This window comes from Chroococcidiopsis sp. (assembly GCF_051657925.1).
Taxonomy (GTDB): Bacteria; Cyanobacteriota; Cyanobacteriia; order Cyanobacteriales; family Chroococcidiopsidaceae; genus Chroococcidiopsis.
The window spans coordinates 1-46,420 of sequence record NZ_JBOFLP010000050.1 but is presented as its reverse complement, the minus strand read 5'-3'; the positions used below and the strand labels follow the sequence as shown (position 1 = coordinate 46,420).

Sequence of the window (46,420 nt, the reverse complement as noted above, 5' to 3'; positions counted from 1 at the left end):
ACCGAGAATAATTCCTAGTACTTTTTTCACAAATTCCTCCCGACTGCCTTTCGTTCCCAAAATTAGTGTAGAGGACTAGGTGTAAAAGTTGTTAAGAATCTAGAGGCAGAAATTTGTCAGCACTACAAATGAAGAATTCCTGGGAGTCTGGGGCGATCGCGGTTAGCTCGGCTTTGGCAGGCATAGAGCAGTTGAGCAGCAGCGATCGCACTTCCCAAACCCCAAAATCATCGTAAAATTTGGTGTGGTGCTACCGCTAGTCGTAGTTTTCCCCATCTTTAGGGAGCAGGGAGCAGGGAGCAGTGACCAGTGACTCCTGACCAGTGACCAGTTATCAGTGAAGACAGTAGTTATGACTAACCACTCACTACACCCCACACCTCCCACACCCCACACCCCGTTCTTCGCTGATAACTGTCAAAAAGCGATCGCGACATTCACCCCCTGGTTAGAGCCACAGAATAGAGAGTATTTGTACCTTGTCAATGAAGGGCTAGAAAGTGACTATGGAGATTATCACCCCAGACTGGGTAAAACACGCTGTTTTCTATCAAATTTTTCCCGATCGCTTTGCTAAGAGTCAACAACCCCGCAAGCGGCTGTTAAAGAACGCTACTTGGGAAGAATGGGAAGAAATGCCCACTCTCCAAGGCTATAAGGGTGGCGATCTCTGGGGTGTGATGGAGCAATTAGATTATTTGCAAACGTTAGGCATTAACGCCATCTACTTCACCCCGATCTTTCAATCTGCTAGCAATCACCGCTATCATACCCACGACTACTATCAAGTCGATCCGATGTTAGGCGGAAATGAAGCTTTTCAAGAATTGCTAGAAGCTTGTCACAGCCGCGATATTAAGGTTGTTTTGGATGGAGTATTCAATCATGCCAGTCGGGGCTTTTTCTTTTTTCACGATATTCTCGAAAATGGTTCCTACTCTCCTTGGGTAGATTGGTTCAAGATTGAAAAATGGCCCTTGTGTCCCTATGATGGCGATCGCCCCGCTAATTATGAAGGTTGGGCAGGAAATCGCGCTTTACCCGTGTTCAATCACGATAATCCAGAAGTGCGAGAATACATTATGGAGATTGCCGAATATTGGCTGAAAGTCGGCATCGACGGCTGGCGGTTAGATGTGCCATTTGAAATTAGAACTCCTGGTTTTTGGCAAGAGTTTCGCGATCGCGTCAAAGCCATCAACCCCGATGCTTATATTGTCGGCGAAGTGTGGGAAGATTCGCGAGAATGGCTGGACGGCACGCAATTTGACGGCGTGATGAATTACTTGTTTGCCGCACCGACAATCGCTTTTACGGCTGGCGATCGCGTGGATATAACACAAGTCCAAGACCGTTCCTACTCTCCCTATCCGCCTCTGTTTGCGGCTGAATATGCGGCAAAAATGCAAGACTTGTTGCAATTCTATCCATGGGAAATTCAGCTAACGCAGTTGAATTTACTTGCCAGCCACGACACGGCGAGACTAATTTCTATTGCTGGAAGCGATCGCTCTAGTGTTGAACTTGCTACCCTATTGCTACTAACATTTCCTGGCGCTCCTAGCATCTACTATGGTGACGAAGTTGGTTTACCAGGCAAAATCGATCCAGACTCTCGGCGCGGTTTCCCCCTCGAAGCCACTTGGGATCGGGAAATTCTCGAATACCACCGTCAGTTGATTGCCTTACGCCATGCTTACCCTGCCTTGCGTACGGGAGATTATCAAGTGTTACACGCACAGGGCTTAGTCTATGTTTTTGCGAGAACTTCAGGCTCAGAAGAAATTGTCGTAGCTGTCAATGCTGGTACTGACTCGGCACAAGTTAGTTTAGACATAAATAAGTTGCGATCGCACCTCAGCAAGTTGTTATTTGGTAGTGCAGAAATCGAGGCTGTTGCTGATGGATCGCAAATGAATTTGAATCTACCCCCAAGGGCAGGTTGTATTTTGAAATAAAAACTTCGACCTAAAAATGTAGAGACGTTACATATACTGTCTCTACATTTTTCTATTGAAATAAACTTGGCAATAGACTAGAACCGCGCCAAACAGCGTAAATCAGAAAGGCAAATATCAACGTAATGAAAACAGTATATATATAGCTAACACACATCAGTAATCCATCATCTTCTAGTGTTGCTACTGCCAATACTAAAATGCCAATAGTCGGAAAAGAGTTTGTCAGGGGAATTGGTAACATTAATAAAATCGCCAACCAAGCAATACAAAGCCCGTTAAATTGCCAAATATAAGGATTTCCCGCGATTTTCAACATGCGAGGACGAACGATTCGTTCTAGCAATCTGGTACATCTTTTCAAATTTTGTAACAATTGCTGGGCAAACCAGCGCGGAAATTTGAATTGAGCGACTTTTTTCGGCAGCCAAGGCGATCGCCTACCTAATGCCATTTGTAGCGATAAAATTAAGCAGGCTGTTCCAGGTATGCCGGTGAAACCAGGTGGATGAGGAAACAAAAACGGTAGTACAAGTAAGGCAATAACCAGGCTAAAACCTCGTTCTGAAGTTCCTACCAAAATATCGCTTAAAGTTAAAGGCTGTTGAGATAGTTTTTCTAGTAAAGATTTAATATCTTGCGAAAATTTTAAATGCATATAGTCAGTTATCAGTTATCAGCGATCGGTGACCAGTGAAGAAAGGGTGTAGGGTGTAGGGCAATTTTGAATGCGTGAATGCGTGAATGCGTGAATTGCTCCCTCAACTCTCTTCTGGTACTAAAACTGCTACGGCTTGGGGAATGACGCGAAATTCGGCAGGGGTGTAAGCGGTGATTTCTCCATCGGTATTAATGGGGCGGGGTTTTCTAGTCGAAATGCGGATTTTTTGACCGTGTAAGGTACGAACTCCAGATAAAGCTGTATGCCTACCTTGACGCATTGCGGGTAATAAAGGAATCATCTGCCACCAGTGACGCAATTCCAGACTGTATAAGTCTAGCCTGCGATCGTCGATCGCCGCATCGTGAGTGACTGCCATGCCACCACCGTAATAGCGTCCGTTACCAACGGCAATTTGTACGGTTTTGACTCGAATCGCATCTTGATTATTTATCCGAATTTCGGCTCTGAAGGGACGCGATTGCCAGAGAGCTTGAATTGCTACCATTGCATAGGCTAAAACTCCCCAACGACGTTTAGACTCTTTCGTCAGTTTTTTAGCGATTTGGACGCTCAAACCGAGGCTAGCAACGTTAAAAAAATGCTTGCCATTTACCCAACCTAAGTCAATCCAACGGATTTTTTGACTCGCAATAATCTCGCACGCTTCAGGGAGAGAATTGGGAATTTCCAAAGTTCGAGCTAGATCGTTAGCAGTCCCTAGAGGTAATATTCCTAAAGGCAATCTAGTCTCAACCAACGCATCTACTGCTGCGTTGAGCGTACCATCTCCACCACCAATAATTACTAAGTCTACTTGATGGCGATGGTAGCGGATCAGTTCGGGTAATTGCCGAGGATGTTCTATCGGCTTTTCTAATAACTCTAAATCTAACTGCTGTAACTGTTCTATGGCAGCGGCGATCCGCTGCTGTCCGTGGCGGGCATGACGATTGACTAGCAGTAAAGCTCGCTGTTTCACGATCGATTGCCGGTGAGGGTTGCTGCCATGCCTTTGAACGCGCATTGGGAGGCGATCGCGGGTAAGGCTTAATACTAATTTTATCTAAATTAAATCTTTTGATAAATTTATTTTGCTCTGTGACAAGTTAAAAGCAATTTAATTCACAATATCTGACATAAATAAATAGTAAGGTGGGCATTGCCCACCCTACAATACTTCTGACTTCTTATAGATATATAAACCCTTGAAAGATTTAGATGAAACCGCGTTCATCCAATTTTCGAGAGACATGCCGTTGTCTGCTTTAGATAAATTGGCGAAGTCTGTTGACTAACAAGATAAATCGATAGATTTAAGTTTGCAAAGGAATAGATATGAGCGTAGCTATTGGTATAGCCATAGATAAGGCACTAAATGGTACAGATAAAAATGATGTCATATTCCGTACAGTAGGGTGCGTTATTAATGCACCCTACACAACTGGTCACAACAACCCGCGATAACGAATAAAAACTAAAATAACTGCCCAAGAACCCAATGCAACCTTTACTGCTACTAAGAAGTTGAGTATGGGGAGAACTCCGCCACTGACAAGTGCGCCCATTTCTCCGTGCGGTAGTTCAAATCCAGACAGAGTTATCGCCGCTAAAACAACGAAAATCAGCACCGAAACTTTCTCCCATGTAGCAGCGTGCCAGCGCTTGTAGATACTTTGCATCCGCTCTGGTGACGAAGTAATTGCCACCAGACCGATCGCCGTTCCGCCTGCTACCCCTGCCGCAAAACCACCACCTGGGCTGAGATGACCCCGAATTGCCAGTTCAATTCCTACCAAAGCTGCAATTGTCGCTCCTAATCGTGCCAGCACAATTGATGGCCGATCTGTGAAACGATAGACTTTGGTGGATGGCTTTTCATTCGCTAGTAGATAATGAGCGCCCATAATGGCGATCGTAAATACCACCACCTCAAAAATGGTGTCGTACAGCCGATTTCTAAAAATAATCCCTGAAACCGCGTTGGGTACTCCACTATCTTGAACGACCGATTCGACAATTGAACGTGACAAATCCGGTGCGGGATTGGACATGATGAGGATTTTGACAAACAAGGCTATTCCTGCGGCAATGTAGACCCATTTCATGAATGCTTCTCCTCTGGCGCGCTGACATAGGTAAGGCTTGTTACAGGTGATGAAAGTTCGGCTTGCATGATGTCATAGATCCGCTGCACTCTGGTGACGGTATGGTAGGGTTGTTTTTCCCCATCAGGCGTTGTGCAATCTACGTCTTCGGGTCGCGTACAAGTTGCGTGTACTTCTTTCTCCATCAGCGCTTGGTGCAAATCCTGTTGGTCTTTGTAGGTCACTAACTCAAGTCGCATGTGACGTTTGCCCAAAATTGCCCGTAAATCATCTAGCAGTTGCCCAAAATGCCGATCGCCTTCGCTGTCTATCGCGATCGCTCTTTCTGTCAGTACGCCCAGACGCATCACCATTGACGATCGCACCGCCACTGCATAAAGAGTAATCGCTAGCATCGTACCTACTAATGCTTCGGTCAAAGACACATCTGCTGCCCCCAACACCGCATAGACCATTGCTGCCACGGCTCCCAAAATGCCACGAATCACCAGGGCATGATATGGATTGACCTGAAAGACGACCATCGACGCGGACAGCGGTAGCAGAGCAACTAAAACATAGATATAGCTATCCATCATTGCTACTCCCGCTACTGGAACAGTACGCCAACACGTACCCCAGCACTGTATTCCAAATTGCCAAGCAGATAATGGCAAGGATAAGTAACGGCGATTCGCGGGGTCGTTTCAGCAGTAATCCGATGATGATACTCATCGATCCGAGCGTATCTGCAACTGAAAGACCATGTAGCTTAAATAATAGCGATCGCTTGCCTAACAGGGGGAAGGTACCCCAAAACCAGAAAAAGATTCCTATGCCTATGCAGGTATAACTAATTATGTCGATTATGTCGATCGCCATATTATCCATTTGATACATCGCTCATTCGTTTGATGACTTGTGCCAGTAGCATGAGTGAAGCATTCCCTACACTCAGAATAATCACTCCTACCACACCAATCCACCAATCGTCACGCAAGACGGATACAACCAAGATCGTGACTGATGCTTTAGTTGCTGTACTAGCAAAAGCCAACATTGTCTGCCAGATATCGTCATCCTTACACGCTACGTAGATGGGTACGAGCAGAGCTAGAATCATTGCAATTAGTACTAGGTTCATGTCTTCCTCCGTCGAACATGATGAACTTCGTACCAGCCATCTTCGCGGTATTTCAAAACAATCGTCTTTGGCGTAAAGGTGATCAGGAAAATATCTAGAAATATCAAACCTGGTGTCCGTCGCGGTGGGACTCGTTCCAAGGTGACTTCTTCTTCGTTATGCGGGCGGAGAATAATTTCAAATGCCTCAATGTACGCCTGCGGAATTGCTACGATAATCTTCCCCAGCGCCCGCAACCAATCCTTTAATGCTGCTCGCGATTTGGGGCTTCCTGGTAACAGGAAAGCAACGGCAACGCCGATGATGATATTTGCCACGCTCAAATTAGCAGTGAGCAAAAACCAGATAGCCAGTCGTAATATTAGATTTAGATAACCGATCGTGTCCATACCATCCAGAAAAGCAGGATTAACATCAAACTCATCACACCGATGAGATGCTCGAATTGTTCGAGCATCCGCGGTAGCTTGAGGACTGAGCGTCGAAAGACCGTAAAATATGCCAACCAGCCAACGCCAACGATCGCTAGTGCTTTGGCAATATTCTCAACGGTGTAAGCTTTGTAATACACGACGTTTGCCACAATCAGCGCACCGAGTAACAATACTATTGCTGTCCAAAAACCAGGTCTTGCCTCTTGCCCCTCTTGTCGCTGGTGGGGTAGAAATATAAATCTGGCATATGCTATTGCCGTTCCTACAGCCGCAACGTTCATCGCGATCGCCTGCCAGGGCAGCAAATTCTTCGTCGTCAATACCTTTGCCCCAAAGCCGGACAGCATGGGAAAGCCTGAAATTGAAAAGCTAGCCAAAACCAGAGCAATCCAAATTGTAGTGTCGATCGGCTGATGTTGCAGTTCTTTAAAGCTGCGGCTTGGCAGATTACCCGCTATGAGAAAAAGTGCCGATTTGACTAGCCCGTGTGTCAACGCATAAAAGCCACCCACTTCAGGCGCAGCCAGGATAAAGCCTAACTGCGAAACTGTACTCAATGCCAGCATTCTCTTGGTGTCTTTTTCAAACACCGCATAGAACACTCCTAGCAGCGCCGTCCCAACTCCGAATATCCTGACGATCGGATCGATCTCTTCCAAGGTTAGCGCGCAACGCACTAGCGGATAGACACCAGCTTTGACCACAATTCCTGATAGCATTGCCGACACTGGCGTTTCCGATTCGGAGTGAGTTAACGGCAACCACAATCCAGATACAAAAACTCCCCCTTTTACCAAGAGTCCTAAAAAGATCAGGGCAAGTGCTTCTGGAGGTGCGCCGCGCAATCCTGCAAAAGCGAACGAATGATGTGCTTTATAGACCAGCACCGCGCCAACTAGATAAAACAGCATTGACACGTTGCTGACAAACAAATAGCGCAAGCCAACCCAAATCGAGCGATCGCTTCGAGGATAGGCAATTAAGAGAAATGCGGCAATCCCGCTGACTTCTAACGCTACATATAAACTAATAAAATCCGTACAGACAAACGCAGCATTGACGCTGCCATGCAGAATGATAGTTTGGGCGTAAAAAAAAGCCGTTTTCCCACTGCGCCAACAGTAGAGAATGACCGCCGCCGTTACCAGCGCATTTGTCAAAATAAAGTAGCCGCTCAATTGGTCGATCGCTAACGTCACGCCGAAGTTATCGAGTAAATTCAGCGTCAGCGGTGACTGTAGGTTAAATAACAGCGATGCATATGCGGCAGAAGCTATAGCCATGCCCAATGCAAGATAGCGATCGAGTTTGGGGATGAGAGAAGCGACGAACCCCACAAAAAACGGTAGGGCGATCCAGGCGATCGAAATGGTACTCATGGCGTATTACTCTTCTCGATCTCGTTGCTTTCTAATGTCGGATTATCGCGCGACAACTTCATGACACCGACTAGCATCACAGCCTGAATCGAAAAGCCGATGACGATCGCCGTCAAGATCACCGCTTGAGGAACCGGATCGGAGTAAGCGACATTTTTGACATCTGAAATAATCGGTGCGAACAAGCCATCTCGCGATGCAATCAGTATGTAGTAGGCAATAACCCCCGTACTCATGACATCCATCGAAACGATCTTCATCACAAGATTTTTTTTGAAGATAATGCCGAAAAATCCGCACAATATTGTTGCTAATACGCACGCTTCTAACACGAAAATTGCCTGTTGAGTAAGGGTTAGTCGTAAGTTTTATTGCAATACAGACTTGAGCAAAAACCGCTTGTTAAGATTTTTGACTTCTGACTTTTGACTTCCGCTTTGTGCATTAGTCCGTCATCCCACATCTGCTGGCTAACTGCTGTTTTTACTACAGCGAATTAGCCATCTCTCCAACACACTTCATGTTCCAAGAATTTAAGAGAGATGTCAATCGCTTACCGATTTTTCCATACCACTGCTTGACTAGCACTTCAAAACGTCGAGCCTAATTTTTTAAATCTGACGGTAAGCGATTTCAAAATTGCACGTTGACTTGGTGGAGGCGCACAGATATGCGCCTCCATTGACTACCTGGGAGGATCGAAACGATTAGCCGCAGCAGCAACCGCTATCATAGGTACGGCAGCAAAAAAGCAGATTATCCATTGATCTAAAGTCATGGGTGCGGTGGAGAAGAGATTGTTGACAAATGCAGAGTTACTGAAGATAATTTGCAAAACGATCGCCCCAATCACTCCCGCTGCGATCGCGGGCGCACCACTGACTTTTTCTTTAGAGCCACCCAGCTTTGCTTGCAGCGAAGGTAAGAGTTGACTCACACTTAATAAATAAAAGATTCTACCTAAAACTAAAGCTTGAATCGCCATCGTCCTTGCTAATGGCAAGCTACCCCAAGGGGCTTGACGTACCCATTCAAACATCCCAAAAATTAAAGTCCAATTATATAAAGAAACAGCTAAAATTCGCTTAATGCGATTTACTGTTAGCAAGCGTTCGTTAACCGGACGGGGAGGCTTTTTCATCACGTCGCTGGACTTTGGCTCAAATGCCAGAGGTACAGTCATGGTGATGGAGTTGAGCATATTCAACCAGAGAATTTGCAACGACAAAATGGGTAGTTCTCTTGCTAGCAGCGTACTAATTAAAATTGTCATCGATTCGCCACCATTCACTGGCAAAATGAAGCGCATAGCGTTGAGTAGGTTTTTATAAACCGTGCGCCCTTCTTCCACCGCCGCCTCAATAGAAGCAAAGTTGTCATCCGTCAGCACCATATCGGCTGCTTCTTTCGATACCTCAGTACCGGAACCCATTGCAATCCCAATATCTGCTTGTTTGAGGGCGGGGGCATCATTTACGCCATCTCCCGTCATTGCCACAATTTCACCACGCGACTGTAAAGCTTCAACTAAACGTAGCTTTTGTTCGGGTGCGACACGGGCAAAAACAACCCCATCTTGTACGGCATTGGCAAGTTCGGAGTTGTTCATCTGGGCAAGTTCAGCCCCAGTGAAGGCAAGAATTTGCTTGTTTTTACGCAAACCCATGCGACGAGCGATCGCAGAAGCTGTGGTGACATGATCGCCCGTAATCATCTTCACCTGAATTCCCGCTTGCTGACAAGCATAGACAGCGGCGATCGCTTCTTGGCGAGGCGGATCGATCATTCCTTGTAATCCCAAGAAAATTAAACCTGCTTCTAGATCGGAGTGTTCGACCGATTTCTGTGCTTCTGTTACGGGTTTCATTGCAAACGCCAGCACGCGCAAACCCTGCTTTGCCATGCTATCTACTTGCTGGGCAATAACTTCAGCCTCGACAGAAGTTAAATTTCCCTCTGCATCTAACGCCGCACGACAGCGTTGAACGATCGCTTCCACCGAACCCTTAACATAAATGATTTTAGCCTTATTCCCTCGCTCCTCGCTCCTCACTCCTCGCCCCTGTTCGTGCAAAGTCGCCATATATTGAAACTGAGACTCAAAAGGGATCGAGTCGATTCTGGGGGTAGCTCTTTCTAAATCTGACTGCGACAATCCCGCTTTCGCACCAACAGCAATCAAAGCCCCCTCTGTCGGATCGCCTAGCACCGTCCATCTACCATTTTTCTGTTCTATGTGAGAGTCGTTGCATAACAGCCCAGCTATCAAGCATTCTTGCAAAGCTGCGGTTAGTCTTGTCTCCTGTTCCCCCTGCCCTAAAATCTCTCCCGTAGGGTTGTAGCCTTCACCACTTACGGTATAGTGCCGTTCGGCTGTATAGATTGCTTGTACCGTCATCTGATTTTCCGTCAGAGTACCAGTCTTGTCGGAACAGACAACTGTTGCACCGCCAAGGGTTTCTACAGCTGGCAACTTACGAACGATCGCGTGACGACGCGCCATTCGTGAAACGCCCACGGCGAGGGTGATGGTAATGACTGCGGGTAAGCCTTCGGGAATTGCGCCCACAATTAAAGCAACGGCTGCTTCTACAGCATCGCTAAAGTTGCGCTGTCCTAGTCCTACAGCAAATGTGAGAGTTGCCATCCCCAGCACGAAGAATAGCCAGTTGTGGCTGAATTGGTTAAACTTGCGGGTTAACGGTGTAGTTAAATCTACCCGTTGTTCGATGAGCTGGGAGATTTTACCTGTCTCTGTCTCAACGCCTGTAGCAACTACAACGCCGCTACCTTGTCCGAAGGTGACAAAGCCGCCAGCATATGCCATATTGTGGCGTTCTGCCAGAGGAGTTTCTGGTGGTAAAGCTGTTTCCTCAACATCTTTTTCAACTGCTACTGATTCCCCAGTTAAACCTGATTCGTCTATTTGCAAGTCACGGACTTCAATCAAACGCAAATCGGCGGGTACTTTGTCTCCAGAAGTTAGCAACACTAAATCCCCAGGAACGAGTTCTTGGGAGGGAAGCTTGAGTTTTTTGCCATCGCGGATAATAGTGGCTTCGGTTTGGACGGCGGAAGCTAAAGCTGCGATCGCTCCTTCTGCTTGCGATTCTTGCAAGAAACTGATAATAGCATTGGTAGTGGTTACGCCCCAAATCACTCCAGCATTAATCCACTCACCCAAAATTGCTTTAATTGCTCCTGCACAGACCAAAATAATTAGCAGGGGTTGGTTGTATTGCAGCAGAAACTTTAACCAAGCGGGTTTTCCTTTCTTACCCGTCAGTTGATTTGCGCCAAACTGATTCAGTCTTTCCAGGGCTTCTGCTGCCTGCAAACCCTTTTCTGGATGAGTTGCTAAACTCTTTGTTACTTGTTCCAGTTCCAGAGCGTGCCAGGATTGCGCGAGATTAATGTTCATTTTTGTTGTCATGCAGATTTGATTGGGACTAGTCCGTCGCACCACATTTGACGGCTAATTGCTGCTCCTCATCTCAATAGTGGCGAATTGCGTTAAGCGAAGCTATCCCGCAGGGAATCGCCCTTTGACACTTCACACTTCAAGTTTACAAAGCAAGAATTTTCAGTAATGCAAACCGTCTGTTTCTACAATTAATTGGCACAAAATCATGAGTAGATCGTAATTTGTCCTATCTAAGCGAATGAAATTCGCTTAGATAGGACAAGTTTTTATTCCTGCTATAATTAAATATTAATATTTATTTGCCGTTTTTGTCTATTGTTAAAATCTCTGAAATCGCGTTCAAATTTAGTCACCAATAAGCTTACTAAAACTTATACTTTTTTCTATACATTACCTGCGATCTACTCTATGGTTGCGATTCATTCGGTGAATTAACCAGTAGCTAATAGACAAAGCAAAGCTAGCAGTTGCCAAACCAATTAAATCTATACCTGATGCTTTACTAAAATCAAAAATAATTAGTTTTCGGGCGACGGCAATCAAAGCAGTCACAATAACTAATTCAACCTGAACGACGTGTTTTTTTAAATATGCTGTGATATTTTCTAATAATTCTAGAGCAATTAAAATATTTAGAAACATTCCAAATAGCTCGATTAGTGTCTTATTAAAAAAGCCAGTTGGTTCGCTAAATATATCCCGTGACAAAAAGATAATTAGATCTACTAAAGACACTAAAATAACACAGACTAAAGCCAGAGATAAAACTTTTGAAACTAAATTTTCAATTGCATGAATGCCTTTGAGAAAACTTTCATCTGTAAATAAATATTTAGCTGAAATTGCTAGTTTTTTCCATCCTCTAATCATGCTTGGTACTACTGAAATTGACAGAAATCGTTAAATAATCTAATAGGGCGGACATTTGCCCACCCTACACAATTGGCACAGTACTGGTCACTGGTCACTGGTCACTGGTCACTGTCTCCTCTAGCCTACATCGTCGTGAGCGAAACGGTTGTAGAGGAAGTCTAAAGCGTAGTTGCGGAGTTGATAGTATTGCGGATCTTCCATGATGCGAGCGCGATCGCGGGGACGGGTGAAAGGAATATCCAACACCTCGCCAATTTTAGCGTGAGGACCGTTGGTCATCATCACCAGGCGATCGGCTAAGAATAGCGCCTCGTCAATATCGTGGGTGATCATTAACACGGTGCATTTATGGTCGTTCCAGATTTTCAGTAACTCTTCCTGCAACTCCTCTTTAGTAATTGCATCCAACGCCCCGAAAGGTTCGTCTAAAATCATCACCTTGGGACGAATTGCCAAAGCACGGGCGATCGAAACCCGCTGTTTCATTCCCCCAGATAGTTGCGGTGGCTTCTTATCTGCGGCTTCCGCTAGTCCAACCATTGCCAAATGTTCCCGCACGATCGCCCGCTTTTCTGCTTCTGGCTTGTTGGGATGTACGGCGTTCACCGCCAAATAGACATTTTCAAATGCGGTCCGCCAAGGTAGCAAGGCATAGTTTTGAAACACCACCATCCGGTCTGGACCTGGCTTAGTCACGGGGCTACCATCAACTAAGACATCTCCTGAAGTGGGATGAGCAAAACCCGAAACCATATTCAACAGCGTACTTTTACCGCAACCGGAGTGACCGATCACGCAAATAAACTCCCCTTCATAGACACTGAGATTCACTCCATCAAGGACGGTGAAAGGACCGTTTTTGGTGGGATAGACTTTACAAACGTCCTTAATCTGTACAAAAGCCTGACGATTAGACTGTGCTGTAGAGAGTGGCTTGCCTAAGCGATTTCTGGCAACGTCTGTATAAGCAAAAGCGTTGTTCATTACGATATTTGGTAGTTGGTAGTTGGTAGTTGGTAGTTGGTAATTGGTAGTTGGTAGTTGGTAGTTGGTAGTTGCAAAGAGGCAAGTTCTTCTCTACTTACGACTTACGACTTACCCATTACCAATTCAGTTAGGCTGCTCTGCGGATTGGTGCGTCGAGAATGACTTCGGCTACGGAGAAGTCACGTTTGATCGCTAGACTGTTGAGATAGCCGAGTGGGTCGTCGGCATTAAATACAGTCCCGTCAAAGAGTTTGAGCGGCTGGCGGGTGTAGCTGACATCTAAGCCGAGTTCTCTGGCAGCTGTGCTGAAGACTCCGACACGACAGATCCGTTCGATAATTTCCACCCAATTTCTGGGGAAGGGAGTGTGACCCCAACGTGCTAGTTGAGTCACGATCCAAGTTTGCTCCGTGCGGCTGGGACGATTGATTGCAGCTTCAGAAAAGAATTGGTGGTGAGCATACTCCCGCATTGGACTACTCAGATCGCAACTGCTGCTATCGGGGTCTAGCAACTGAATATAATCGACGCTGGTGCTGACATATTCCCGCCGTGCCAAAATTTGACGAATTTCTTCGGCATTTTCTGGCAACGAGCAATAGTAGCAAGCTTCTAAAAGTGCTTTGACTAGAGCGATATGAGTATTTGGATACGCTGCTGCCCATTCTTCCCGCACGCCGAGAACTTTTCCTGGGTGTCCCAGCCAAATTTCTAAATCGGTAGCAGCGGTAAAGCCAATCCCTTCTTCAGCAGCGCGGTAGTTCCAAGGTTCGCCAACGCAGAATCCATCGATACTACCCGCTTTGAGGTCGGCAACCATTTGGGCTGGGGGAATGGTGTGAACGTCAACATCTAAATCGGGGTCGATACCACCTGCGGCTAGCCAGTAGCGTAAGAGGACGCTGTGCATTGAGGAAGGATGTACGACCCCCATCGTATGCCGCTGGTCGCGGGTACGCAGCAAGTGCTGTTTGAAGTCGGTGAGGTTGTAAACTCCTTGGTCGTAAAAGCGTTTTGATAAGGTGATGGCGTTGCCATTACGAGTCATGGTTAAAGAAGTAACCGTGGGTATCGGTTTATTCTCATGACCACCCAAAGTCAACCACATTGGCATCCCTGAAGGCATTTGGGCAGCATCGAGATAGCCAGCGGCAATTCCATCGACAATCCCGCGCCAGCTAGTTTCCCGTACTAGGGTAACTTCATCTAAGCCATGCTTGGCAAAGAAACCTTTTTCTTGAGCGATCGCCAGTGGTGCGCAAGCGGTTAAGGGAACGAAGCCGATTTCCAAATTGACTTTTTCCAACCCGTGACGGGCAACAGCTGTTTTTTTCCGCGCCCGAATTTGCTTAACTCGTTTTTGCTGGTTTAAAAAGTAGATCATTTCGCTCCGCAGACTGTAATAGCTGGGATGTTCTACAACCTGCATCCGCTTACGGGGTCTGGGGATATCTACTTCTAAAATGCCACCAATTTTCGATTCGGGTCCGTTGGTTAACATGACGATGCGATCGCTCAGCAATACGGCTTCGTCTACGTCATGTGTCACCATTACAGCCGTGACATGGTTTTCTTGGCAGATTTGCATCAGCTGTTCTTGCAAGTTACCCCTGGTTAGTGCATCTAACGCCCCAAAGGGTTCGTCGAGTAACAACAACTTCGGACGCAGCGCTAAAGCACGGGCGATCGCTACCCGTTGTTTTTGTCCCCCCGATAGCATTCCTGGTGGCTTATCGGCATGGGGACGTAAACCCACCATATCGATGTGCTTTTCGACAATGGCGCGGCGTTCTCCCGCAGGTGCGCCCTTCATTACAGCATCGACAGCCAGGGCGATGTTTTCCCGTACTGTCCGCCAAGGTAGAAGGGAGTAATTTTGAAACACCACCATCCGGTCTGGTCCTGGCTTGGTGATTCTCTGACCTTCTAGGGTGACAATTCCCTCACTAGGTAGGTCTAGCCCTGCAATCATGTTGAGTAGCGTCGATTTACCGCAGCCAGAGTGACCGATTAGCGATACAAACTCACCTTTTTTAATCTGAAGGTCAATGCCTTTGAGGGCAATGTATTGTCCCCCACCGACGAGATTGAAAACCTTATCTATTTGGTCAACAGCAACGAATACAGACATGGCTATTTGGTAGTTGGTAGTTGATAGTTGGTAATTGGTAGTTGTTAATAGTTAATAGTTAATTGCGAGCAACCGTTAACCATTAACCATTAACCATTAGCTATTTCTGTTCTGCTGGCAAGATCAGCGTTTGTATCCAAGCCATGAGTTTGTCGAGTAACAGACCAACTATACCGATGTAAATTAGGGCGAGGATAACTTCGCTGACGTTGTTGTTTTGATAAGCTTCCCAGATGAAGAAACCGATGCCGACGATACCGGACATGACGATTTCAGCAGCGATAATTGCCAACCAAGCTAGACCGATCGCAATTCGCAGACCTGTGAAAATATAGGGTAGTGCCGCAGGAATGAGAATGTTGAAGAAGTATTCTTTTTTGGTTAATTGCAGTACTTTGGCGACGTTGTTGTAATCGCTGGGAATTTCTTTGACTCCTACTGCCGTGTTGATCAAAATAGGCCAAATTGCTGTGATGAAGATAACGAATAAGGCAGCGGGTTCGTTTTGTCTGAGGGCAGCTAGAGAGATGGGAACCCACGCTAGAGGTGGTACTGTTCTGAGTAATTGGAAGAGTGGATCTAGTGCTTTGGACATCACTTTCGACGTACCAATTAAGATTCCTAAGCCGATTCCTACAATTGCCGCTAGAGTATAACTAATTGCTACCCGTTGCAAGCTCGCCCAGATCTGCCAAAATAAACCTTTGTCCGTGCCACCTCGGTCGTAGAAGGGCCAGAAAATTAATATCCAAGTGTCTTGAATGACTTTTATAGGTCCTGGTAATGTGGCTCCTGGTGTGAGAGAAAAGAGTTGCCAAATTGCTAAAAAGATGGCGATCGCGATAAATGGTGGTAACAAGTCAGGCAGTCTTTTTTGTAAGCCTGCGAGAAAGCTGTTATCTGCGCTAGCCCGTCTTCTAGGGGAAAATGTAGTCATCGATCGTCTGTTCCTCAGATTTACATGGATAGTTACAAGTGGTCATTTGTCACTTGTCATTTGTCATTGGCAACTTACAAATGACTAATGACTAAGCATTAGGCTTTTTTGATCTTCAAACTCTTTAAGTAGGCAGCGGGATTTTCGGGGTCGAATTTGACTCCATCAAAAAATGTTTCTACGCCCCGAGAGGTGCTGGTGGGAATGTCGGCAGCTGCAACGCCTAATTCTTTGGCTGCTTCTTTCCACAAGTCTTCGCGGTTAACTTTATCAATTAATGCTTTGGCTTTTGTCAGGGTGTCTGGTGGTAAAAAGCCCCAACGGACGCTTTCTGTTAAGAACCAAAGGTCGTGACTCTTGTAGGGATAGGAAACGCTACCTCTAGGATCTTTCCAGTAGAGGACGGCTTTGTTGCGATCGTCAATCTTGCGTCCTTCGCCCATGTCATATCTACCAGCAAAGGGTCCAGCAAGAATTTCAGGGGACAGATTGAAGTAGTTCCGTCCGCCGAGGATCTTAGCCGCTTCTTCACGGTTGTCAAAGTTATCTAACCACTGTTGTGCTTCCATAATGCCTTTGAGTAGCGCCTTGGTTGCTTTGGGATGTTTATCAACCCACTCTGCCCGTAATGCAAAGTATTCTTCTGGGTGATACGCCCACATATCTGCGGTCAATGTTGCCAAGAAACCAATTTTGTCTCTGACGATGCGATAGGGCCAAGGGTCGCCTGTACTGAAGGCATCCATCGTACCTGTCTTCATGTTGGCAACGGTTTGGGCGGCTGGCACTGTGATCAGTTTGACATCGGTATCGGGGTTGACACCGCCAGCAGCTAGCCAATAGCGAATCCAGAATTCTTGGTTGACTTGGGCAAATGTATAGGCGGCACTGAAAGGAGTATTAGCTGATTTGAGTTGACCGAATAAGTTCTTGCCACCTTTGGCTAGTTCTAGTTCTATTCCTTTACCTTGGTGTTTGCTAGCGACCGCAATTCCGTTTCCTTGCGTATTTAATTGCGCTAACAAATACATCGGAATCGGCTTGTTCCCTTTGGTGATGCGCCCTTCTGTAATTAGATGCGGCATCGGCATTTGATATTGTCCGCCATCAACCCCACCACCAGCCGCACCAATTTCTGTATTGTCTCGCATCGAACCCCAAGAGGCTTGTTTGGAAACCTCTACGTCGCTCATGCCGTACTTCGCAAAAAAACCTTTTTCTTTAGCAATAATTAGGGGTGCTGCTTCTACAATGGGGATATATCCTAGCTTGACTTTTGTTGTTTCTGGTGCTTGTTCGGGGCTAACATTTACTGCGGCAACTTGTTGGGCTTGGTTGCCTGTCGCAGTGTCAGGTGGATTCCCCAAACAACCTTTCAGAAACACCGAACCAACCGCAGAAGCTCCAACAGTTACTATAAATTTCCGGCGAGAAAACTCCTTCATAAAACTTTCCTCAAGCACATTCAATGGTTTATATCAAAGCAAATCTATGCAATGAAACTATTGAGTTTCTTGCACTTGAAATGCATGGTTCGATCTAAAAATACTGGTTTGGCTCAGCGAAATTAGGTGGTCGTAGCCCTGGAGTTGCAAAGTTGAAATTTCACAACTTAGCTACATGCAATTGGAGTCCCTAAGAGACAACGAAAACCAAAATTAATGTTGTTTTAATAAGCTTACAGCTTTTAGTGCAAAATTTGTTAACTTTTAACGACTGATAGTTAAATAAATCTAATATCGCTTTGATAAGCAAAAGTTTATGGTTTTTCAATTGCCTATTGAACTATCTATAGTTAACATTGGTTACCTCTGAATAACCGCTGCGATCGCCTATTTATTCCTACAACAGTGCAAGTTGTTTATCGTAACTATCAGTCGATCCCAATGTATTTTAGCTTGTCGAACGCCGATTGAGATTTGCTGAGTATAATTGCTGATATTAGATTTTCAAATTCCTTAAACTTTTAGCAGTCTAAAATTTACATTTAGTACTGAATCGAACATTAATTCACATCTAAAGTGAAGTTTTACAACTATGTATACGGTGATTCAGAACAAAATGACATTTATTCGTTAAACCTGACTTGAAAATAGATTTCCATTCCTGGGAGTGAGAGTGTGGGTTTAGGAGCGAGGAGTGAGGAGCGAGGGGAAGAAGACAGAGTCGCGGAGCGCAACCCTGCGCTCGTCGGGAGCAATTCTAGCCACCAGCCACTAGCCACTCTCCCGACTCCCATTTTCAAACCAGATCTGTTTCAATCGCTGCCGAGAATCTCTACCGTACCCTCTTGACCGTCGAGCCGCACCTGTTGACCGTCGCGCAATAAATGGGTAGCGTCGCGCACATCCATCACCGCAGGAATGCCATACTCGCGCGCTACGATCGCCCCATGAGATAATCTTCCTCCGACTTCAGCGATCAAACCTCCAGCCCTGGCGATCGCGGCGACCCAACCGGAATCGGTGTAAGGTACGACTAAAATTGTTGTTTTATCGATCTCTGGCAGCATTTGCCAATCGTGCAACACGACGATCGTTCCCGTGACTTGACCGGAACTAGCGGGAATTCCTTGGAGGAGTGAGGAGTGAGGAGTGAGGGACGGTAGGGGCGCATGGCTCGCCCGTACGGGAGTGGGGGGAGAATTACCGTAAATGAGGGGAGGTATGGGATTGAGTTGGCTGTCTCGATCGAATTGCGATCGCCTCGCTTCGACTAATTGTGTTAATTGAGATATAAACTCCACATCTTCAGCAACAACTCGCTGCACTTCAGGAAATTCTAAAAAGAAAATATCACCAGGTTGAGATAATTGCCCTGACTGCAAAGATATCTCCTCTAGTCGCACGAAACACCAGCGTAATTCTGCTAATAAGCGGCTGTATACCTGCGTAACTCGCCCTTTCAGATCTATGCGTTGCTGAACTCTTGTTGTACCACGTTGCATTTCTAAGCGATCGCTTCTAAAACTGCCTTCCTCCACGCTCAACATCTGCATAAATAATTCTCGTACTACCTGCGGTTTCTCCTTCCAAGTGGGAACCGCGATATCTGTGCCTACCTGACTCAAATAGCCGTAGCGATCGAGCAATTGCTCGAACTGCTGCAAAATTTCTCTCCCGGGCGCAGTATCTTCCAACTGCTCAAATGCTCGTTCTGGAGATAATTGCGGCGCTATTTTTCGAGCTTTTTCTGCCAAAGCTGCAATTTCGCGCAATGCGGCTACTTCTGGCGTTTGGCTGTTGTCGATTTTGTCATCCCGAACTCGAAATACCGCTTGTCGTAGGGCAGCGCTTAAGGGAGCCAAAATACTATAATAAGTAGCCCGTTTGAGGAGTGATAAAATTCCTTCTATCCGTTCTAGCAATTCTGTTGTTGAAAGTTCTTGCGGCGATCGCTGCTCTAATTTTGCCAAACCAGGACGAAAATACTGCCGCTCGTCTTGTTGAAAATCTCGTACTAAACTCAATTCACGACCCAGTAACCGCAGCAACCCAGGTACATTCTTTAACGTGGAACTTAAAGGCGGTTTGCTAAACTTAGCTCCCCTGGTCAAAAACTCCAGACTTTCCGCCGGTAAACCCATCAATCGAAAAATCGCTCCTAACAACGAAGCATTGAAATAGGCGCGGGAATAATGCAGCGTTGCCGTTTCGTTAAAGTCTAATCCTTGGGAACGATCGCCCAAAACAATTGTAAAAATCTCCCCCCACACGCCACAAGTTAGTGGACGGTTGATCGACCAAGTTAACGGGCGAATTGCCCCAGGAATCACTTCAGCCGCAATCTTGCGCGTCCAAATTGGCAGAAGAGTTGTAATCGGACGCGATTGCAGCAGCCACAATTGGCTCCCGTCGTAACTCCACTCAATATCTTGAGGAATACCGTGATATCGATCTTCGATTTTGCGGGCGAGAAGGGCAGCTTGTTTAATCAGTTCTAGCGGTACGTCTCCTTCACCATCCTCTTGTAGAGACGTTACATTTAATGTCTCTACATCTAATGTCTCTACATCTGCGATCGCAACTCGATATTGTTCTGGAGTCAATCGTCCCGAAACTACCTGTTGCGCTTCACCGGGCAAAGCTTCTATCGCCACAGCATCCCCTTGCTGGGTAATTGGGTCGCGGCTAAAAGCTACGCCAGAAAAAACTCCCTGAACTTGCTTTTGAATCAACACAGCCATTGCTGCGTCGATTTGCCCCCTAGCACGACGATACTCTACTGCATTTGGCAGGTCGTAGGAAGCTTGAATGCGGGCGATCGCCTGCCTTAACATAGAGCGACTGGTAACTTGCAGTACGGTTTCATACTGTCCCGCCGCCGCCGCTTGTTCCGAGTCTTCTCCAATTGCTGAGGAACGGACTACCAGTGGTTGGGTAGCTGAAGGTTGCAAAGCTTGAATTACAGGTTCTGGGTCGTCTCCTGGCACGACTACCCAACCCATCGGTACGGGATAACCCCAGCTTTTCAGTTGAGATAAAGTAGCTGCCTTATCGCCGACTTTTTGAGGATCGAGTCGGTCGTCGAGAGAAACAATTGCCTTATCACCGCGAAAAAAACGAAACATTTTTTCAGATCCGGCTTGTCCTGTTGTTGGAGATAAATCTAGATCGTCGGGAATCTTTTTGTAAATCCAGCCAATTAATATTGCTAAGGCGATCGCGGCGATAATTCTACCAAAATCATTTAAGTGCAATAGTGCCGTAATTGTGGGAAAAAGAAATAATACGCCAAATCTTCCCAGCTCTTTTTCGCGCAGCAGAGTAAAACTAATCCCTCCAATTAAAAATACCAACAGCGCGACTCGCCAATCATGGACGACATAACCCCAAACGACATTTGTGGTTCCCGCACCTTTCCCAACCCAGTAGCGACCCATGACCAAGGCAATTAGGGCAATTAATTCCCACGCTGGTTGAGTTGGGAAAAATGCCCGTGCTAGCAGAACTGCGGCAATACCTTTCAATGCCTCCGATAGCACCGCTAAAATGCCCGCTAACTTACCACCATGATAAAAAGCGGCTGAGACACTGATATTACCAGTTCCCATCCGCTCCAGTCGTCTCCCAGTCAGGGTACGAGTTATCCAAGCAATTAACGGTAGTCCGCCCAATAAGGGGCAGAGAATGAAAATCGCAAGTACACCCCAAACTTGCTGCATGTTAGTCATTGGTCATTGGTCATTCGTCATTGGTCATTCGTCAGCAGTTAGTGACAACCCACAACTGACAACTAACAACTAATAACTAAACAGCATAAGCTACTCGTAGCGCCCAAAATATTAAGGCGGCGATCGCTCCTAACAGTAGTACGGTAGAAATAATCACGACTTTGGGGCTATCTGCCCCATCGAACTTCATAATTCCTCGGTTCAAGTCGGACATACTTGATGTAAATCCTCCTGTGTTAAGAATGCTAAAATCTCCGTATTCGATTTTAGTCTTTCTTTTTCCATTTGGCTTGATGATAACGTAGAATAATCCTTTTAGTCCGCTTGCTTTACCTGGCAAAGCCTAAAATAACCTAAAATAATCAGTATCGTTCCTACTTTCGAGGACTGAAATTTAGCTCTACTTTCTCCCGTCTAATTGGTATATCTACAGTATTTGCATCTGCAATCTTGATGGTTATTTCATCACCGACTTCGAGATTGAGATCGAGCCATCTGAGAAATTCTCGACTACCTTCTGCAATATTCAACATTCCACCCACATACAATCTCAAATCTTCAGCATCTAAGTCTTCAGGGTTTGCAGCTGGAGCGTCTGCTTGATGCTGCCTCCAGTTCAAAATTGCTGTAAGAACGCTTAAATCTCTCAAACCTGCTGTACAAAGCTTTTCTCCGTTTAGATAGACTTCAAAAGCGATCATTATTTTTAGTTTTTCAAGATATTTAAATACAATACCGTTTAGTTATGTATAATTATAGATTGGGTTAAACAAGCATTCAACCCAACAAAGTTCTGAAAAATTCAGGTTTTAATTCTCAAATGCTGCTTACTTAAAGCTGAGTCACTCGTTCGGCGTAATGGCTCCCCATCCTACGGCACAGCTTAAGGTTATTGACTCTATCTAAGAGTGTTATTGATTTAAGATATTTAAGCTAGAGCGATCGTAATAGCTTTACAGAGCGATCGCCCTAGATTTATATTCGAGTTCTGGCGATCGTAGTATCTTCATACATAAAGAAGAAGCACGCGGCTGCGTGCTTCTTCTTTCAATAATCCTATTTAAACTAAATTGTTAAACGGCAACGATTGGATACTCGTACTCCCGTTCTGGTAGTTTCCAAGCATGACCGTCTACAGCCATTTGCTCGATTAAACTTGCCAATCGCAAAGCTTTCAGTGCTTGTTCTCCTCCTACAGAGGGCTGGCTACCACCACGCACGCAGCTAACAAAATGTTCCAATTCAGCGCAAAGTTTATCGGCGTTGCTCGTGTAAACTTTTTCAATCAAGCCATCTTGACGGTAAAGCACCTGACCGTGTTCTGTCATACAGTTAGCAGTGGTTTGACGGTGGATCAGAATTTCATTGTTCAGAAAATCTGCCTCAGTCAAAGAATTTTTACAATGGGCAGCAATGCGACGAATTTTGCGGTGAGTCACTTTACTAGCTGTCAGCGTTGCTACGATTCCATTTGCAAAACCTAGAGTTGCCGTTACGTAATCTAAATATCCTGAATCAGAGCCACAGCTACCACTGGCAGTTAGCTTCACGACTGGCGCGTCAGCCAATTCTAACAGTAGGTCGATGTCATGAATCATTAAATCTAACACGACCGAGACATCGTTGGCTCTTTGAGCAGCGGGACTCATGCGACGAGCCTCGATTGCCATCAACTGCTCCGTCTTTAAAACTTTGCTTAATTCTTGAAATGCTGGGCTAAAGCGTTCGATGTGACCGACTTGAAGAATTCTTTGAGCTTGAGCAGCTGTATTGACCAGAGATTCTGCTTCAGAAATACTAGCAGCGATCGGCTTTTCAATCAGGACGTGAACTCCTTCTTTTAGGCAGGTCATCCCAACAGCATAATGGGCGCGAGTGGGGACAGCTACGCAAACTGCCTCGACATGAGGCAGTAAATCTCGATAATCTTCAAAAAAACGCACTCTGTACTTGCTAGCAATATCGAGTCCTCGCTCGACATTAATATCTGCTATACCCACTAGTTCCACGTCCTTGAGCAAACTTAGGACGCGGGCGTGATGTTGCCCCATATTGCCCACTCCAACCACGCCAATCTTAATTGCTTCAGGTTGGTTGCGCTGCATCTGCGGGACTATTTGCCCCTTAGACATGGTATTTTGCACTCAGTCTTCTCCTCCACCACCAAAATTTATCGTCGCTACTGCACTGCTTCTGTAATCTACATTCCAGTTATTAAGGTTTCATCTCTCAACTGTTAGAATTCAGCCAGATGATACCATAATTCTTGTCTTTGTGTAGAATCTCAAAGATTATTAGATTTTTTTTGAGATTGTCTTGATTTTGTTACGGTTATACCTTTTTTAATTGTGATTTTACCGATGTCTCTGCGATAGCGGTATTGTGTCACTTTTTTTCCCGTCCATTATTTTGAAGGGAGCAGGGAGCAGAGGGGCAGAGGAAGCAGAGGGGCAGAGGAGAGATCGGCAGCAATTCCAGCCACCAGCCACTGGTTCCACTAGCCACTCACTACACCCCACACCCCACACCCTATTTACAAATGACCAATGACGAATGACCAATGACAAATAACAAAGCCGTAATTTTGCTATCTGGGGGATTGGACTCATCAACGGTGCTATACCAAGCAAGGGCAGATGGCTATGATTGCTATGCGATTTCTTTTGATTATCAACAGCGACATCGCCGAGAATTAGAGGCAGCTAAGACGATCGCGCGGTCGGCTGGAGTGCTTGACCATCAACTCATATCTTTCGATCTGCGGCAGTGGGGCGGTTCTGCTTTAACTGATGACAGCATCAATTTACCCCAAGCGCGATCGCTCGACGAAATGGCGCAAAATATACCTGTTACCTACGTACCAGCCCGCAATACAATCTTTTTGAGTTTTGCCCTGGCTTATGCTGAAACTTTAAATGCCAGCCGCGTTTACATTGGCGTAAATGCCCTCGATTACTCCGGCTACCCCGATTGTCGTCCCGATTACATCCAAGCTATGCAAGATGTATTTCGTCTAGGTACGAAACAAGGGCGGGAAGGAAACGCGATCGCAATTGTTGCTCCTCTCATTCAGCTGAAAAAAACCGAAATTATTCAACTGGGCGATCGATTGGGCGTACCTTGGGAAAAAACCTGGTCTTGCTACGCAGGCGACGAACTTGCTTGCGGCGTTTGTGACTCATGCCGTTTGCGCCTAGCTGCATTTGCTGCTCTAGGGCTGGAAGATCCTTTGCCTTATAGGAGGGAGCAGCGAGCAGCGAGCAGGGAGCAGTGAAGAATGGGGTGTGGGAAGTGTGGGAGGTGTGGGAGGTGTGGGAAGTGTGGGAAGTGTGGGGTGTAGTGGATTGTTAACTGGTCACTGGTCACTGGTCACTGGTCACTGGTCACTGATAACTGCTCCCTCAGCTCTCCCCTGCTCCCTGCTCGCTGCTCCCTGCTCCCTTCAAAAGGTGAATCTTAATCTCGTCAAGGCGGGGTCCTTCAACAGAAACGATAGTAAATTCTAAATTTTGATAATTTAAGGTTGTGCCGACGGCGGGGATTTCTTGTAGTTGATACAAAATAAATCCTCCCAAGGTCTGATAATCTTGTCTCAGAGGTAAATCTAAATTCAATAACTTGTTGAGGTCTTCTAAGTTCATTTGTGCCTGTACCAAGTATGTTCTGTCGTCCAAACTCTGGATCAACAGCTCATCGGTGCTTTCTATCGCCCCTGCATCGCCAATAATCTCGGCAATTAAATCTTGTAGCGTGACTAGTCCTACGGTTCCGCCAAACTCATTGACAACTATAATCGTGGCTGGTTCCGAACGGATGGAATGTCTCAGGCTTTGCTGCATGATGGGCAGAAGTTCGCCTAGTGAGGTGTGTTCCGGTACAAATTGGGCAGGACGCACCCAGGGATAAATTTCTGTTGATAGGGAAATTTTTCCTAGAGCGAGTGGTTCTGCTAGGTCTTTGAGGTGAATAATGCCCCGTACTTCATCCAACGATTTACCAATAATGGGGTAGCGAGAGTGTCCCGTAGCTGCAACTGCTTGCAACAGAGTTTGCAACGTGGCGTTCATGGATAAAGCAATAATTTGCGGACGCTGTACCATGACTGCCCCAACTTTGACCGTACCGAATTCAAAAATATTATTCAGTAGCGCTCGTTCTTCTGCCTCTAAGCCAGTCGATTCTCGCTCGGTAGAAATAATCAGTTGTAATTCTTCGGGAGTAACTGGTGGTCTCCAAGCTTGTCCCGTGTATTGAATACCCACCAAACGCAGCAGAAAGCGCGTGGATTGGTTGAGAATCCAGACAAAGGGCGTAAAAAAGCGGGCGATCGCTTTGAGGGGTGAACCCAACAATCGCGCCAGTTGCTCGGAGTAGAGCAGCGCGACTGACTTGGGACACAATTCTCCCAGCACGATTTGCAAGTAGGCAACTAGAAAAAAAGCAACTGAAATGGAGATCGCATGGGTAATAAAAGCCCGCTCTCCCGCAGGTAGAGGTAACTGCTCTAACCAAGCAGCAACCAGTACGCCCATCGTACTCTCGCCAATCCAACCCAAGGCAAGACTAGAAAGAGTGATCCCGAGTTGGGTAGTAGAGAGGACGCGATCGAGACTGCGTTGTAGCGATTGTACTGTCAGCGCTTGCCAGTCTCCCGCTTCTACCAACTGATAAATCCGCGATCGCCTCACGGAAACAAGGGAAAACTCAGCCGTGACAAAAAAAGCATTAATGGCAATCAACAACAGCACAGATAACAATCTGAGCCAAATATCTGCCCAATTCAGGGGAGGGAAAGCACTCATCTTTGATGGAGGGAGCAGGGAGCAGAGAGCAGAGAGCAGGGAGTCGGGAAGTTTTGAATTTTGAATGCGTGAATTTTGACTTCTCCCTTGTCCCCTTGTCCCGTTATTTACCTAACTACAGGAATATTTAACATTTGTAACTGCAATCGCTGTTCGGGATAATCGGTCAGATGTAAAGAAATTTTCTGTACATTGTCAAGTAGAGCAGTGGAAATGCTGAGCGTGCTGGCAACAGTTGTGCCGTTAGCTGGTAATTCCTTAGGAAAGCCTTCCGTGTTGGCGCTGAGTGTCTGTCCTCGTTCGTTGGTTACGTCTAAAAAGCTAGATAGAAACCTCACGGTTCTATCTCCTTCGTTTTTGAAGTTCATCTTCAACTGTAATGCCCCGCCAGAAAAACGTGCAGATGCAATTTCTAATGATACTCCTTCAGTTTTATGAATCATCGGAAATCCAGGCTGAGGAGACTTGCTCTCAGCAACCAACTTTGATTTTGTAGACGATCGCTTGTCGTTCTGCGGATTTTCAATTAACGGCTTCTCCGGCTTGGCTTTTTTTCCTTTGCCGTCAATTCTAGCTTTTACGGCAGCTAAGACATCGGCTTCTTTGAGCATCACTACGCCTTGCTGCTGTTGAGACTTATTTTTGCGAAATCCGATTTTCCCGGCGGGACGAGAATCGGGTTGATTTACGCCCTCGATCGCTTCATGTCCAATCGCATATCCCCAGATTGCACTTATATAACCCCCGATCAACATCAGAAGCAATAAGATCAACGTCAGGGCGACGGTTGAATTGACTTTTCTTAATGATGCTCGCTTAATCCAGAGCATTGACTCCTTACACCAGTTTTTTGCTAACGAATGAGCTAGTTATATCATTGTGGTTATGTAAATTATGTACTATATGTCTTGTGGCGATATTAAGTATTGAGACTAAACAGTTTACCTTGACAATCTAAGTTACAATATAAACTCCTCCAGGGTTGGCCGAGCGGTTGAGGCAGCGAACTCATAATTCGCCTTAGGCAGGTTCAACTCCTGCACCCTGGATTTCTAAAGGTCAACACTCAGCAAAAATTACCAAGCAGAAATTACCAGACTGGCTACTGGTAATGAGCGGCGATCGCCACAGAATCTTTCTTAACTTGTCAAGGATGATTGTGTGCGGAAATGGGAGAGCGCTCTCCCATTTCCGAGCAAATTACTTTGGATTACTAGACTTATTAGACTCCAAAACTGAAGTTCTGTATGGATTGGGCAGATCGCGCGTGCGGATGACCGGATCGCTAGAGACTTGCTGTTCTAGTGCAGTGCGGTAGAGATCGTCAGTCCGTTTTGCATCGCGATTAATTTCGTTGTCGGGAAATCCGTTGGTTCCTAAAAGCCAATCAAATTGTCGTCCGAAAGAACGATTTTGGAAGAAATTAGGATTGCTAGTGAACATGGTTTGTTGAAAGCGATCGGCAAGAGTATGGTTGCTTGGTTGGGCGATCGCGCTAGCTTGAAATCCAGCGACAACACCGACCGCGAGTAAAATACCACTGAAGCAGTTGAATTTGATGGGCATAGAATGTCCTCTATACTGTTGCAATTTTGACTTATACTGAACTGTTGCATCAGTCTTAGCCTATTCTTCCCCGTTTTATCAATCAGCGATCGGTGGAGAGTGAGGAGTGAGGAGCGAAGGGTGAGAAATATTTTCTCCCTCTGCCCCTGCTCCCTGCTCGTGCGCTCCCTGCTCCCTGCTCGTGCGCTCCCTGCTCGTGCGCTCCCTCAAATTATGACAACCGATTTAACTGCATTACGCCAAGAACTACTCGATCTATTCTGTCAACTTGCCTACAAAGAGGGTGATTTTGTCCTGTCTTCCGGTCAACGCAGTTCTTATTACATCAATGGCAAATTAGTCACGTTACACCCTCAAGGTGCTTTGGCGATCGGGCGTTTGTTATTATCTCTGCTACCACCAGACACGCAAGCAGTGGCAGGATTGACACTGGGAGCCGATCCCATTGTTAGTGCTGTGAGTGTGGTTTCTGCGATTGAAAATCGTCCCATACCAGCTTTGATTATTCGTAAAGAAACTAAAGGACATGGTACGAGAGCATATATTGAAGGTCCAGTATTACCAGATGGTGCTTTGGTTGTGGTTCTAGAAGATGTTGTCACGACTGGACAATCGGCAATGAAAGCAGTTGAAAGATTGAGAGAGGCGGGGTACAAAGTTGAGGAAGTTATATCGTTGGTAGATAGAAAACAAGGTGGTGCTGAGTTATATGCAGCGCAAGGATTGAAGTTTCGGACATTATTTTCCATTGAGGAGCTTCAAGTGCGATATCAGCAAATGAATTCTTAAAACTGTTTAACTAGGGTAAGTTTAAGCTGAGAATATTAGCCTGAATGTGCCTCTTTCATACATAATAAATAAACCTAAGCCGATCAATATGAAAGGAACTATCGGTTGACCGTAGCGACTTAACAGATTGGCAATAGTAGGTTGGCGAGTTAATAAATATGCGATCGCACACCAAACTCCTACCATCGAAAAAAATACAGCAAGAATTATCCCTAAACTCGCAAGTTGACTACCAGCAAATAACGGAATATAGATACTAATATTATCGCCACCATTAGCAACTGTTACTGCTGCAACCTTATAAGTCTGAGGGTTTAAAAGACTTGAAAAGAAAGAAAATGTGGGATTACGACAACTAGAATTTTCAAACTCACCGGTTACTGTTTGTACTTGTGCGGCTTCTGTGTCGCGATCCACGAGTTGCTTAACCCCAATTATTATTGGTAAGAGTCCTAATAAACCAATCCATTCTCGCGGTACGATTAAACCACCAAAAAAACCTGGTAAACTAGCAAAAACAATGGCTGCAAAACCGAGATACTGACCAAACACGATGTGCCGACGACGAAAATTGGCACTGATTTGAGAAAAAAATAATAGTAAGACAACGATATCATCTAAATTGGTTGCGACAAAGGCGATTAAACCTTCTGCAATAGCCATGCCAATTCTACTCATTATTGGTCAAATTCGTTTGATGTGAAACAGGCAGATGTCAGCATATAAGATTAATGTAATATGACTATTTTGAGTCTATCTGTATTCTAGAATTTGTATTTTCCCTTAAAATTAAGTCGTTTTAATGGCTCGAAGAAATTCTATATTTAGCTCTAACTTTTCTCCCAACCATAGGGCATGGTTTGTATGGTCTGCAACATCATTACCTGTTGTTGGATGGACTAAAATATCCAATCCTTGACGATGCAACATTAACCAGGAAACAATCGCACCAAATTGTTCTGGTAAAAAGGCAACTTGATACATAGGTTTGGGATGGGGACCAATAGGATTGTCATGCCAGCGCCCAAGCCTCACATCGAATTTTGTACTCAATTCTTCACGTACACGCGCCGCTACTTCGCGACTTTGGCAATCGTAATAGACATGAGCGTGAAAATCTGCTATTTCGTTTGTATCTTCTGGCATCGCTTTTCGCTCCACTCATACTTAACACTAGTTGAAAAATCAGAGGTGGGATCGCTCAAAGATCGCAACAGCAAATAAGAGCATAAACTCAGAGAAGAGATTCATCAACCCAATGCTGAGCGCGGTTAACAGCTTTAAGCCAAGTGTAAAAATTTTCTTGTGCTTGAATTGCCCCCGTTCCTGGCTCAAAAATTCGGTCGATTTTCCGACTGCGACACAACTTTTGATAATCAGTCCAATAACCGATCGCCAATCCAGCACCAAAGGCTGCACCTTGAGCCGTTGCTTCTAAAACGACTGGACGCTCGATCGGAATTCCGAGTGCATCGGCTTGGAACTGCATTAAAAAGTCATTTTGACAAGCACCCCCGTCAACTTTTAACACTTCGATCGCTTTGCTAGAGTCTCGATTCATCGCCTCGATCGCCTCTTTTACCTGATAGGCGATCGCTTCTAAAACGGCTCTAACCATGTGTTCGCGCTGTACGCCGCCTGTAATTCCTAGAAAAGCACCCCTGGCGCTCATATCCCACCGAGGCGCACCCAATCCACTTAATGCTGGGACGAAGTAAACGCCGTTATTATCTGTAACTTGACGCGCCAGGTGTTCGGTTTCGGCGGCTGAATCGATCAGCTTCAAACCATCTCGCAACCACTGAATGCAGGCACCTGTCGTAAACATAGCCGCTTCTAAAGCGTAACTCGTCGCCGTTTTTCCGTTTGCTAAAACTTGCGTCCAGGCAACAGTTGACAATAACTGGTGATGCGATCGCGTCAGTTCTTCACCTGTATGGGCAATTAAAAAACATCCCGTCCCATACGTACATTTCACCATACCAGGGCGATCGCACCCGTGGGCAAATAGCGCCGCCTGTTGATCGCCAAATACCGCTGCGATCGGAATTGCTTCTCCCAGTAGTTGCGGATCGGTTTCGCCAAACATGCCCAAACTAGGCTGAATTTGCGGCATGATGCGATCGGGAATCTGAAATAAATCGAGTAGTTGCGAGTCCCAAGTTCCCTGCGCTAGATTCATCAACATCGTGCGGCTGGCATTACTCCGATCGGTAGCGTGAACCTTGCCATCTGTTAATTTCCATAAGATCCAAGTGTCGATCGTTCCAGCCAGAATATTATCCAAATTTATATTTTGATTCCGTACCCAATCGAGCAACCACGCAAATTTAGTTGCCGAAAAGTAGGCATCGACAATCAATCCAGTCCGTTCTTGAATTGTTTTTGCTTGTCCTTTTGCTTGTAATTGCCGACACATAGACGCGGTACGCCGATCTTGCCAGACAATTGCTTTATGCAAGGGTTTACCTGTTGTCTTATCCCACAACAAACAGGTTTCTCGCTGCACCGATAACCCAATTGCCGCGATCGCACTTGCTGAAATACCTGTTTGTTTGAAAACTTGTTGTATACAAGTATAAGTATCCTGCCAAATCTCTTCTGGATCGTGTTCTAAATAGCCAGGTTGGGGATAATATTGCGTCAGTTCTTTATAGGCTTGACCGGCGATCGCACCTTCAGCATCGAATAAAATTGCTCGATTCCCTGTCGTGCCTAGATCTAATCCTAGAATGTATTGCATCAGTTATCAGTTATCAGTTATCAGTGTAGAGATGTTACATGTAACGTCTCTACAAAGTTATCCAGTTATCAGTTATTGTAGGGGCGCTCCTTAGCCAAACTTCATGGCTAGAGCAATATTCTTCACTTCATACCTGCCCGTACATGAGTCAGTTATCAGCGATCGGTTATCGAATGACAAATTCTAAATTATGAATTATCTTGTCACTTTTTGGCATGACGTGCAGCGATCTTGACAAAATACAAATATCAGTTATCAGAGACGTTACATATAACGTCTGTACAAAGTTATCAGTTATCAGTGAGCGCGCACTACCCAACTACTAAGCACCAACTACCAATCACCACTCTCCCATGAACTTCAGAGCAATTATCTTTTCAGGCGTGGTAACTGCCGCAATCGGTGCAGTCATTGGTCTAGCTGCGGCGAGAATCGGTCAACGTGACTTTAATCAGTTGAGGTTTGAGGGGAAACATTATGAAGGAATGCAAAACAGATATGTTTTGATTAGTGCTAGCGTAGGTTTAGCTGTGGGGTTGGGACAAGAGTGCGTTCGCCAACTCAAGGCAGAAAGAGATCGAGAGACGGAGTAGTAAGATCGAGTATGCCCCCTAAACTAAAATTTGGCTTAATCGGCTTGCTGGCAATTGGTACAGCAGCAACATTCGCTACATCCTACTCGTACTTGGGGATGGCTGGGATCGCTGTATTCTTGCTCGCTTATTTGTCCAAAGGAATGAGAAAGCACGGTTAAAGCTGGCAGGTGATTAACCGATTGAAAAAATAGTTGGTCATTTTTGCCCCAAAGGGAGAATTCCACCAGCGAGAAGGATGGCAACCAATGGGTGCTGTGAGGGTATAGTCAAGATCGTCGCATTTGAGCCATTTACGATTCGATCGCCAGCCCACGCGATCGCCAAAGGACTCGATGATTTGATAATCTTGGTTAATTGTAGTTTCTATAGAGCCGCCAATACTTTGATAAATTCGCGTTTGGATACTAAAGCCAAAGCGACCGTTACTATATTTGCGCCACAGATTATCGATAACTTGTAGTTCGTTACAGGGAAAACTTCTGATTTGTTCCGGGGTAATGGATTCTAGTTCTAACTCTCCCGTCACAGCTTGAATGAGGCGAATCGTTTCCCAGTCTGCTGCATGAAAATTTCCGGCAGCTAGCAATTCTTGTAGCTTTTTGTAGCGGTAGACATCAGCCACTAGCAGAAAATTGTCTTCCGTCAGAGCTAGGCGATCGCTCAAATTTGATAGCATTTGAGTCATCTGCTGAAGTTGTGCTTCCATTATCGCTAAACGGGCGATCGCTTCCGATTCCTTAATTTCGCTAGACATAGAAAACCTCACAATTAGGTTGTTATTGGTCATTGGTCATTGGTCATTGGTGCTTGTTGTGACTTACGACTTACGACTTACGACTTACAACGAGGGTTGCTAAGGCAGTCAAATGAGTTTTCTATATCTTTCTATAGATTGACGAAAATTTAAAGCTAAAAGTGATGATTTATAGATAAATTTAATTACCAAACACGGGTAACACTTTCTCGCCAAATACCTGAATGAATTGTTGCTGTTCGTAGTTGACGTTGTGCAACAGCAATTCATCAAATCCCAACTCTACATCTTGCTGCAACCATTCTATATGTTGCTGCGGCTCAGCAGAGATGCGGACGTGTTCGTTCATTTCTTCCGGTTTGACAAACTCTCCAGCTGCATCAAATTGCTGGGGCGATCGCAGTTCGGTCATGAGAATATTTTTGAAAATATTATTGCGCCACTGCTGATGAGCTTTTTGTCGTGCCAGATCTTCAGTGCGATCGTAGGATAGCTGGACTTTCAGAAGCATGGGTTTACCTTCTCCCCCACCCCGACGAAAGGCATCGACGACTTGTTTGAGTTTCTCTGGTGGACGAGAAATTGTAATTAACCCATCTGCCCAACTTCCCAACCACTCAGCAGTTTGAGCCGTCACAGCAGCACCGATAATTAAGGGGGCGTTTCGGGACGCGAATAAAGTTTTGCTTCCTCAACGCAAACTAAACCTTTATGAGTCACGATTTCTCCGCGCCACAAAGCACGCATAATATCGACGCATTCTTTTAAGCGAGTATTGCGATGTCTGATGACAAGCCGCTTTGCGTCTACGCTTTTACACAACCACTTATCGCCTGTAATGCTCTCATTAAGTGCCTGACCGCTACCTACAGTTATCCAAAAACGCTGAGGAAACATTTCTGCTAATGTAGCCGCCGCCTGAGCGATAATTGCTGGATGGTAGCGCTGTCCTGGGGCGCAGACCACGCGATAATTCAATTCAGGAGTCGCTTGCATCGCCGCACCCAACCAAGACCAAGCAAAACCGCTTTGACCTTGTTGTTCGCTCCAAGGGTGAAAATGGTCGGAGGAAAGAGCATGGGTGAAGCCTGCTTGTTGAGCTATTTGCACGTATTGCAACAATTCACTGGGCTTGAATTGTTCGTGGGAAGCGTGATATCCGATTTTGGTCATTGGTCATTTGTCATTTGTCATTTGTCATTGGTCATTGGTCACTGGTCACTGATAACTGCTCCCTGCTCCCTAATAACTGATAACTGGTCACTGTAACTGGAACCAACGATAGCCGTAGCCAGAAATTTCGATCTCTTTAGAATTACAATCCATTTGTTCGTAGAAGCGATCGCTAAATACATCCAATAGATGCGGGTATTCTGCCGATTTCAAGCTAACAGTGCATGATTGTGCGGATAGATTATGAACGGCAATAACTGTATTTCCATTCTGTTGAGAACTGTGAGCAAATACGCTTGGTTCCTCTGTAGCGATAATTTCCCACTTACCAGAGCCAAATTCTGGATACTGCTTGCGGGTGCGGATCGCCCGTTCCATCCAACTGAGAATTGAATTAGGGTCGCGCTGTTGGAAAGTCACGTTGAGTTTTTGGTAGCCGTATTCTCCTTTGGCGATCGCAGGACGCGCTAATTTGTCTGCTGGTGCAGACGAGAACCCACCATTTGCTCTACTTGACCATTGCATCACCGTGCGAACGCTGCCGCGACCCTCTAAAGAGAGATCGTCACCCATACCAATTTCTTCGCCATAACGCAGCATTGGCGTACCTGGTAGAGTTAATAACAGACTGTAGACTAGTTCTATTCGCTGGCGATCGCCCCCAAACATGGGTGGTAGCCTGCGCCGAATTCCTCGCCCCCACATCTGCATATTTTCTTCGGGAGCAAAAGCTTGAAAGATTTCTTGGATTTCGGATTCGTTAAGGCGATCGAGCGTTAATTCGTCGTGGTGGCGGACGAAATTGAGCCATTGACAGCTACGCTGAGCGTCGGGTAGAGTCTTGAGTCCGTCAATCAGAGCCGCCGCATCTTGTCGCGCCAATGCCAAAAACATATGCTGGTTCAACAGGAAGCTGAATAGCAATTGCATTTTGTCACCATTGCCAAAATATACGGGAATTTGGTCTGCATCGACATTAGCTTCAGCAAGTAAAACCGCATCAGCTCGCCGCGAGACGAGAAACGCTCGCATGTCGATCAAAAACCCTTCTAAGTCTTCCGCCTTTGCCTCGGGAATGCCAATTCCCATAATTAAAAAAGGCGCAGCATCAATCCGAAAGCCAGAAACCCCCAACTCCAACCAAAAGCCCATGATTTTACAAATTTCTTCCCTCACTGCTGGGTTGGCAATATTTAAATCTGGCTGTTCTTTGTAGAAATGATGCAGGTAATACGCTCCTGCTTGCTCGTCATAATCCCAAAGGCTATCTTCAACATCGGGAAAAGCAATGTGCTTGGGATCGGCTGGCGGGGGATTGTCCGACCATACATAATAATCGCGATATTTGGAGTTGCGATCGCTCCTTGCAGCTTGAAACCAAGGATGTGCGATCGATGTATGGTTGACGACAAGATCGACTATGACTCTAATTCCCCGTTCTCGCGCCTTGTGCATGAACTCGACAAAATCACCCAACGTCCCCAACCGAGGATCGACGCTGTAATAGTCCATCACATCGTAGCCGTTATCGCGGTTAGGCGAGGGATAAAAAGGTAACAACCACAAACAAGTGATTCCCAACCCTGCAAGATAATCTAACTTTTGGGTCAATCCTGGGAAATCACCCACTCCATCGCCGTCCGAGTCCATAAATGTCTCGACATCGAGAGAATAGACAATCGCGTTTTTGTACCAAAGGTTTTGCATGATGAAGTGAGTAGTGAAGGATTGGGAGTCGGGAGTCGTAGGGGCGGGTTTTGAGCGAAGATCGATTGCCATCAACCATGATTCTTTTGCTAAACCCGCCCGTACGGGAGTCGGGTGTTAGTTGTTTTGGTAATTGGTAATTGGTAACTGGTCACTGGTCACTGGTCACTGTCAATCGTCGCCTTGGAGTCTGGCAATGCGATCGCTGGTGGCTGGGTGGGTACTCAAAAAGGCTGGTACTGAAGATTGGCTGCGTAATTTTTCTAGAAAGGCAATCATCTGATTTTGGTCGTAGCCAGCTCGTTGCATATTCTCAAATCCCAGCCGATCTGCTTCAAATTCTGCTTGACGGCTGCGCGGACGGCGCACGCCGAGTTCAACTCCCAAGGCTACGACTTTGTTGCGATCGACTCCCGCCGCATTTACTAAACCTTGAGCGATCGCAGTTTGTCGCATTTGCTCTACTGTATGACGCGCCGCAATATGTCCGATTTCGTGAGCCAACACGCCAGCAAGTTGTGCTTCGTTGTCTACGGCTTCTAGTAAGCCTGTGGTAACGTAAACAAAACCCCCAGCGGTGGCAAAAGCATTGATGCTTTTATCCTGTACCACTTGAAAGGTATAGGGAATATCGGGACGAGAGCTAGTTTGAGCTAATTTTTGACCGATACGATTGACTTTGCTATTCAAGGTGCGATCGCGCACGGGTTGAAATTGAGTGCTAAGGAGTTGTTGGTTAATTTGCTTGCCTAACTCTACTTCATCTCGGTCAGAAATCCTGTAGAGTTGGATGACTTGCGCTCCTTGCTGGAATAATTCTGCCCACGGAACCGATAAGGCTACTTCGGGAGTACCTACACTAACACTTAATGCAGCTATCGAGCCAAGTACTGGATAATACCAAGTACGACGAGCAGATTTAGAAGTCTCAATCGTACGCGAATTGGAAGAAACAGCCACCGTACCAAACCTCCAAGCAACTTAGCACTACCGATCGCCTCTTTGTCACTATTGGTAGATTTTGTGGTTTTCTTGTCTCAGTGTCATCCTACTACTTATAGAGTTTTTGAATCAGGGAGCAGGGAGCAGGGAGCAGGGAGCAGGGAGCTGAGGGAGCTGAGGGAGCTGAGGGAGCTGAGGGAGCTGAAGGAGAAAGAGCAACTGTCAACTATCTTCACGCAGTGTAGCGCAGCGTTTACTGTCAACCGTCAACCAATTCCCAATGAAAATTTTATTTTTTTCTCTCGGCTTAAATGTTCTAGGTTTAGTGTTGACAACATTATTTATTGCTAGAAAAGGTGGTATTTCTTATTTACGGCTCAAATTTTCAAAGCTTCAAAAACAACGCGATCGCCTTCGTCTTCAAGTTGCCAATCCGGTCTATTACTTGCAAAGAGTTAGTCAATTCCAACTTGCACCAATATGCAATTCAGATATTGTGTTTTTGGGAGATAGTATCACTGATGAATGCGAATGGTCTGAGTTGTTAGAAAATCCTCATGTTAAAAATCGCGGCATCTCTGGCGATACTACTATGGGAGTGTTAAATCGTCTTGAGGACATTGTGAGTTCTCAGCCAGCCAAAATTTTCATAATGATTGGAATTAACAATTTTATTCATTACCAGCAATCGGCAGTAGAAATTTTGGTAGATTATCAAAAGATTATTGTTGAGATTTGCGATCGCAGTCCTAATACGGAAGTATTTATTCAAAGTGTGTTGCCAATTAATCGGGCTAAATCTAGTTTGAATGTTAGCGATCGCGAGATCTTACAATTGAATTCTGCTCTCCAAAAACTAGCAACAGAATCTTCACTCACCTATATCGATTTATATTCTTATCTCTCAGACGAACAGCATCAACTCAAGGAATGTTATACGCTAGATGGAGTGCATTTAAACGGTCAAGCTTACTCGATTTGGAAGCATGTTATAGAAAAGTATGTATAACAGATAAACTAATCGTAAATACGCTACCTTCACCTAAACTTCAGAGCAAGTCCAACTACCCACTTCTACGTCAACGCAAAGGCGCGTATGGGGCGATCGCATCCCAATGCGGGTTTGGTAAAGCCTTAAACAATTCAACAAATTTGCTGAATTGTTTAATGCGATCCGAAAATTCGATAGTGATTGCAGGCGCACTGCGAAGGAACTGCCTACCTGGTATCAGTCGGATTAGCGGTGTCTGAGAAAATCATTGCTGGAGCTTGAGCGTTAACTCCTCGAGATGGCGAGCCAGCTCGCAGCCATTGCGCTAGTGTTGCCCCCCTTGAAAAAAGGGGGGTTGGAGGGATCTCTTTATTTCGCTAGTAATTGGGCGCGATTTTGCCTTAAATCTGCACGAATGCGCTCTGTAGGATAAGGAACGTCCCCTTTTACCCCTGCCCAGAGAATGCGGTTGAATTTCTCTGGATCGAGCTTATCTTCTACAGCAAAGAAAAAGCCTTTAGTCTTTTCTGCCCACCACTGCTTATTTTGCCGCAAAGGAATTGCTGCTGTCTTGACTGCATTAGGATCGCTACAAGCTGGTACTAAATTCGGATCTACCGGAGTCTGGCACAAGTTACCAGGCACGATCGCGGTATAAGGCGTAAGATCGGGTTGTCTGGTGAAAGCATCGGACATCGGTTGGGCATTAGCATCAGTTATGGCTAAGTAGTCGATACCTAACAGATCCTCGATCGTCCGCAGAATGCTCACTGTATTGTAGTTCGTGCTGACCAACGCGCCGCGCTTAGTGTAAGGCGAAATGATGTAAGCCAATGACCTGTGACCGTCAACGTGATCCGGTCCGTTCTGGGAGTCATCTTCAATGACTACTATTGCCGTATCCTTCCAGTAAGGGGACTTGGAAATTTTTTCTACCAGCAAGCCCACGGCATAATCATTATCAGCCATTTGCAACTGGGGTGTATTGAGTCCAGCTACAGCGTTATTAAAGTTGCCAAAGTGATCGTGATGTATGCGTACTAACGATAAATTAGGCAGATCGCGATTCTGCTTGATGTATTCGTCAACGTCTCGCGCCCACTCGTTGTACAGCCAAATATCTGGGTGCTTCTGGTCGTATCCTCGAAAGTAAATATCAGTTTTGTCTTGCAGCACTCTTTTGGTAACTGGTGCTTGCGGGATCTTGCTAGTGAAAGGCGTTGGCGAGATCGGGATGTAGAATGGATTATTTGGATCGGGTTGGGTTGGGTCAACCTGAGCGGAACTGGTGTTGTAATATGCAAGGTCAATGAAGAAACCGTAATTGCGTACTGTTTTGCCAGCCCGTAATGCAGCATCCCATAGATAACCACCCACAGCATCAGAGTCAAGTTCGCCGTCTCCTTCTGGGGCGCTAATGTCTGCCAACCCAGGCAAAATCGAAGAGCTACCGTCAGGATCTAGCAGTCCCGTTACTCGCACGTTCAGGGGTGCAGGATTAGATGCAGTTTGCGGCAGAGCTAGATTGATATTGCGGTTAGTTCCCTCATAGTCGTAGGTAGTACCGTTAGTATCGCCGCCATTACCGTAATTAACCGATTGTGCCTTTTCCGTGTAGTCTGTAGTCCGAGCGTATGTAGACCAACTCCAGCCTACACCGCTCGATTCGCCAGTGTCGTAGAAATTGTCAAATGTGGCAAAGCCGAGAGAAAGTTGGTGATGATTGGGAGAGACAGGCTGAGGAAATACAGTTAGCGCCGGATCGCCATTGCCAATTGATAAATCCCCTAGTACTTGGTCGTAGGTACGATTTTCTTTGACTACGTAGATGACGTGCTTAATTTTAGTTTGCAGAAAAGCCATCATTGGGTCTTGACCGCGATGGTCAAAACCATTATTAATATCAACCTGTTGGGAAAGAGCTGCTAGGGTACGGCGATTCGGGACTGGAATTACTGCAATCCCAGCTTTTTCTAGCGCCCAGTTGTACTCATTTCTAAACGTAGTGTTACGGGCTATTCCCGCCTGAGTTGTACGGATATTCAACGGATTAGTGCTGCTGGAAGGATTTGAAGGATTGGGACCAGCGTTGTCTTTGGCGTTGACGACGTAAAGAGTTTTACCGTCTTGGCTGACACTCACAGAGTTGGGATACCACCCAGTCGGGATGCGTCCTACCACGCGGCTAGAGATGGCGTTTCCTTGTCCTTTGCGGTAGCGCAAGTCTACTACAGCCACAGCATTTTCAACGCCCAAAGTGACGTAGAGAGTTTGACCGTCTGGACTTAATGCTAAAGAGTTAGGGTTAGCGCCTTTATACCGCTCCTTAGGACGAGACAGAGAAATAGTATGGACGACGCGATCGCGATTTGTATCAATAACCGAAACCGTGTCGCTATTACCGTTAGCAACGAACAACAAACTTTCATCAGCCGAAAGCAGAATTTTGTTCGGCTGGTTGCCTACTGGAATCCGCGTAACTCCCTGAGTCGCAATGTCCACCGCCAACACTTCGTTATCGCGCTGACTGCTGACAAAAGCCTTAGCAGCCGCACCCTGTTTTGTGTTCTTAATTGCAACATCGTAGGGAAATTCTCCGGTAGCTTCCTGTTGTCCTGGTACAAACAATCTAACTTCTTGAAGAACCTTCCGAGTATCGGTATCGACAATTGAAATCGAATCGTTCTGGAAATTAGCTGCTACCAAAGTTTTGCCATCGGCACTAGTAGCAATTCCCGCTACATTTGCCCCTGTTGCCACAGATTGTTCGACTGCTTCTGCCGCAGTTTCCGCGTCGCTACCCTCTAACAACCCACCATCATAGCCAGAGAAGGGTGCAGTTTGATTCGAGTTGTGTCCTAGTAGGATAAAAGGAGCATTTGGGACGTAGCGATCGCTTTCTTGAGCGTAAACATAAACTCGGTCATCAGCGCCAGCCGAGACATAGAAATGCTTGCTATCAGCACCCCAAGTTAGACCGATATAAGTGTTAGGAATATTAATCTGCTGCTTCTTGACCAAGCTACCACCACTCACATCAAACACGAAAACCCATTCGGCTTTGCGAGTAATTGCTTGGGTTTGTTCCCCTGTGTCTGGATCTGTAATTGGACTACCTGGTTGTCCTGTTTGCGGGTCTAAAACTGGATAAGTGAAAAACTCTCCGGTTTTTTCATCTTGAAAGTTTTGGTTATAGCCGCTAGTCAGAACTAATAGAGTTTTACCATCTGGACTGAGAGCAGTCGTTACAGCTTGAGCTGCATCGTCATTATCATCCGAACGTCGTTCGGTATCGAGGTTGGTAAAAGTAGAGCCTGGAGCGGCTGTAGGTGTCACCACTTGACCTGTAGGTAATATGGCTCCACCCTCAATATCCCCAACAGGGAGAGTAGTGCGGGCGATACTTGCAGTCATTGAAGGCAGACTGACTAAAAATATTGCTGCTGCTACTACAAAGCTGAGGAGAAAATAGTATCGTTTACGCTTGAAAGTTTCCATAGAATTGCCTTAACAAGCATTTTTGTGGCTGATACTTTTAATACTCCTACTAGCTCATTAAGAGAAAACTAAGGTAAGGTTACTCTACGATTGTCAATTACCCGACGCTAAGCTTCGCTATAGCGCGGGCTTGCATCTGAACTCCACCTCAATTCAGAGTACCTAGAAAGACGCTCAGATGAGGCTTCACGGCTCGACGCATCAGGGCGCACTGACAAAACACCCGTTCTTTCCCAGTCTTGCCGAGAAAGAATCGTCCTTAGTGTTATATTTCTCGCTCCCACTAAATCAGCGTGAAGGTCAAAGTTACAACATTCACACCTAAAAGTTAGTCCTTTGTTGGGTCTATTGTTATCACTAATATGACCGCACTTAGGACATCCTTTACTGGTATAGTTGGCATCGACTTTAATTGCCAGACTTCCAACAAAAACTGCCTTGTAGTCAATAAATGAATGTAGTTCTGCAAACGACCATTTGGCTTGTTTTCTATTCGCTTTTCTTTGTTTGGTTGATGCTTTTTTACCTTTCTTCTTTGGGTGAGTTCTATCTCTAATATGAGTCAAGTCTTCTAAACCGAACAAAGTACCAGGCGTAACTATGCGCTTACTAATTTTGTGGTTGACATTAGCGGTAAACCGTCTCTCTCTTCCCGATACTAGTTTCAATCTTCTAGTAGCACTCCGAGTGCCTTTCCGCTGTAGAGTTTTTCTTGCTCTTTGGTATTGATTTGCCTTGTGTATGGTCTCCTTCCCAGAAAAGAACTGTGTCTTATTTGAAAAGTCTGTGGTCACAGCCAAAAATCTTCTACCAACGTCCACACCTACGACCCTGCTTAGGCTTACAGCTTCTAGTTCTGGCAACTCCAGCTCTAGACTCACCAATAAATAATAAGTCTTAGTGACGCGCGAGTAGTAGATTTTGGCTCCCCCTATTTTGCAACCACTCTTAATTAACTCCAGATGCTTGTTGTATCCAAAGTAATTAACCGTGATTCGTCCTTGTAGGGTAATGACACTGACCTGTTGATTCGGTTTAAATGTAAAATCTCTTAAGTAGTTGAGATTGCAAGTCCTAGAAATAAATTTAGGAGCTTCATCTAATCCCTTAAACCTTTTCTTGGTTTTCCCACTCCTAATAGCTTCTTCATTTTGTTTCAACTTAGTCAGTAGCCCTTTGTAAGTTGCACCAACTTGTCGAGGTACATTACAAGCCATCTGGGAAGGAAGGTTAAATTCGGTGCGTAAATCTCTGTAAACCAACTTTTGTATTTTGGTTCCGTTAGACGATTTACCATTCTCAAAATTAATCTGTGAAGTATAGTTTAAGGCATCCCGATAAGCCAAAGAAACTTCCCGCAACAGTTCTTTCTGTTCGGAACTTGCTTCTAGTTTTAGCTTAGCTGTGATGACCTGTAACATTAAGACTTTCACGAGATTCCTAATTAACAAAATATCGTGAAACTCGTACTGAAGCCAAGTCCTTGTCCGCAATTCCTGAGCGAAAATGCGGTGTAGCTATGCTTCCCGCATTATTCGCGTCCGCAGCACCAAACGGAGTACCGTTATGGCGTGGGACTCCTTGCGGTTGAAGTTGAAAAGTTAGCAAAATAGCACAAATATGGATTTCGATCGCGCAAAGACGCTAAGACGCAAAGCAATCTTGGCGACTTTGCATCTTTGCGTGAGATTTTATCCGATCGCTTCTTCTTTCTGCAATCCCATCCGCCAGCGTAGAATTGAAGCCGCAGCAACCATCAGTAGACCCCAAACTAAAGGCAACCACAGCATTGCCAAGCTACCCGTATACCAGTGAAAATCGAGTCCTTCCCCTAACCAGTAAATGCCAAATCCCATCAACAACATGGCGGCGAAAAATTTCATTAGCTTCACGGGAATTTGAGTTAGGGGATGGCGTAGCAGAAAAGCAAAACCGAGTAATCCCAATCCCGCAGTTCCCGCTCCCGCGATCGCATCTAACCATTTTCCTGCCGCTACGCCAAGCGCCACAATCGCCATTGCAACTTCTAAAGTTTCCAGCAGCGCACTCTTAAAAGTCGTGACGATCGCCAACCAATTCCAACCCGAAGATACTTCTACCTGTAGTTGTTGCTTTAACTGTTCGTCTTCGTCATCTTTTGGTTTGAGGATGCCACCATAATATCGCACCACCGATCGCGTCCATTTTTGTCCAAAGGCGATTAAAAATCCTCCCGCGACAATTTTGAGCAAATCGAGAGGAATGAGCGTCAGACTTTTGCCTAAAATCAGGGAGGCGATCGCTGTTAGACTAATTCCGCCAATCGTCCCCAGCAGCGCATTATGCCAACCTGCCACCCTACCAACAACGATCGCGACTCCCAAAATTTCAACGAACTCAATTACAGCTCCGGCAAAACTTCCTAGAAATATTTCCCAATTCATGTTTTTTCAGTTATCAGTTATCAGTTATCAGTTGTGAGCCAATTCTCATTTTGACTTTTGACTTTTAACTTTTGACTTTTCCACTAATCTACTTCCTTAATTAAAATAGGGTTTTCAGTAATTAGTTCTCTCCAACTGGTTTGAGACAACAATAGTAACGTCGAGCCTATAGAAACTACTAGCATTACTAAAGAGGCAGCCGCAGCGTCGCTGTAAGAGACATTTTCAGTTGCTTTCCAAATATGTACGGCTAAAGTGTTAAAACCAATGGGAGCGAGTAATAGCGTTGTTGGCAATTCTTTAATTGCTGTCAAAAACACTAACAATGCCCCACTTAATACGCCTGGACGTAACAAGGGAAATGTAATTGCCGTGAAGGTTTGCCAGGGGTTTTTACCTAAACTGCGGGCTGATTCTTCTAATTGAGGAGTAATCTGAAGTAAGGAACTGCGGACAGTACCAACTGACTGAGAAAGAAACATGACTAAATAAGCAAACACCAGCATGGGTAATGTTTGGTACAACCAAGGTAAATAATTTGCTCCCCAAAAGACTAAAGATAGAGCAATAACAATTCCTGGTAAGCCAAAGCCGATGTACGTACAACGCTCGATCGCCGTGGTGAGACGATTGGGAAATCGCACGGAGAGGACTGCTACGGGTAAAGCGCAGGCGGTTGCAACTACTGCTGCTAGTCCGGCAGCAAAAATCGAGTGCCACGCCAATTCCAGCAACTTTTGCAGAGAAGCAACTTCCGACAACCCACTACCAAGCCAACCGCGCCACAGCCAGAATAAGGTGACAGCGAGGGGTAATATTAAGCCAAGGCTGACTACAACACAACAAAAGATCAGAGCAGGAAGTTTCCAAACACGCAAATGCACAACTGGATGCGAATGGTGGTAAGTTGTAGCTTGGCTGTAGTACGCAGCCCTCGATCGCGCTTGAGCTTCCAGCCATAACAGCAGGAGAACCAAAACCGCTAGCATCAAAGCCAAAGTTGCCGCTTGGTGGCGATCGAAGGTGTAACGATACAAAATGTAGATTGCCCGAGTAAAGGCATCAAATCGCATAACTGTAGTTGCTCCAAAATCTTGCAAGGCATACATCGCGACGATCGCGCCGCCTGCTAACAGGGACGGACGCAACTGAGGTAAAGTGACGCGCCAAAATGTCTTGAATTGGCTATATCCCAAACTCCGAGCCGCTTCTTCTTGGGCTGGGTGAATGCCTTGCAATCCCGCCCAGATACCCAGCAACATATAAGGATAGGTGAGTAGCGTCAGTGCTAGCAGCGTTCCACCCCAACCGTAGATCTGAGGTAATTCTTGTATTCCCAAAGGTTCAAGCAACAACTGCAACCAACTACCTTTAGGTCCAAAAGCGGCAATCAAGGCAAAACTACAGACATAATCGGGAACTGCTAGGGGTAAAGTCGTAGCGACAAGCCAAAATCTCCGCCAGGGTAAATCTGTCCGCCAAGTCAGAAAAGCAAGGGGAACGGCGATTGCTGCCGTTAAGATCGGAGTTGCGATCGCTAAAATGGCGCTATTGAGCAAGACTTGCAACGTGCGCGGACGAGAGACGAGAGTTAACAACTTTTCCTCGCCAACGCCAGCCGTGCGGATGACGAGATAAGTCAAAGGCATCAAGACAGCGATCGCAATCGCGATCGCCAGACCAACAAGCATCAACGGCGGCTTTTGAGCTACCGTATTTCCCCACTCCCGACTCCCCACTCCCGACTCCCCCCTCATCACAACAATCCCGCCTCCTGAAGTAATCCCAGCGTTCCTTTCAAGTCGGATAATTGGCTGAGATCGATCTTGGGAGGTTGCAGCTGTTGTAGGGGAACTTGTTTTTGGGAGACTGGAATTCCCCCTACAAGCGGATACTCGTAAAATTGTTGCGTCAAAAATTGTTGCGCTTCTTGACTGAGCAGATAAGCAACAAACTTCTGGGCATCGTTTTTTTGGTCGGTCGTTTGCAACACTGCTACGCCTGCGGCATTAATTAACGCTCCCGCATCGCCCTGCGTGTGGTGGATTGCTACAGGAAAGTTAGGATCGTCTTTGGTAAAGCGATAGAGATAGTAATTGTTGACTAAGCCTAAAGCAATCTCTCCTCGTCCCAAAGCTTCGACGATCGCCGAGTTCCCATCGTAAGTTTTCGCACCATTGGCTTTCATCGCTTTTAACCATTCTAGGGTTTGGCGATCGCCTTCCATAATTCGCATAGCACTGACAAAAGATTGGAACGAACCATTGGTTGGCGACCAACCAACTTTATCGCGCCATTTGGGATCGGTAAGTTGCATTACAGAACCGGGAAGTTCGCCAGGTTTCACAAGTTTGGTGTTGTAATCAATTACCCGCGCCCTTCCAGAAATACCTACCCATTGTCCTGTAGAGGAACGAAACTGTGGTTCTACTTTTTGTAATAGTTGGTTAGGCAGTTTCTGAGTCAAATTTTCTTTCGCGACAGCCCCCAAGGAACCTGCATCTTGGGCGTAAAATATGTCAGCAGGGCTATTTTTGCCTTCTTCAATTAGGGCGATCGCTAAAGAAGTCGAATCCCCGTAACGGACTTCTATATCCATATTCAAAGCTTTCTGTGCTTTCTCGATCAGGGGAGCCATAATTTTCTCTTCCCGTCCTGAGTAAACAGTTAGCTTCTTCTGCTGTTGAGCTGTAGCGGATAGCGTTATTCCCCACGCCACAAATACCGCAGCAATTACTGCTGAGACTTGCCTCATTTGCATTGCCACCATTAACCTCCCTGAAAATGCGATCGCGCTTTTATTCCTCAAGCTATTTATTGGTTGCCCGTGCGATCGTCATCGCGCTCTTAACACGCCTACTAAGCAAGTCAAAAGTTAAAATTCAAAAAGGGAAAATGTCATCTTAGTAAGGCTCTTGGCTGCTGCCTGTATGCGAATCAAATAAAGTTTGTAAAAAATCGCACGATGAACCATGTAGAAACTCTAGAAAAAACAGGTTACGCTGCGAATTAGAGCGGGTTAAGGTTTGGTTATTGGTTAGTAGATAAGCGCTACATTTCAATATCTGCTGGCAATTTTTCAAGAAATCGATCGCCACCGCGATCGCTATTCGTGTTTAGCGTTGCTTATTGAGAATGGGTTCGGTTCAACTGCAAAGGATAGAAACGACAAAACCCTCTGCTAGAGAGGGTTTCGAGGAATGGACGTAACTGGATTCGAACCAGTGACCTCTACGATGTCAACGTAG

General features: G+C 45.7%; 48 protein-coding genes, 1 tRNA gene and 1 pseudogene. 12 read left to right on the top strand and 38 right to left on the bottom strand.

Annotated features, from left to right (window positions below; translation table 11 throughout):
* The first annotated feature begins 337 nt into the window (after positions 1-337).
* A complete protein-coding gene (locus tag ACRC32_RS04020) occupies positions 338-577 on the top strand; it encodes a hypothetical protein (RefSeq protein WP_438552758.1) in 240 nt (79 codons plus the stop codon).
* Positions 507-1,958, top strand: a complete 1,452-nt coding sequence (locus ACRC32_RS04015) for a glycoside hydrolase family 13 protein (RefSeq protein WP_438552757.1) — start codon at positions 507-509, stop codon at positions 1,956-1,958. Before ACRC32_RS04020 ends, ACRC32_RS04015 begins: the two co-directional genes overlap by 71 nt.
* Before the next feature lie 52 nt (positions 1,959-2,010).
* Here ACRC32_RS04015 and ACRC32_RS04010 read toward each other — a convergent pair whose 3' ends face one another.
* Together ACRC32_RS04010 and ACRC32_RS04005 are read right to left on the bottom strand one after the other, a co-directional pair.
* Positions 2,011-2,616, bottom strand: a complete 606-nt coding sequence (locus ACRC32_RS04010; protein ID WP_438552756.1) for an exopolysaccharide biosynthesis protein — start codon at positions 2,614-2,616, stop codon at positions 2,011-2,013.
* A gap of 103 nt (positions 2,617-2,719) precedes the next feature.
* On the bottom strand, positions 2,720-3,601 hold the full coding sequence (locus ACRC32_RS04005) for a lipid kinase (protein ID WP_438552766.1): 882 nt from the start codon (positions 3,599-3,601) through the stop codon (positions 2,720-2,722).
* A 356-nt stretch (positions 3,602-3,957) separates the two neighbouring features.
* Here ACRC32_RS04005 and ACRC32_RS04000 point away from each other — a divergent pair, with 356 nt between their 5' ends.
* Positions 3,958-4,086: a hypothetical protein gene (locus tag ACRC32_RS04000; RefSeq protein ID WP_438552755.1), complete on the top strand. Its 129-nt coding sequence runs from the start codon at positions 3,958-3,960 to the stop codon at positions 4,084-4,086.
* Here ACRC32_RS04000 and ACRC32_RS03995 read toward each other — a convergent pair.
* The 18 genes from ACRC32_RS03995 to ACRC32_RS03910 form a co-directional block, all read right to left on the bottom strand.
* Complete coding sequence (locus ACRC32_RS03995) at positions 4,068-4,727, bottom strand: Na(+)/H(+) antiporter subunit B (RefSeq protein ID WP_438552754.1); 660 nt, start codon at positions 4,725-4,727, stop codon at positions 4,068-4,070. The genes ACRC32_RS04000 and ACRC32_RS03995 overlap by 19 nt on opposite strands.
* Positions 4,724-5,305, bottom strand: coding sequence for a DUF4040 domain-containing protein (locus tag ACRC32_RS03990; protein ID WP_438552753.1), 582 nt, complete (start codon positions 5,303-5,305; stop codon positions 4,724-4,726). Before ACRC32_RS03990 ends, ACRC32_RS03995 begins: the two co-directional genes overlap by 4 nt.
* A complete protein-coding gene (locus tag ACRC32_RS03985; RefSeq protein WP_438552765.1) occupies positions 5,295-5,576 on the bottom strand; it encodes a monovalent cation/H(+) antiporter subunit G in 282 nt (93 codons plus the stop codon). Before ACRC32_RS03985 ends, ACRC32_RS03990 begins: the two co-directional genes overlap by 11 nt.
* 13 nt (positions 5,577-5,589) lie before the next feature.
* Entirely contained in the window at positions 5,590-5,850 is a 261-nt protein-coding gene (locus tag ACRC32_RS03980; RefSeq protein WP_438552752.1) for a hypothetical protein, read from the bottom strand.
* The gene (locus tag ACRC32_RS03975) at positions 5,847-6,239 is read right to left on the bottom strand and encodes a Na+/H+ antiporter subunit E (RefSeq protein ID WP_438552751.1); all 393 of its coding nucleotides are present in this window, start codon (positions 6,237-6,239) and stop codon (positions 5,847-5,849) included. Before ACRC32_RS03975 ends, ACRC32_RS03980 begins: the two co-directional genes overlap by 4 nt.
* Positions 6,218-7,663, bottom strand: a complete 1,446-nt coding sequence (locus ACRC32_RS03970) for a cation:proton antiporter (RefSeq protein ID WP_438552750.1) — start codon at positions 7,661-7,663, stop codon at positions 6,218-6,220. Before ACRC32_RS03970 ends, ACRC32_RS03975 begins: the two co-directional genes overlap by 22 nt.
* Complete coding sequence (locus ACRC32_RS03965) at positions 7,660-7,995, bottom strand: cation:proton antiporter subunit C (protein WP_438552749.1); 336 nt, start codon at positions 7,993-7,995, stop codon at positions 7,660-7,662. The genes ACRC32_RS03970 and ACRC32_RS03965 overlap by 4 nt, the downstream gene beginning before the upstream one ends.
* Positions 7,996-8,348: 353 nt before the next feature.
* Positions 8,349-11,084 carry a cation-translocating P-type ATPase gene (locus tag ACRC32_RS03960; RefSeq protein ID WP_438552748.1) on the bottom strand — a complete coding sequence of 912 codons (2,736 nt, stop codon included), beginning with the start codon at positions 11,082-11,084 and terminating at the stop codon, positions 8,349-8,351.
* A gap of 393 nt (positions 11,085-11,477) precedes the next feature.
* The gene (locus tag ACRC32_RS03955; protein ID WP_438552747.1) at positions 11,478-11,957 is read right to left on the bottom strand and encodes a phosphate-starvation-inducible PsiE family protein; all 480 of its coding nucleotides are present in this window, start codon (positions 11,955-11,957) and stop codon (positions 11,478-11,480) included.
* 120 nt (positions 11,958-12,077) lie between these two features.
* Entirely contained in the window at positions 12,078-12,944 is an 867-nt protein-coding gene (locus tag ACRC32_RS03950; protein ID WP_438552746.1) for a nitrate ABC transporter ATP-binding protein, read from the bottom strand.
* 130 nt (positions 12,945-13,074) lie between these two features.
* Complete coding sequence (locus tag ACRC32_RS03945) at positions 13,075-15,078, bottom strand: nitrate ABC transporter ATP-binding protein (RefSeq protein WP_438552745.1); 2,004 nt, start codon at positions 15,076-15,078, stop codon at positions 13,075-13,077.
* Positions 15,079-15,178: 100 nt separating this feature from the next.
* Positions 15,179-16,015, bottom strand: coding sequence for a nitrate ABC transporter permease (ntrB, locus tag ACRC32_RS03940; RefSeq protein WP_438552744.1), 837 nt, complete (start codon positions 16,013-16,015; stop codon positions 15,179-15,181).
* Between the two features lie 98 nt (positions 16,016-16,113).
* Positions 16,114-17,460, bottom strand: coding sequence for a CmpA/NrtA family ABC transporter substrate-binding protein (locus ACRC32_RS03935; protein ID WP_438552743.1), 1,347 nt, complete (start codon positions 17,458-17,460; stop codon positions 16,114-16,116).
* Between the two features lie 623 nt (positions 17,461-18,083).
* The gene (locus ACRC32_RS03930; RefSeq protein ID WP_438552742.1) at positions 18,084-18,254 is read right to left on the bottom strand and encodes a hypothetical protein; all 171 of its coding nucleotides are present in this window, start codon (positions 18,252-18,254) and stop codon (positions 18,084-18,086) included.
* An 18-nt stretch (positions 18,255-18,272) separates the two neighbouring features.
* Positions 18,273-21,179 carry a glycerol-3-phosphate acyltransferase gene (locus ACRC32_RS03925; protein WP_438552764.1) on the bottom strand — a complete coding sequence of 969 codons (2,907 nt, stop codon included), beginning with the start codon at positions 21,177-21,179 and terminating at the stop codon, positions 18,273-18,275.
* 85 nt (positions 21,180-21,264) lie between these two features.
* The gene (locus ACRC32_RS03920) at positions 21,265-21,528 is read right to left on the bottom strand and encodes a hypothetical protein (protein WP_438552767.1); all 264 of its coding nucleotides are present in this window, start codon (positions 21,526-21,528) and stop codon (positions 21,265-21,267) included.
* Positions 21,529-21,562: 34 nt separating this feature from the next.
* Complete coding sequence (locus ACRC32_RS03915; RefSeq protein ID WP_438552741.1) at positions 21,563-21,889, bottom strand: hypothetical protein; 327 nt, start codon at positions 21,887-21,889, stop codon at positions 21,563-21,565.
* A 372-nt stretch (positions 21,890-22,261) separates the two neighbouring features.
* Positions 22,262-23,320 (bottom strand): Gfo/Idh/MocA family oxidoreductase, encoded by a 1,059-nt coding sequence (locus ACRC32_RS03910; RefSeq protein ID WP_438552763.1) that lies wholly within the window; start codon positions 23,318-23,320, stop codon positions 22,262-22,264.
* Positions 23,321-23,570: 250 nt separating this feature from the next.
* Between ACRC32_RS03910 and ACRC32_RS03905 the strand changes: the two genes are divergently transcribed.
* Together ACRC32_RS03905 and queC are read left to right on the top strand one after the other, a co-directional pair.
* Positions 23,571-23,738 carry a hypothetical protein gene (locus tag ACRC32_RS03905; protein ID WP_438552740.1) on the top strand — a complete coding sequence of 56 codons (168 nt, stop codon included), beginning with the start codon at positions 23,571-23,573 and terminating at the stop codon, positions 23,736-23,738.
* A 10-nt stretch (positions 23,739-23,748) separates the two neighbouring features.
* Positions 23,749-24,462, top strand: a complete 714-nt coding sequence (queC, locus tag ACRC32_RS03900) for a 7-cyano-7-deazaguanine synthase QueC (RefSeq protein ID WP_438552739.1) — start codon at positions 23,749-23,751, stop codon at positions 24,460-24,462.
* Here queC and ACRC32_RS03895 read toward each other — a convergent pair.
* Positions 24,423-24,554 (bottom strand): hypothetical protein, encoded by a 132-nt coding sequence (locus ACRC32_RS03895; RefSeq protein ID WP_438552738.1) that lies wholly within the window; start codon positions 24,552-24,554, stop codon positions 24,423-24,425. The genes queC and ACRC32_RS03895 overlap by 40 nt on opposite strands.
* 35 nt (positions 24,555-24,589) lie before the next feature.
* Complete coding sequence (locus tag ACRC32_RS03890; RefSeq protein ID WP_438552737.1) at positions 24,590-25,927, bottom strand: hemolysin family protein; 1,338 nt, start codon at positions 25,925-25,927, stop codon at positions 24,590-24,592.
* Here ACRC32_RS03890 and ACRC32_RS03885 point away from each other — a divergent pair.
* Positions 25,917-26,054, top strand: coding sequence for a hypothetical protein (locus tag ACRC32_RS03885; RefSeq protein WP_438552736.1), 138 nt, complete (start codon positions 25,917-25,919; stop codon positions 26,052-26,054). The genes ACRC32_RS03890 and ACRC32_RS03885 overlap by 11 nt on opposite strands.
* Positions 26,055-26,097: 43 nt before the next feature.
* Here the strand turns inward: ACRC32_RS03885 and ACRC32_RS03880 are convergent, their stop codons facing one another.
* On the bottom strand, positions 26,098-26,820 hold the full coding sequence (locus ACRC32_RS03880) for a hypothetical protein (protein ID WP_438552735.1): 723 nt from the start codon (positions 26,818-26,820) through the stop codon (positions 26,098-26,100).
* A gap of 146 nt (positions 26,821-26,966) precedes the next feature.
* Between ACRC32_RS03880 and ACRC32_RS03875 the strand changes: the two genes are divergently transcribed.
* Positions 26,967-27,039, top strand: a tRNA-Ile gene (locus ACRC32_RS03875).
* 151 nt (positions 27,040-27,190) lie between these two features.
* On the opposite strand, the gene ACRC32_RS03870 is transcribed toward ACRC32_RS03875, so the two are convergent.
* Positions 27,191-27,556: a hypothetical protein gene (locus ACRC32_RS03870; protein WP_438552734.1), complete on the bottom strand. Its 366-nt coding sequence runs from the start codon at positions 27,554-27,556 to the stop codon at positions 27,191-27,193.
* 78 nt (positions 27,557-27,634) lie between these two features.
* The gene (locus ACRC32_RS03865; RefSeq protein ID WP_438552733.1) at positions 27,635-27,766 is read right to left on the bottom strand and encodes a hypothetical protein; all 132 of its coding nucleotides are present in this window, start codon (positions 27,764-27,766) and stop codon (positions 27,635-27,637) included.
* A 3-nt stretch (positions 27,767-27,769) separates the two neighbouring features.
* Between ACRC32_RS03865 and pyrE the strand changes: the two genes are divergently transcribed.
* Entirely contained in the window at positions 27,770-28,345 is a 576-nt protein-coding gene (gene pyrE / locus ACRC32_RS03860) for an orotate phosphoribosyltransferase (protein WP_438552732.1), read from the top strand.
* A gap of 21 nt (positions 28,346-28,366) precedes the next feature.
* Here the strand turns inward: pyrE and ACRC32_RS03855 are convergent, their stop codons facing one another.
* The 3 genes from ACRC32_RS03855 to glpK form a co-directional block, all read right to left on the bottom strand.
* Positions 28,367-29,023 carry a cadmium resistance transporter gene (locus ACRC32_RS03855; protein WP_438552731.1) on the bottom strand — a complete coding sequence of 219 codons (657 nt, stop codon included), beginning with the start codon at positions 29,021-29,023 and terminating at the stop codon, positions 28,367-28,369.
* 111 nt (positions 29,024-29,134) lie between these two features.
* Positions 29,135-29,491, bottom strand: coding sequence for a DOPA 4,5-dioxygenase family protein (locus ACRC32_RS03850; protein WP_438552730.1), 357 nt, complete (start codon positions 29,489-29,491; stop codon positions 29,135-29,137).
* 88 nt (positions 29,492-29,579) lie between these two features.
* Positions 29,580-31,088 carry a glycerol kinase GlpK gene (gene glpK / locus ACRC32_RS03845; RefSeq protein ID WP_438552729.1) on the bottom strand — a complete coding sequence of 503 codons (1,509 nt, stop codon included), beginning with the start codon at positions 31,086-31,088 and terminating at the stop codon, positions 29,580-29,582.
* A 353-nt stretch (positions 31,089-31,441) separates the two neighbouring features.
* Between glpK and ACRC32_RS03840 the strand changes: the two genes are divergently transcribed.
* Both ACRC32_RS03840 and ACRC32_RS03835 read left to right on the top strand, forming a co-directional pair.
* Complete coding sequence (locus tag ACRC32_RS03840; RefSeq protein WP_438552728.1) at positions 31,442-31,681, top strand: hypothetical protein; 240 nt, start codon at positions 31,442-31,444, stop codon at positions 31,679-31,681.
* Between the two features lie 11 nt (positions 31,682-31,692).
* Positions 31,693-31,842, top strand: coding sequence for a hypothetical protein (locus ACRC32_RS03835; RefSeq protein ID WP_317110345.1), 150 nt, complete (start codon positions 31,693-31,695; stop codon positions 31,840-31,842).
* On the opposite strand, the gene ACRC32_RS03830 is transcribed toward ACRC32_RS03835, so the two are convergent.
* The 4 genes and pseudogenes from ACRC32_RS03830 to ACRC32_RS03815 form a co-directional block, all read right to left on the bottom strand.
* Entirely contained in the window at positions 31,839-32,438 is a 600-nt protein-coding gene (locus ACRC32_RS03830) for a GUN4 domain-containing protein (protein ID WP_438552762.1), read from the bottom strand. The two genes, ACRC32_RS03835 and ACRC32_RS03830, sit on opposite strands and share 4 nt — an antisense overlap.
* A 181-nt stretch (positions 32,439-32,619) precedes the next feature.
* A pseudogene (locus ACRC32_RS03825) lies at positions 32,620-33,611 on the bottom strand (TIGR03885 family FMN-dependent LLM class oxidoreductase).
* Positions 33,612-33,698: 87 nt separating this feature from the next.
* Entirely contained in the window at positions 33,699-35,318 is a 1,620-nt protein-coding gene (locus ACRC32_RS03820) for an alpha-amylase family protein (protein ID WP_438552761.1), read from the bottom strand.
* A 171-nt stretch (positions 35,319-35,489) separates the two neighbouring features.
* Positions 35,490-36,278, bottom strand: coding sequence for a M48 family metallopeptidase (locus ACRC32_RS03815; protein WP_438552727.1), 789 nt, complete (start codon positions 36,276-36,278; stop codon positions 35,490-35,492).
* 63 nt (positions 36,279-36,341) lie between these two features.
* Here ACRC32_RS03815 and ACRC32_RS03810 point away from each other — a divergent pair, with 63 nt between their 5' ends.
* Both ACRC32_RS03810 and ACRC32_RS03805 read left to right on the top strand, forming a co-directional pair.
* Entirely contained in the window at positions 36,342-36,611 is a 270-nt protein-coding gene (locus ACRC32_RS03810; protein ID WP_438552726.1) for a hypothetical protein, read from the top strand.
* Entirely contained in the window at positions 36,541-37,269 is a 729-nt protein-coding gene (locus tag ACRC32_RS03805) for a GDSL-type esterase/lipase family protein (protein ID WP_438552725.1), read from the top strand. The genes ACRC32_RS03810 and ACRC32_RS03805 overlap by 71 nt, the downstream gene beginning before the upstream one ends.
* A gap of 33 nt (positions 37,270-37,302) precedes the next feature.
* Here ACRC32_RS03805 and ACRC32_RS03800 read toward each other — a convergent pair whose 3' ends face one another.
* From ACRC32_RS03800 to ACRC32_RS03775, 6 genes are all read right to left on the bottom strand, one after another.
* Positions 37,303-37,464 (bottom strand): hypothetical protein, encoded by a 162-nt coding sequence (locus ACRC32_RS03800; protein WP_438552724.1) that lies wholly within the window; start codon positions 37,462-37,464, stop codon positions 37,303-37,305.
* Positions 37,465-37,620: 156 nt separating this feature from the next.
* Complete coding sequence (locus tag ACRC32_RS03795; RefSeq protein WP_438552723.1) at positions 37,621-40,749, bottom strand: bifunctional YncE family protein/alkaline phosphatase family protein; 3,129 nt, start codon at positions 40,747-40,749, stop codon at positions 37,621-37,623.
* 107 nt (positions 40,750-40,856) lie between these two features.
* On the bottom strand, positions 40,857-42,170 hold the full coding sequence (locus ACRC32_RS03790) for an RNA-guided endonuclease InsQ/TnpB family protein (RefSeq protein ID WP_438552760.1): 1,314 nt from the start codon (positions 42,168-42,170) through the stop codon (positions 40,857-40,859).
* A gap of 270 nt (positions 42,171-42,440) precedes the next feature.
* Positions 42,441-43,172, bottom strand: coding sequence for a COG4280 domain-containing protein (locus ACRC32_RS03785; RefSeq protein ID WP_438552722.1), 732 nt, complete (start codon positions 43,170-43,172; stop codon positions 42,441-42,443).
* 83 nt (positions 43,173-43,255) lie between these two features.
* A complete protein-coding gene (locus tag ACRC32_RS03780; RefSeq protein WP_438552721.1) occupies positions 43,256-44,929 on the bottom strand; it encodes an ABC transporter permease in 1,674 nt (557 codons plus the stop codon).
* Positions 44,929-45,942, bottom strand: a complete 1,014-nt coding sequence (locus tag ACRC32_RS03775) for an iron ABC transporter substrate-binding protein (protein WP_438552759.1) — start codon at positions 45,940-45,942, stop codon at positions 44,929-44,931. Before ACRC32_RS03775 ends, ACRC32_RS03780 begins: the two co-directional genes overlap by 1 nt.
* Between the last annotated feature and the right edge of the window lie 478 nt (positions 45,943-46,420).

Coding starts and splice junctions, on each gene's coding strand:
- pyrE (WP_438552732.1), top strand. CDS start 27,770: ATGACAACCGATTTAACTGCATTACGCCAAGAACTACTCGATCTATTC.
- ACRC32_RS03780 (WP_438552721.1), bottom strand. CDS start 44,929: ATGAGGGGGGAGTCGGGAGTGGGGAGTCGGGAGTGGGGAAATACGGTA.
- ACRC32_RS04010 (WP_438552756.1), bottom strand. CDS start 2,616: ATGCATTTAAAATTTTCGCAAGATATTAAATCTTTACTAGAAAAACTA.
- ACRC32_RS03925 (WP_438552764.1), bottom strand. CDS start 21,179: ATGCAGCAAGTTTGGGGTGTACTTGCGATTTTCATTCTCTGCCCCTTA.
- ACRC32_RS03850 (WP_438552730.1), bottom strand. CDS start 29,491: ATGCCAGAAGATACAAACGAAATAGCAGATTTTCACGCTCATGTCTAT.
- ACRC32_RS03990 (WP_438552753.1), bottom strand. CDS start 5,305: ATGATGGATAGCTATATCTATGTTTTAGTTGCTCTGCTACCGCTGTCC.
- ACRC32_RS03835 (WP_317110345.1), top strand. CDS start 31,693: ATGCCCCCTAAACTAAAATTTGGCTTAATCGGCTTGCTGGCAATTGGT.
- ACRC32_RS03970 (WP_438552750.1), bottom strand. CDS start 7,663: ATGAGTACCATTTCGATCGCCTGGATCGCCCTACCGTTTTTTGTGGGG.
- ACRC32_RS03790 (WP_438552760.1), bottom strand. CDS start 42,170: ATGTTACAGGTCATCACAGCTAAGCTAAAACTAGAAGCAAGTTCCGAA.
- ntrB (WP_438552744.1), bottom strand. CDS start 16,015: ATGACTACATTTTCCCCTAGAAGACGGGCTAGCGCAGATAACAGCTTT.
- queC (WP_438552739.1), top strand. CDS start 23,749: ATGACAAATAACAAAGCCGTAATTTTGCTATCTGGGGGATTGGACTCA.
- ACRC32_RS03945 (WP_438552745.1), bottom strand. CDS start 15,078: ATGTCTGTATTCGTTGCTGTTGACCAAATAGATAAGGTTTTCAATCTC.
- ACRC32_RS03795 (WP_438552723.1), bottom strand. CDS start 40,749: ATGGAAACTTTCAAGCGTAAACGATACTATTTTCTCCTCAGCTTTGTA.
- ACRC32_RS03980 (WP_438552752.1), bottom strand. CDS start 5,850: ATGAACCTAGTACTAATTGCAATGATTCTAGCTCTGCTCGTACCCATC.
- ACRC32_RS03885 (WP_438552736.1), top strand. CDS start 25,917: ATGGCAATCAACAACAGCACAGATAACAATCTGAGCCAAATATCTGCC.
- ACRC32_RS04000 (WP_438552755.1), top strand. CDS start 3,958: ATGAGCGTAGCTATTGGTATAGCCATAGATAAGGCACTAAATGGTACA.
- ACRC32_RS03955 (WP_438552747.1), bottom strand. CDS start 11,957: ATGATTAGAGGATGGAAAAAACTAGCAATTTCAGCTAAATATTTATTT.
- ACRC32_RS03870 (WP_438552734.1), bottom strand. CDS start 27,556: ATGCCCATCAAATTCAACTGCTTCAGTGGTATTTTACTCGCGGTCGGT.
- ACRC32_RS03785 (WP_438552722.1), bottom strand. CDS start 43,172: ATGAATTGGGAAATATTTCTAGGAAGTTTTGCCGGAGCTGTAATTGAG.
- ACRC32_RS03930 (WP_438552742.1), bottom strand. CDS start 18,254: ATGGGAGTCGGGAGAGTGGCTAGTGGCTGGTGGCTAGAATTGCTCCCG.
- ACRC32_RS03915 (WP_438552741.1), bottom strand. CDS start 21,889: ATGATCGCTTTTGAAGTCTATCTAAACGGAGAAAAGCTTTGTACAGCA.
- ACRC32_RS03840 (WP_438552728.1), top strand. CDS start 31,442: ATGAACTTCAGAGCAATTATCTTTTCAGGCGTGGTAACTGCCGCAATC.
- glpK (WP_438552729.1), bottom strand. CDS start 31,088: ATGCAATACATTCTAGGATTAGATCTAGGCACGACAGGGAATCGAGCA.
- ACRC32_RS03975 (WP_438552751.1), bottom strand. CDS start 6,239: ATGGACACGATCGGTTATCTAAATCTAATATTACGACTGGCTATCTGG.
- ACRC32_RS03910 (WP_438552763.1), bottom strand. CDS start 23,320: ATGTCTAAGGGGCAAATAGTCCCGCAGATGCAGCGCAACCAACCTGAA.
- ACRC32_RS04015 (WP_438552757.1), top strand. CDS start 507: ATGGAGATTATCACCCCAGACTGGGTAAAACACGCTGTTTTCTATCAA.
- ACRC32_RS03995 (WP_438552754.1), bottom strand. CDS start 4,727: ATGAAATGGGTCTACATTGCCGCAGGAATAGCCTTGTTTGTCAAAATC.
- ACRC32_RS03880 (WP_438552735.1), bottom strand. CDS start 26,820: ATGCTCTGGATTAAGCGAGCATCATTAAGAAAAGTCAATTCAACCGTC.
- ACRC32_RS03950 (WP_438552746.1), bottom strand. CDS start 12,944: ATGAACAACGCTTTTGCTTATACAGACGTTGCCAGAAATCGCTTAGGC.
- ACRC32_RS03935 (WP_438552743.1), bottom strand. CDS start 17,460: ATGAAGGAGTTTTCTCGCCGGAAATTTATAGTAACTGTTGGAGCTTCT.
- ACRC32_RS03820 (WP_438552761.1), bottom strand. CDS start 35,318: ATGCAAAACCTTTGGTACAAAAACGCGATTGTCTATTCTCTCGATGTC.
- ACRC32_RS03805 (WP_438552725.1), top strand. CDS start 36,541: ATGAAAATTTTATTTTTTTCTCTCGGCTTAAATGTTCTAGGTTTAGTG.
- ACRC32_RS03775 (WP_438552759.1), bottom strand. CDS start 45,942: ATGGTGGCAATGCAAATGAGGCAAGTCTCAGCAGTAATTGCTGCGGTA.
- ACRC32_RS03960 (WP_438552748.1), bottom strand. CDS start 11,084: ATGAACATTAATCTCGCGCAATCCTGGCACGCTCTGGAACTGGAACAA.
- ACRC32_RS03830 (WP_438552762.1), bottom strand. CDS start 32,438: ATGTCTAGCGAAATTAAGGAATCGGAAGCGATCGCCCGTTTAGCGATA.
- ACRC32_RS03855 (WP_438552731.1), bottom strand. CDS start 29,023: ATGAGTAGAATTGGCATGGCTATTGCAGAAGGTTTAATCGCCTTTGTC.